Source organism: Armatimonadia bacterium (assembly GCA_039679385.1).
In the GTDB taxonomy this organism is placed as follows: Bacteria; Armatimonadota; Zipacnadia; order Zipacnadales; family JABUFB01; genus JAJFTQ01.
Genome location: JBDKVB010000070.1, coordinates 57,672 through 102,588, shown reverse-complemented (window position 1 = coordinate 102,588; position 44,917 = coordinate 57,672). Strand labels below are relative to the sequence as shown.

Below are 44,917 nucleotides of genomic sequence, written 5' to 3'. Positions count from 1 at the left end.
AGCAGCTGGCCAAGACACTGTGTCATACCGGAGAGACCTCCCGAAAGGGCCTTCTGTTGGCGCAGAACCCCATTTCGACGTCTCTCCGGTTTCACTTCCTCAGCAACTCATGAATAATGCGGGCTAGTCAGCCCAGTGGACGATGACCCCGATGACGTCGCGGTCGCCCTGGTTGATGCGCTCGTACATCGCCGGGCTCTCTGCAGCCTCGATGCGATGCGTGACCGTGTGCTCCCACTTGAGCGCACCCATCGCCATGTTCTTCACGACCGCTCGGCGGCAGGGGGCCATGCCGTCGTCGCAGGGGAGGAACATCTTGAGCCGCCGTCCGTGCGCCGGGAGGAAGTTGAAGGACAGCGGCGCTGCCCCGTAGTTCCCCTGCCACACGAAGGACCCGTCGCGGCGGCACAGCTCAACCGCCACATTGATGCACGCCGGGATGCCGGTGCACTCGAACACCATGTCCGCGCCACCGGGTACCAGCTTCTCGACTTCGGCCTTCGCATCACTCGTGGCGGCGTTGATCACATAGTCGGCGCCCATCTTCTGCGCGGTCTCGAGTTGCTTGTCGTTCATGTCGATGGCGATGACCACGCAGCCGCGGTGAGCGCAGGCGGCGATCACAGCCTGGCCAATCATCCCGGCACCGTGCACGACGACCGTCGTCCCCATGCGCGGGTTCGCCATATCGACGCCATTCAGCCCGACCGCAGGCATCACGAACATCGACGCGACGTCAATCGGCGCACCCTCGGGAAGCACCGCGGCGCCATGGCTGGTGTTCGGGTCCAGGATCGCGTAGGAGCAGTGCGAGCCACTCACGCAGGACACCTTCTGCCCGTCTGCAAGCGCCATGGCATCGTTGCGCCGGAAGTACACGCGGTCGCCGACCGCGAAGTTGCCCACCTCCGCACCGACGGCCTCCACGATTCCGGTGCCCTGGTACCCGGTGCACAGGGGATAGGGTCCCCACGAGATCTTGTTGCGGATGAGCGCGAACTCGGTGCCGATACTGACGCCGGTGTACAGTGTCCGGATGGCGATCTGCTTCGCCGTCATGTCCGGCAGGTCCACCTCTTCAAGGCTGAAGTGCTGCTGTTCATCGCAGATGAGTGCTTTGGCTCGCATCCTGGGACTCTCTCCTTGAGCCCGGCTCTCACCGGGCAGACTGGACGTCTGACTACTGCCGTGATCTCTGCCCTGCCTCCTCCGCATACTCGCGGAACAGGCGCAGATACAGTTGGTATTGGTCATAGGAAACGCCGGGCGGTGTCTGGTGGTCGCAGCTAACGATGTACCCGCCCTGCGAAGCCGTTGGGAGCAGTCGCTCGAACTCCCGACGCATTGCCTCCTCGCCCTTGTTCATGGTCATCTTGTCGAAGTGCCCGATGAACCGCATCCGCGGGTGTTCGCTCCGAAGACGTGCCACATCGACTCCGGCCTGGCGCTCCAGCGGCAGGATACCCTCAAGCCCAGCCTCCTCGAACCAGTAGGCGGGGACCGTCACATCGCCGTCGGAGTCGATGATCGGAATAATCCCACGCTCGCGCAGACGCGGGATGATCTGCTGGTAGTAGGGCAGGATGAACTCGTCGAACATGGCCTTCGACAGCATCGGCCCGTGGTTGTAGCTCAGGTCCTCGGCGAAGGTCATGAAGTCAGGCGTGCAGACCTCGCACAGCTCCTCGACCACCCGGATCTGCCACTCGACGAGGTCCTGATTCATCCGCCGCATCAGCTCAGGCTGATCGAAGAACGCATACAGGTGCCGCTCGATTCCGAACAGCGTTCGCGGGTACCAGAAGAACCCCTCCAGCGTGAACCACAGCACGGCATCGCCCTTCGCCTGCATCTGTGCCCACTGCTCCCACATCCCATGGTTCACGACCCCCTCGGGGTACAGGAAGGGCAGAACCTGCTCGTACTCCTCTGCGTTGGTCAGGATTCCCGCTCCATGTGAAGCAGGCGCAGGGCAGCCCTTGCCACGAATCGGGAACCCGCCTTGCAGGTACAGATCCAGCCCGAAGTGTCGACAGATGTCATAACGGTCCACCACCTCCGCCGGCAGTTGCTCCGTGTGCCAGCGGTCGATGGTCTGGTTCCACCAGACGGCCCACTCGACCACGGGCAGCCGGTCGAAGGGCTCGAAGTTCATCACAGCCTTGAAGCGTTCGCGAACGGTCATTGGTCCATGCCTCTCCCGAGTCGTAAGCCCCTCTTCGCCAGGGGTCAGGGAAGGAAGTTGTACATCGGCTGGTGCAGCGCAATCCCGTACAGGCCCCACCAAGTGCCGGCCAGGAACTCGCCCAGAATCATCCCGAAGAAGAACCGCGACGCCGGGCGGAAGGAGGACATCCCGCCGTAGCGAAGGAGGATCGCCTTCGCCAACCACGCCACCAGAATCGACGGCGCGAACAGCGACATTGACCAGCCACCCGAGACCGCGAAGCCCACGGGATGCAGCGACCACCAGGCGAAGCGCGACCTCATGGCCGCCAGGAACCCCGTCACGATCGCCCCGCCGGCCAGGGCAGCCACAGCATACCAGTTCGTCTCACCGGGGCTCGTCAGCCATCCCTGGAGCCGCACGAAGGCTTCCTGACCTTTCCCCGAACGACCTCCATAGGCGAAGCCGTCGTTGAGCATCACCAGCCAGCCGACGGCCAGCCCCAGCACCGTCGCCAGCATGAGAGCGCCGGTGAGTTGCCGCTGGTCCAGCCCCACCTCGTCAGCCAGCTTCATCGCCTCCAACTGGTGCGGCATCGGATGACTCCGGTGCGCCCGGTTGAAGGACCAAAAGAACGAGAACATCGTCAGGTTTGCCACGCCCAGCGGTCCAGCGCCGATCACCTCGGTGATGATCGCCTCCGGGCCGATCTTGTGCAGGTCGTGAACCGGCGATCCCAGCTCGGCACGAATCCGCGCAATCGCAATCGAGACCAGAAAGTACATCACCAGGAAGGCCACCGCGGGCCACAGCGTCATCCCCGCACGCAGGCAGAACACCAGCAACGCGACGCAGCCCACGATCACTCCCCACAGCGCCCAGGAGTAGGGAAGGGGCTCGCCGCTGTCGTCATAGGCCCGATACCCGAGCGCCGCGTACAGCGAGTCCTTCAGGTGCTTGCGCGACGACCACAGGCAGAATACCGCGAGCGCGAGATACGCGGCATGCATCTGCTCGTCAATCCACGGGGCCTTGGGCAGGTTTCCCCAGCCGAGCGCAGTGGCCCCGACCCGCTGGAACTTGCTGAGCACGTAGAAGAACCACGAGCTGAAGGCCAGGTCCAGTGGGATGAAGAACGCCAGCCCGACGCCGAAGGGGAAGACGCGCATCGGCGTCCAGCCGATCGCCCGCCAGGGCTGATTCCGCACGTAGGTGTTCAGGTCGTACTGCGACCCCATCTCACCCAGGATGTGCGGCACCTTCGGGTACAGAAAGTGCAGACCGTTCAGCAGGTCAATGAAGAGGGCGACCCCGAACCCGATCCAGAACAGCCCACTCGTCCACAGCGCACAGCGAGCCCGGGTCATCTCCAGCGGAAGCTGGATGATCGGGAAGCTCAGCTTGGCCTCGTCCGTCCACTGCTTCCGGAACAGCGTGTTCAGGCAGGTCATGACCATGATGAGCGTGAGGCTGAAGCCCGACCACAGTGCCGCTACTCGCAGCCACGGTCGCCAGTAGTGCGTCTCGAACATCGGCCGGTGGCTGTCGAAGTACGCCTGCAGCGCCCGCTCGTCACTCACCGTCAGCCACTTGGGCATCTGGGTGACGAACAGGTCCTCCCACTTGTTCTCCGGCGTGGCTCCCCAGATCGGGTGCGCGACGACCTCGGCGCAGGTCTGAATCTGGTCCAGTCCTGCGACCGCCGACCCAAGGCTGAGCATGGCGTAGATCACCACGAGCTCGCCCTGACTCAGTGCCCACTTCGGCCTGAGCCGTCGCACCGTGCCGTTGAGCAGCGCCAGCACTGCAATCGTGATGACCACGTTGAAGATCAGGCTGACCGTGGTCGGGCGGCTCTGCCCGCAGTAGAGCCCGGTCACCACGAACCACACGTTCAGCGGCACCAACACACACCCCAGCGTCACTGCACGCCAGGTGACCGGTGCGACTCCCTTGTGCTCAGTCCCGCGCGATTCTACCGCGCTCCCGGGGACCATGAGTGCGTTTAGCCCTCCAGGCACTTCTGCTTGATCTCCAGGTAGTGCAGGAAGCTGTCGTACGAGATGTCCGGCGGGAAGGTGTGGTCCAGCGTCGGGATGTAGCCGCCGTCCGCAGTCAACTCAGGGACCTTGCGGAGGACCTCGCGTTCAGCCGCCTCCGGGCCCTTCGCGATCTCTCGCTTGTCGATGCCGCCGGAGAGCGCGAGGTCATGACCATACTCCTTGCGCAGCTTCTGCGGCTCCATCCCCGAGGCAATCTCGCAGGGCCAGTGCAGCGTCACCCCACACTCAATCAGCAGCGGTATCAGCGGCTCCGTGTTCCCGTCCGAGTCCAGCGCGATGATGGTGATCCCGTGGGCTCGGAAGAACTCGTTCATGCGCTTGTAGTGCGGCATGAAGAACTTGCGGAAGATCGCCGGCGAGAGCAGCGGCCCCGACTTGCACGCGAAATCCTCGAAGTAGTTGAAGTAGTCGATGTCCACGTCCTCGACGGCCCGCTGCACGGTCTGCATCGTGAAGTCGGCGACGAACTCCACCATCTCGTGCACCAGCTCCGGCTGGTCGTAGAAGGCCAGCGAGAGGTTCTCTGTGCCCATCCAGCGCCGCAGGTTCGAATACAGGCCCACACAGGTATTCACGCCCAGGCACATTGTGTGCTCGCGGGCGTTCCAGCACTTCACCCGGCTGTCCCAGTAGGTTGGGTAGCGCAGCGGGTTGCTTGCCTCGTAGCGCTTCCTGAGGGCGGCGAAGTCTTCCGGGGTCTCCACCGGGAAGCGCAGGTACTGGTCCATGGACATGCGCGTCCCGTGCGCCGTGCCTTCCTTGAGTGCCTTGGTCACGATGCCCTGCCCATTTCGGGCGATCACATAGCGGTCGGTCTCCTCGATCATCTCGTGGTCGAAGGCCGGGATCATCCCCAGGTTGATGTTGAGGAACTCGCGCCGGTCGAGGCCGAAGTACTCGATCCCGTCGAACCAGGCTTCACGAATCGCCTCCGGAGGCATGCCCTCGGTCAGCCAGCGGTCATAGGTCTGGCCCCAGATCCCAAGTTCGTGGTTCGGGACTCGGTCCACGGGACGGAAGGTCACGCAGTTCACGTAGCGCTCGCGATTGGTCACGACCAGGCTCCTCCGCGTGGGAAGTAGTACCTCTAGTTCTTGCTGCACCATTCGGCCTCTTGCCACAGGCCACCTCCTGGGAACGCAGTGCCGAAGCCGTAAGGAGGTGGCCTGCGATCACCCGCGAACCTAGGCTCGCCTTGCGTGATTGCTTACCCCGGGAGCTACCCCATGAGCCGGCAGATTGCCCTTGACTGCATCAACCTCAAGCCCACGCCACGCTTCGGTCATACCGAGTACAGCCTGGGCTACCACAAGGACTACCTGCGCCGGAAGACAGGTCTCGATCCCGCCGATCCGGCAGCGATGCTCGAGCTTGAGAAGCTCTGGGGCTTCGACTTCTCCTTCGGCACGAACGACGGTCTCCACGGTAACTGGCTGGCCCTCGGTCGCGCCACCGACATGGGCCATGCCGAGTACGCCGCCGATGGCAGTGACCTGCGCCAGCCCAAGGAGTGCCCCTTCAGGACACCGGAGGAGGTCTGGGCCTTCGATCCCATCGCCGAGTATGGCCTGCCCGACTTCTCCGAGCAGGTGGCCACCTACGAAAAGCAGATCCAGGGCGCACGCGAGACTCGCCCCGACCAACTGGTGACGGGCGGCTACTACAAGACCATCATCTCCGGCGCGATCCAGGCCTTCGGCTGGGACATGCTGCTTCTGGCCGCCTCTGAGCCCGCGAAGCTGGAAGGCGTCCTCGACCGCCTCTTCCGCTTCACCGAGCACCACATGAAGGCCTGGGCCCAGACCAGCGCCGAAGTCATCATCCAACATGACGACTTCGTCTGGACCAGCGGCGCCTTCATGCATCCCAGCATCTACAGGTCGGTCATCCTGCCACGCTACGGCGAGTTGTGGAAGCCACTCAAGGCTGCCGGCAAGAAGATACTGTTCTGCTCCGACGGCAACTTCACGGAGTTCGCCGAGGACATCGCGGACCTGGGCGTGGATGGCTTCATCTTCGAGCCCTGTAACGACTTCGGCTGGATGGTCGACCACTTCGGAGACCGCTGCTGCCTGGTGGGGAGCTACGTGGACTGCCGGGACCTGGCCTTCCGCCCCTGGGAGACGGTGAAGGACAGCCTCGACAGGACCTTCGAGGCCGCCAGAGGCTGCAAGGGGCTGATCCTTGCCGTCGGCAATCACCTGCCGCCCAACATCCCCGGCGAGATGATGGATCGGTACATCGACTACCTCCTGGCCCACTGGCAGCGATAGCACGCACTGCCGAGCAGACCGGTCACCACGAAGCGCGGGCTATGTCACCCGCGCTTCACTTCACCTCGCAACACAAGTCCCTCTCAGCGCGTCTGCAGCGCCCGCAACACTTCCGCCGAGGTCTGGTCGAGAGTTCCCTCGCCAGTCGCCACACACTCCAGCGACCCGCCCAGCGCGGTCGCCATCTCCTGCGACCATCCCGCGTACCGCCCGAAGTCTTTGGCCGTCACCGGCCTGTTCATCGCCTCCACCGGGTCGATCCACAGGGCGCGTCGTGGCGCAACCAGCGCCGCCAGCTCCGGAAGGTCGAAGTCGGCCAAGGCCGAGGGCATCCAGAAGTAGTCGTATACCTCATGGTACGGGTTCTCGATGAGCTGCCGCAGCGAGCACAGCGTATGCAGCGTGACCACCTGCGATACCGTCGAGTCCAGCGCACCGGCCAGCAACGCCCACACTCCGCCCAGTCCTTCGCCGACCAGCACTGTCTTGCGGCCGCCAAGATCAGGCCGCGTCCGCAGGTAGTCACAGGCGCGCAGAACGTCGTAGGCCTGCATCCCGATCATGGTGCGTCCCAGGCAGCCGTAGGCCGTGATGGATCGAGTGTCCTTGCTCCACTGCGTCGGCACGTACCCAGCCGCACTCGCCGGATACTGACCGGCCATCGGATCGCTTTCGCCTTCGTCGCGGACATCCACCGACAGCACCACATACCCCGCCCGACACAAGCTCAGCGGCAGCGAGGGCAGATCGTACCGTGTTGGTTTCCCGCGCTCTGCCGCATGAATGACCACCGGCGCGCCGGGGCGAGGTGACTGCGGCTGCAGCAGCACCGCCGGAAGGTTGATCCCGGGCTCCGCCTGGAGGGTGAGCATCTGGGCTGTGAACCCCGACCCGGTCACCTCACGCAGGACACGCACTTCCGGTGCCGGGCGATTCGCCGCCACGTGCAGCCCTAGTCGCGCAAGAACGGCCTTCCGCAGCGCCTCTGCCTGTCTCTGCGCCTCCGACGCCGAAGCAGGTGCCACGCGGTGCGGTGCAATCTCCGCCAGCCGCCGCTGGTTCAGCGCTTGTCCGGTCGCTCCGCCCAGCGACTTCACCGCGAACCCGCTCTCCGTACACCACAGCTCCTGGGCCGTCAGCGGTTCCAGCTTCGCCTCCGCCGTCCCCTCAGCTTCCTTCCCCAGCCAGTGGTTCAGCCACTCGTAGGCAGCCTCACGCTTGGGTTGCTTCATGTCGTGGATTCCGTCGACCCACTTCACCTCGCACCGGTCGGTCCCGTAGCCCATCCCCACGTAGAACCGCTGCATGTCGGCCGCCCGTGGCACGTGATGCGTCTCTCCCGAGTCCTTGCCTACGATGAACCGGCACGGTCGCGGCGCGATGAGGCTCAGCACTTCCTTGTCGCGGAGCGAGATCCCGTTGAGGTAGGTGTTCTCACAGCTACCGCCGGGATGGGCGGCAGCGCACACCTTGATCCGCTCGTCCGCTGCCGTCACCAACAGGGCCATCTGCCCGCCACCGGAGTTGCCGACGGCCGCGAGTTGCTCCGCGTTGACTTCAGGACGCGAGACCAGATAGTCGACACCGCGAATCGCGTCCCAGGTGCGATAGCCGCCCAGCGTCTGGCCCACGAGGAAGGAAGGACGCAGCAACTGATGGTGCTGCGGAACGGTAGTGCCGACCAGGTTCTTCAGGGTCTCCGGCTCGAAGTACTCTGAGCGCTCGCCCTGTCCCTGCGGGTCGATGGCAAGCACCGCATAGCCCTTCTGCACCAGCCCCAGGCAGGTCTCGTGATACAGCACCCATCCCTTGCCCTCGTTCGAGTGTCCGCAGACGAAGATCACGCCGGGAACCGGAAACGTTCGCCCCTTGGGCCGGTAGAAGTTGGCGGTCACGAAGTACCCCGGGCAGCTTTCGTAGATCACCTTCTCGATCGCATACCCTTCGCGTTCAACCGTCCCGACCACTCGCGGGTTCAGCGGCGTCCGTGCCGGGAAGGGTCCCAGATACTCCGCGAGACGGGCCCGCAGGCCCTTCTGATAGGCGAGCCAGTCGGCTGGCGTCTTCAGCGCCGCCAACTGCGCCTCTCGCTCTGCATTCCGCGGACCGGTTGCGTACTTGTCCAGGAAGGCCGCGACCATCGAGCGCCCGGCAGCCACTTCCGAGGCGCCCTGATAGACCAGTAGGGAAGGGGGCGGAGGAAGCTGGTCGGCACCAAGCAGCACTCCGGAGAATCCCCCGGCCGGCGCAAAGCTCACACTCAGCAGGCGGCAATACTCGCCCACGTCCGCCTTCCCCCTGAGCACCAGCTTGCTGTTGCGCTGGAGGTCGACGCCCTTGAGCGTCCACTCCTTGCGCACGTCGGCGGTGCCCTCGGTCACTTCGTTCAGTGTCTTCGAGCCCAGTTCCTTACCGTTGAGACTCGCCGAGATCGTCGCCGCTCCGTCGGGCTCATCCAAGTACGCCACCTTGACATCATAGCGCCCCGTGTCTCCCGTGAAGTACAGCAGCGCCGTGCCCTCTGTCACCTCCGGCGGCAGTTGCAGGCAGTAGGCGTCACCGCGCCGGGTACGCTCGAATCCCTTCAGTTCCCAGAAGTCCTCCGGCCCGCAGACCGGAGCCTTCCTCTCGCCACCGAGCACCTCGCCACCCCTCTCAGCGCTCAGCACCAGGTCGTCATACCAGGCAGTCCCGCGACCGTTCATCTCCAGGTATACCATTGAGTAGCTGGGCACCGCGGGTGCCGTCGTCGTGAGGGTCACTCGCGTCCAATCACTATCGCCGGACACTCGTTCCGAGTCGGGCTGCGCCAGGATCTCCCCGCTCGGGCTCATGAAGTACAGCCGCAGGTGAGCCACGCCCTCCAGTGCTGCGCTCTTCACCCAACCGCTCAGTTCGCACCGGGACCCAGGCTTGATCACCAGATCGCCAAGGTAGCCCGTGCGCCACCGGCTGATCACGGCGGCGTTGTTGCGGATGCACATCGAGTGTCGTCCGCTGTGGGCCACCTCAGCCGACCAGCTCAGTTCGCGCACCTCGTCGGTCGGCGTGCGCATCTCCCAGAAGGCAGGGGCGTCCCCATCGGCCAGTTCGAAGCCCGGGTTCGGCACCAGGTTCGCCTGGGCTCCAGCGGGCATGACACCACAAAGGGGCAGTGTCCCGAGACACAGCGAGACCATCAGCACTCGTGACGGCATGAGCAGACTCCCTCCTCCTGAACGGTGGTGAGGGGCGGTTCCACCCCGAGCAGCGCCAAACCTGCCACCCTTCATCCTTGCCCGGTCCGACCTTCCGGCAGGCGGCAGGCGTCTATCACCTGTGCGGCGAACCCAACCCATACCCAAGCGCATCCCCGGCGCTTTCAATGCAGGGAGGTCGGTGGCAATGTTGCTGCGTGAACTGACGGGTCTGGCTGCAGTCCTGACCCTGATCTGCCTTGCCTGCGAGACGAGTTGCGAGCCCCTGCGGATTGGCGCGGCCGCACGTGTGCCCGACAATCCGCGCAGTCACTACAGCCGCTACGTCAACTGGCGTCCCTTCGACGGCGAGGTTGTCGACCTCAACCCACCACGCATGAGCTGGCCGTTGTGGCCTGACTGGCCGAAGGACTGGTCGGACACGAGTCACTCCTTCACCTTGCAGATCTCCGCCAATCCCGACTGCTCCGACCCAGTCGTCAACGTGACGAGTCCCTACAACTTCTACAATGCCCTGCCGGTACTGACGGGCTCGTCCAAGTGGTACTGGCGCCTTGGCTACGACCTCGGCACCCCGAAGCAGCGCTTCAGTGCCGTCCGGTCCTTCACCCTTTCCCCGCAGGCGAGCCAGTGGGACCGCTCCGCTCTCGCCGTCCCGAAGCTTCCCACTCCCGCTCACCCGCGAGTGCTCTTCACCGCCGCGAACCTGCCTCGTATCCGGGCTTTGGCGCAGGAGAACCCCTCCTCGAGGGCCGCCCTCGACTACATGATCCAGCGTGCCGACAGCATCCTCAGGAAGCCCTGGTGGGCTGTTTTCCCGACTTCCGACCGGCGAACCGAGCCGCAGCAGCCCTTCTACAGCATCGCCGAGGACCTGGTCACCGTCTGCTTCGTCTGGCGGATGACCGGCGATCCGCGCTACGCCGCCGTCAAGGAGCGGGCACTGCAGTGGGCCGCCTATCCTCCCGGTGGACGTTCCTCTCCTGAAGGTCTCGGCGGCGACGGCAGCGAGGACGCGACCCAGGGCAACGAGCACCTGGCGCTGCTCTTCGACTGGCTCTACCGCGACCTGACGGAATCCGAGCGCCAGGTCATGATCAACTCACTCCAGTGGCGCGTTGACCACATCATGAACCGTTTCTCCTGGGCCGCCGGTGGTGGACGTGGCGGCATGCTCCGCCTGACCTTCCGCTCCGAGGCGAACCGGTCCCTGCAGCTTGGCGATTCCCGGCAGACCGTCATGCCCAGTGACCAGTGGCGCGAGCAGACTTGGGAGGTGCCCGTTCCCGCGGGCGCCACTCACGTGGCGATCGAGCCCTTCAACTACTACAGCGCCGGTGAGGTGTGGTGGGACCGCGTGCAGGTGACCGACGAGAAGGGCACCGCCCTGGTGCGCAATCCCGACTTCGCCCAGGCAACCGCGAACGCCCCGGCCGGTTGGTCAAGCAGCGACTACGGCACCGCTGCCGACCTCAAGTTCGACCCCAAGGGTGGCGCCGACGGTACAGGTGCCGTCGGCATCCTCTGCCGGGACAGCACTCAGCGAGGCGCCTGGTCTCAGTCCGTCGCACTTCAGGGCGCTCGCAAGCTCACCGTCACCCTTCGCTACCGAACTACCATCGGAGCCGGTCAGCCCACTGTTCGGGCTTCTTCTCTTGCCGGCATGGCCGCCAGTCACCAGTTCGAGGCCGCCATGGACACCGCCGTCTGCGGCCTCGTCCTCTACGAGCACAGTCCGGTCGGAAAGGCCTGGTATGATCTCATCAGTAACTACCTGGTGGGCGTCACCTGCAGTCACGGCTTTGACGAGGCCTGGAACGAGGGCGCGGGCTACGGTACCTCCAAGTGCAAGTGGCTCATGAACGCAACGCTCTACTTCGACACGGCCTTGCCCGGGGCCCACCTCGGCCGCAATCCCTTCTATCGTCGCCTCGGTGACTGGTTCTGCCGAGTCATCCCCGTGGGTATGGACCACCACGCCTGGGGCAACCAGGCGAACGCTTCGCCCGGCAATCACCTGGCCCACATGCGCAAGTTCGCCTACCTCACCGGTGAGGGCCGCTTCCTCCTCAACTGGCAGCAGTACGGCGGCAAGGACTTCTCCACCTTCCGTCCTTGGATCGAGTACGTCCTTCCCGCCTACTACAACCAGCCCACACCGGAGCCCGAGCGCGACCCGGTGGCCCTGTTCCCGATCGACGGTTGGGCGATGGCGGCCAGTGGACCGCCCAGCCTGCGAAGCACCTACAACGAGGGAACCGGAGTCATCTTCCAGTGCCGCCCACGGGGAGGGTTCAGCCACTCCTTCAACTCCGACGGCTCCTTCCAGTTGCACGCCTACGGGCAGATGCTGAACCACGGTGGCGGCAGTTCAGCCAATCTGGACGCCTTCGCCTACCACACGATGAGCCACAACACGCTCCTCATCGACGGCCTCGGCCAGGCCCAGCCAGGCACCGGGCAGACCTCGCCGACCTACGGGCGCATCGTCGGCTTCCAGCGCGGCGACCAGTACACCTACTTCGCGGGCGACGTCACCCACTGCTACCCGACGCAGCCCGGCAACTACGCTCGCTGGGGTCTCCCGCTCGACAAGGTCTACCAGCAGCGGGCGCTGCCCTATCTGTCCCGCTTCGTGCGCCATATCCTCCACCTGCGCAACCGCTACTTCGTGATCTACGACGACGTCGCCACCACTCAGCCGGCCACTTTCACCTGGCTGTATCACATTCTGCCCGACGACCCGATCGACTTCGACCCGAACAGCTTCCGCCTTGACTACAGCGTCGGCAAGGTCCGCGTTCGCCTGCAGCAGCTATCCCATCCCGACGAGTTGGTGCTGCAGGACCGTCAGGGCCTCGACGGCTTCCTCAACCCCATCACCGGCGAGGACTACCGCGAGTGGCGCAAGGACAACATCGTCTGCGGCCACAACCTGTGGATCAGCAACTCCCGACCGGCGAAGGACTGGAGCTTCCTCACCGTCGTCTATCCACAGGAGCCCGGCGGGGCCTTCCCCCAGATCCAGCGTCTCGACGATGCCACCGTCCGCGTGGGTGCCGACCTCATCTGCTTCGATCCACGCAGCGCCTTCGCAGCCCAGTCCAGCTTCCTTGTCGACGTTGCCGCGATGCGTGCCGCCACACCTTGAGCCGCTGTCCGACTGATCCTCTCTCGTCTGGAGGCGATAGCGATGTTGGTAGCCTTGCTCTTCCTTGCAGCCCTTGCTCTACTGGCTCTATCGCAGGCCGGCGCAGCGCCCGCCGAGCCGCTCAAGCTACATCCCGACAACCCGCACTACTTCCTCTTCCGAGGCAGGCCCACAATTCTGGTCACCTCGGGCGAGCATTACGGTGCGGTGCTCAATGCCGACTTCGACTACCGCAAGTACCTCGACACGCTCCAGGCCTGCGGCCTCAATCACACTCGCACCTTCGTCGGCGCCTACATGGAGCACCCGGGTGCCTTCAAGATCGCCCGCAACGTCCTCGCACCGGCTGCAGGACGACTGCTCTGTCCCTGGGCTCGCAGCGACGAGCCCGGCTATGTCAACGGTGGCAACAAGTTCGACCTCTCCCGCTGGGACCCGGCCTACTTCGCGCGTCTGACCGGCTTCCTGCGGCAGGCCTCCCACCGGGGCATCATCGTCGAGGTCAACCTGTTCTGCCCCTTCTACGGCGAGGAGCAGTGGCGCCTGAGCCCGATGAACGCGGTCAATAGCATCAATGGTCTGGGGAAGGTAACGCGCGAGCAGGTCTACACCCTCGACCAGCATGGGGGCTTGCTGCCTGTCCAGGAAGACATGGTGCGCAAGGTCGTCGCCGAGTTGCGCGACTTCGACAACCTCTATTACGAGATCATGAACGAGCCCTACGTCCGCGAGGTCCCCGATAGCTGGCAGCGCCGTATCTCCGGAGTGATCGTCGACGCCGAGAAGTCCTTCGCGCACCGCCATCTCATCTCCCAGAACATCGCCAACCACAAGGCACAAGTCACCGACCCCGACCCCAGGGTCTCCATCCTCAACTTCCACTACGCCTTTCCACCGGATACCGTCGCGATGAACTACGAGCTCAACCGCGTCATCGGCGACAATGAGACGGGATTCAGCGGCACCACCGATGCCCGCTACCGCATGGAGGGCTGGGCCTTCCTTCTATCCGGCGGCGGGTTGTATAACAACCTCGACTACTCTTTCACGGTAGGCCACGAGGACGGGACCTTCGAGTACCCGCCGGAGCAGCCGGGTGGCGGAACTCCGACCTTACGCCGTCAGTTGGGGTTCCTCTCCCGCTTCCTCCACGGCTTCGACTTCGTGAGGATGTCGCCGGACCTCGCAGTCCTCGACAGCCCGCTGCCCCAGGGAGTGGTCGCCCAGGCTCTTGTCGAGCCCGGTCGCCAGGTTGCGCTCTACCTGTACCGCCCCGAGCGCAAGGAGCCCGGCGGTCCGGTAGAGCTCTCACTTCGCCTTCCGGCCGGGAGCTACAGCGCCGAGTGGGTGAGCCCCGTCAGTGGCGAAGTGCTGCAGCGTCGCGAGCTCCAGCACCAGGCGGGTAGCTGCAAGCTCCTGTCGCCGCCCTTCGACGATGACCTTGTCCTCAGGATCCTTGCCGACCGTTAGGACACCGCGCACCTGGAGTACAGACATGCGCCTTGCCGTTCTCTGCCTATCCCTGTTACCCGGCCTTGCCCTTGCCGAGACGACGCCCATGCATCATGGCGTGGTCTTCTTCTGCCCCCAGGAGCCTGCCGAGGCCGTCAAGGAACTGGAGCGCATCAAGGCCGACGGCTTTGACCTCCTCAAGTTCGCCTCCTGGGCCTGGACCCTACCGAAGCCCGGTTCGCCCGTGGAGGCTCGTGCGCAGGCAGTCCTCGACTGGTGCGACCGCAACGGGATGGCCTTCGTCCTGCTCCACAACGTCCAGTATGGTTCAAAGGGCGAGGGCGGCGGCCTGGAGGATCAGGCTCTGCACCCCGAGCAGGCGCTTCCGCTCGTGACGGACTGGGCCCGGGTTCTCGCCGGCCACCCTTCCGTCCTGGGTGTGATCCTGGGTAACGAGGTCGGCCCTGCAGTCGGTTCGCCGGAGAAGACGCCTCGATGGTGGTCAGGCTTCCAGGGCTGGCTGCACGCGAAGTACGGCGACGTGGCGACGCTCAACGCCGCCTGGGGCACTGACTTCGCCTCCTTCCAGGAGGTCCGCGATCCTGCTCAGGCTCAGACGGCCGTCGACCTGCGCAGCTATGCCGGGGAGCGCTTTGCCCAGTTCTACGGCTATCTCTTCGACCACGCTTTTCGGCCGGTGCTCGGAGAGAAGCTCTACGGCGCGAAGACCAGCCTCGACCCCTTCCTTCAGCGCGCCTGCGGTGCCTTCACCATGACCTGCTGGGACGATGTGGTCTCCGAATACCCGCCCTGGCGCCTCAAGCTCGCCGCCGACACCGTCCACAAGCCGGTCTTCAACTCCGAGCTTCATCTCTACCACGACAACTACGCCTTCCGTCCGTCGGTGGAGCGCTCACGCTACCGCTACTTCCTCAGCGCGATCCTGGGGGAGTACCTGACCGCCAGCTTCGCCTGGGGGCAGTGGCAGAAGCCGGCCATCAGCACGGTCCATGCCGCGACACCCGGCATCCTTCGCGACTTGCGGAGACTCGAGCCGCAGTTGCGTCAGTTCCACGAGGCCGACGAGCAGGCGGACCTCCGCGTGCTGGTCACTCGCGCCGGTTACTACGGCCCCTGGGAGACGGAGCAACGCGATCACCCGCTTGCCGTCCTCTGCGCGAGGATGTCCTGCCTCGGCAAGCCCTGGCGCTACCTCGTCGAGGACGAGCTCGCGACTCTCTCCGAGGGTACCCTCGTCTGTGGCCCGGAGCCCCTCTCTCAACCGACGGCGCAGGCCCTGGCCTCCTTGCCCGACCGTGTCCGTCTCCTCTTCACAGGTTCCCTTCCCACGAGCGACGACTACGGCCGACCGCTTCCCGAGCCGCTCCTCAAGAGGCTCGCGGCACGGTCCACGGTCACGACTCCAGAGAACCTCCCGCAGGTGGTTGGCGTTGCACCAGGTCTCCCGGAGGCTTACCAGCGCACCGGTGACGTGCCCTACCTGCAGTGGGATCAGCAGCGCGGCCACTTCGACACGCCCGAGACGATCTGCCTGCTCGAAGCCCGACGCGTGACGACCGCCGACCGGACACTGGTGTGCGTCATCAACCACACTCGAGAGCCGCAGACGGCTCCGCTTCCCTGGGCGAAGGGTACCCTTCGTGACCTCACCTCCGGCGCAACTCTCACGCCCGGCCAGGTGGCCTCGATGACCTTCAGCCCTCTTGCGATCAACCTGTACGAGTGCGACCGCTGAGCCCTCCGCGCCAGACCGCAAGACAAGACCGAGGAGACGCCATGACACCACAGCCACCCACACACAGCATGACGAGCCCAGGCGCCCGAGCCCTGCTGGTTGCCCTTGCCCTGCTAACCTTGCCTTTGACGACCTACGCCCAGCCAGGCAATGCATCGCCTGACCAGGTCAAGCACCCTCGTCTGCTCCTGACCACCGATGACCTGCCGCGACTGCGCGCCAAGGTTCAGAGCGGCGTCGCTGCCTCTGCCTACCAGCTCCTCAAGGCCCGCGCAGACCTGTTCCTGCGACTCCCGACGAACCCTTACCTGACCTCCAAGGCCTACACCGGGCGCATGTTGCAGGACCACCTCTGGACTCTGGCCCTGACAGGCCTCCTCTCCGAGGACGCCCGCTACACCACCAAGGCGGTCGAGGTCCTCTGCGCAGCGGCCGAGCAACTCAGCACCGCAGACTTCATCGCCTTCAATGATCACCTGGCCGTCGGCGATGCCGCCCTTGCCTATACTCTTGCCTACGACTGGCTCTATCCGAGCATGACTTCGGCGCAGCGCGAGCTGGTGGCTGCCGAGATCGCTGAGTTCGGTGCCTGGCTCTTCGCCGAGTCACCCCGACCGCGAACAGTAGGCTCCGGCGTGCCCATCGGCGCCCTCGTCCGCAATCGCCTGGCGCACAACCACTCAGCCATCGTCCACGGTGGCCTGGCCCTCTGCGCGATGGCCCTTGGCGGCCACGACGACTGGCTGAGCTATGCGGTTCCTCGCGTGCGGGGGTACTTCGAGAACACCGTCGACGCCACAGGCGCACCCTACGAGGGCCTTGGCTACCTGTGGTATGGCCTCCACAGCACAGTCCCGGCTGCCCTTGCATACCGCGATCTCTCAGGCGTCGACCTCCTGCAAGGCCTTCGTGGCGTCTTTCAGGCCCCGCGCTACCTGCTGTGGCAGCTCCTCCCTTCGGCACGTCGCTTCGTGCCGACCAACCAGACTGCACCTTCCCTGGCGCCCTCCGGCTCGATGCTCTACCTCGTCGCGCGGCAGCAGGATCTGGTGGGCTACTGGGCCTGGTTGCGCCTGATGAACCCGGCAGACTTCACAACCCGCGACCCGGGCCTTGGCACGGGACTCTCTGCCGAGCTTCCCTTCGTGATCCTCTGGTGTGCCCCGGACCTCGTCGCCCAGGACCCGGTCGCTGCACACCTTCCCCTCAGTCAGCGCTTCGAGCGTGGCGAGGTCGCGATCCGCGACGGCTGGGGCGAGCGCGGCTCCTTAGTGGCCGTGAACTGTGGCGAGGGCATGACCGGAATCTGGGATCACCCCGACGAGGGCACCTTCAGCTTCTACGCCCGGGGCGAGGAGTTCGTTGTCGACACCGAGGCGCATCTCTACGACTCCCTGTGCCACAATACGCTGGTCATCGACGGGGAGGGCCAGCCCTTCGGAGGACCCGGCACCTGCACCCAGGGACGCATCACGGCCTTCGAGGACCGTGGCGACAGCGCCTTCGTCCTCGCCGATGCCACCCGAGCTTACCGACATGATCCCGCCGATCCAGCCCACTCCCTGCATCACTTCCACCGCAGCGTCCTCTTCGTCCGCGCCCCGCAGCCCTATCTTGTGATCGCCGACGACGCCGCGATGGACGACCAGGCACCCCATCAGTTCCAGTGGCGCCTTCACACCGCCAGCCGTTGGGCCGAGCGCAACGATATCGTCATCGGCGAAGCCCCGGGCCGTGCCCGCATACTCGGCAGGAACCACGGGGCAGCCTGTGAGGTCTACGCCTTCGGCCCGCAGCCGCTGGCTCTCTCGCTCGGCCGCACGCCGAAGTATGACATTCCCTACCTGGCCGGCTCCACCACTGCAGCCAATCCTCACTTCGTCGTAGTCCTGTGCGCCCTCGACAAGGGCGAGACCGCACCAACCGTCACCCTTCAGCAGACCGAAACCGGCGGGCAACTGCGCCTTCTCTTCGCCGACGGGAGGACCGACGAGATCGCAATCGCACCGGACTCCCTCCGCCTTTCGACCACGACTCGCGGGTAGGGGCTGCAGTCAGTGAGGTGCCCTTACCTTTCGCCGCTGGCCTTTGCCTCTTGCCTTTCCCCCTCGCCACCGCGTGGAGAGGGGGAGTCGAGCGACAGCGAGACGGGGGTGAGGTGCCGTTCGTGGAGAGGGAGACAAAGGGCGTGAGGTGCCGTGACCGCGGTATAATGAACCTCCAGGGCGTCTCGGAGGTCATGAAGAGAAAGAGAAATCGCGAACACACGCCGGGCGGCCTGGGAGGTTCGCCTGAAATGGCAGCGTGTCTGGACCAACGAGGAGTCGGATGCCTATGCGTGGGATGGGATTTGAGCGAACTGTAGGAGGAATGGGCCGCACCTATGGTCTGCAGCGCCAACCGATGGTCGGTCCCGATTTTGTGCCCTTGCCCATAACTCGGGCACGGGTGGGCCGCGTTGCCTCCTACTTCCGTCCCTACTGGGTCCAGTGGATCGTCATCGTGCTGTGCATCGCCGCAAGTTCCGGACTTGGGGTGCTGCCGCCCTTGTGCGTCCGCGGCATCCTCGACCAGGCCATACCCCACAAGAACCCCGGCCTTCTTCACCTTCTGGTCGGCGCAATCGTCGCTCTCTCCATCACCGGCGGCTTCATCGGTGTGCTGCAGAACTGGCTGAACGCGAGCATCAGCCAGGGCATCGTCTACGACCTGCGCAACCAGCTCTACCGGCACATGCAGAGGCAGTCTCTTGGCTTCTACACGGCCACACGTGCCGGCGAGATTGTCTCGCGCCTCAACAATGACGTGGCAGCCGTCCAGAACGTCGCCACCGACACCGTCGTCTCCATCCTGAGCAATGTGATGACCCTTACCGCGACACTCGTGGTCATCTACTCCATGGACCCGTGGCTGGCGACCCTTGCGGTCATCATCGTCCCCAGCTTCTATCTCCCGACGAGACTCGTGGGCCGGATCCGCCGTCGCCTCTCGCAGGAGACGCAGGAGAGCCAGGCCGATATGCTGGCCTTCATGGAGGAGCACCTCAATCTTGGCGGCAGCGTGCTCACCAAGATCTTCTGCCAGGCGGACGCGGACGCCCGCGAGTTCACTGCCGACAATCGCCGGGTTCGCGACCTCACCGTGAAGCAGGCCATGGCAGGCCGCTGGCTCTTCATGTGCCTCTCGGTCTTCAGCGTCGCCGGCCCCGCCCTTATCTACTGGTATGGTGGTCAGCAGGCCATCGCAGGTGCGCTCTCCGTCGGTACCATCGTCGCCTTCGTTGCCTACCTGTCCAACCTCTATCGTCCCGTGGGCCAGCTCGCGAGTGTCTATGTGCAGGTCCAGGGCGCCCTGGCCGTCTTCGAGCGCATCTTCGAGTACCTCGACCTGATCCCCGAAGTCGCTGACACCAAGGACGCTGTCGACCTCAAGCAGGTCGACGGTCACCTGCGCCTGACGAAGGTGAGCTTCGAGTACCCGCGGCGTGCTCCTCGCTCGACAACCGGGCCGATCTCCACAGAAGAGCCTGCGGCAGCGGCGACTCATGACAACGGGCAATGGGCGCTGCAGGACGTCTCCTTCGAGATCCGTCCCGGTGAGCGAGTCGCCCTGGTCGGTCCCAGCGGAGCGGGGAAGACCACCATCACCTACCTCCTCCCACGTTTCTACGATCCGACCGAGGGCACCATCACCCTCGACGGCCACGACCTGCGCACGATCACCCAGGACAGCCTGCGCCGCAACATCGGCTCCGTGACTCAGGACACCTTCCTGTTCCATGCCAGCGTGCGCGAGAACCTGCTCTATGCCAGGCCCGGCGCGACGCAGGAGCAGATCGTCGCGGCCGCGAAAGCAGCACAGATCCACGAGTTCATCGCAGACCTCCCGGAGGGCTATGACACCATCGTCGGCGAGCGTGGCTTCCGTCTCTCCGGCGGCGAGCGACAGCGCCTTGCCATCGCCCGAGCTCTGCTCAAGAACCCCCGGATCCTGATCCTCGACGAGGCAACCAGCCACCTCGACGCCACCTCCGAGTACCTGATCCAGCAGGCGCTCGAGGCCTTGCTCCGCGACCGGACCTCCCTGATCATCGCCCACCGACTCTCGACGATCCTCAACGCTGACCGCATCGTCGTCATGGAGGGCGGACGCGTCGTCGAGGTCGGCACGCACTCGGAGTTGCTGGCGAACGCCGGCCTCTACTCCAAGCTCTACTACCAGCAGTTCAGCCGTGTGGTCGCCGACGCGAGGAAGACTCCCGCAGCTCCCCGCAGTTAGCCCTTAGCCTCTGCCGGCCGTCCGCAGTCCTGCACCTTCCTGCAGGAAAGCATGAGTGTGCGTCGAAGAAGGGTCCAACGGGGGCCTGCCCTGGCCTTGGATTCAGGGCGTGGCGCGAGTGAGCCGGTGTGGCCCCAATTCAGCGGTCGCGCTACCGGACGCACCAGATGCGCCGACGAAGGATTCGCCTGCATGCCTGATTGGGGAGGACTGCCATGCGTCGACTCGACTCCGGCGTGGTTCTCGTGCTGCTCCTGGTCGGACCGGTCTTCTTCTCGGCGGGAGGCTCCTGGGCGGCCTCAGGAGCTCCCGGCTATGGCGCAGCTCTCTACGACAACGCTCCGCCGAGTTGTCCCGATCCCGAGGGGTTCACTGCGACGGACTGGGAGTGGCGGCCCCTCTATGTGAGCAATCGCGCCACCTTCGAGATGCCTCACAACCCCTCGCTCGTGGCCAAGCTCAACTACGTGCAGAGCTCCGCGAAGTGGGAGCAACACCTTGCCACAACCGCTCCCTGGACCAACGGCGCGCTCTTCGAGTACGGCTCGCCACCTTCCGGGTTCTGGCGCAGATACAGCACAACCCTGTACCAGCAACTCAACGGTTCCCCCATCCCGAACCCCAACCTCGCCACGGGCACCTTCAATGCCCCTGACTACTACTACCAGCGCTACGCCTGGGGCGGAACGCTCTCGGCGAACGATCTGCCCTCCAACTGGTACCTCGACCCCCTCCGACGCTGGGTTGTCCTCTCTGCAGCAATGTCCATGGACGGCTTCGGGAGCTGGGCTCTCTTCGATGACCTCGGCGGGCTGTACTACTTCGAGGACGACGAGGGTGGGCAGGCGCGCACTCTGAGCTGCGGTGCGCAGATGGGTGCCGGTGGTGCCGCCTTCTTCGGAGCGATGCTCGCCTGCGAGTACCTGCTGGTGATCGCCTACGATAACCACGTCATCGGCCTGGACGAGGCGGCCCGTCTCTACCGAGCTTCGCGTCGTCCCACTCGCGACGACTACTACAGCGTGGACGATCCCAGTCTCGGCCACCGGGTGATCGTCCGCCGCAAGGTGCCCAACTACACGGTTCCCTCGGGTGCGAGTTCCTCTGTCGCCCCTGCCCGCAACACGGTCGGCAGCGTTGGCTTGACCACCGACTCCCTGACGGTCCCGACCTCGACCCTTGCCACGCGCACGAAAACCGTCACCTTCAACGAGACCTTCACCACCGCCAGCATTCCCTTCCAGTTCACCATCGAGCCCTCGTGTACGGCAGGCGCCTCCCCGACTTCGCAGTACCGCGGGCGTGCCTATCTCCGCCTCCATGTCGCTGGTGCGCCGCAGACTGACGATGGCTGGAGGACGGTACCCCTTGCCGGGGTCAAGCAGGACCAGTGGCTGAACCCGTGGAGCTACGTCACTCAGCGGGATGCCGTCTCCTCCTGGTCAAGCACGGCCGACAACGACACCTCGGTCTCTACCAGTTTCGCCACCAAGGGCCTTCAGCAGCTCTCCTTCGGCTGGCGCGGTCAGGTCATCCTCCGCGCCTACGATATGGGCGTCAGTCACTTCGACAAAATGGAGGTCACCGCCGAACTGGTTGCGACCGGTGCCGCCGCCGATGAGCAGACTGCCGCTCAGGCGTGGCTCACACTGCAGCCGGCCTTCACCGCCAACATCGCCGAGGCCGGTCCCTGGCGCACGATCTCACCGGGACAGTCGGTCACCTTCACCGCCGATACGAGCCGCCTTCCCGAGAACCAGCAGTCCGTCAACTACACCTGGGACTTCGGCGACGGCACACCCCGGACCGGGAGCACCGTCTCCTACACCTTCCCGCAGGCCGGTGTGTACGATGTGCTTCTGACGGTCGACCCGCAGGTCCCCGATGCGGCTCCCAACGCCAGCCTCTTCAACGACTCGACGGGCGGCCGCTCCTACGATATCTGCCGCGTCTCCGTCGGCCAGTCTTCCTCTCCGGGCGGGTCCTCGAACCCGACAACCCTTGACTTCACCTCGGTCCGGGTCGTCGCAAGCTCCGGGCAGATTGTTGCCCAGTTCACAACCGACAAGGCCGCGACCGGCCGCCTGACTTGGCGCATCCTGCCGCCTGACTTCGCAGGCCCGCCCGCTCCGGGGCAGGAGGGTTCGGTCACAGACACGGCCCCGATCCAGAACCACAGCCTCACGGCGACCGGTATCACGATGGGGATGCCCTACTATGTGAGGATCTCGGCTCAGCCGACGGGCGGCGGCACAGCTTCGGCACGCTATGACCTCGCGACCGACTGGGCGCTGGTGACGCCCCTGGCGAGTGCCGGGTCGGTCGATCTGAGTTCGTCGGCCCCGACGATCACACCCTCGGCACCGGTCTTCCAGAGCACTCCGACCTCCGTGCATGTCACCTGGACCACCGACGTCCCGACCACGACCCGCCTCCAGTGGAGCGACCGCACCATGAGCCCGCCCTCCAGCTCAAGTCAGGGCGGGAACCTCGAAGACGCCACTACTTCGACTACTCATGACATGACCGTCACGGGGCTCACCCCCGGCAAGACCTACTACTTCTACCTCTCCGGCGTGAAGCAGCCCGGCACGGGCCATGTGTACCTCCGGAACGCCGCGAACCGCAACAGTAGTCAGAGCCCCTGTGCCTGGGCCGTTACCACCGCCACCAACTACGACTCCGGCAGCCGTGCCTCCACTGACTCGCGAGTGGATTACCTGACGGCGCAGACGGCCCCGTCCGGTGCACTGTCGGTCCGCGCCTCGCTGACCGAGTCAACCCAGGCGCGACTGCTTCACCGGGCCTACGGCACCTCCCAGTGGACTGTTGGCGACTGGCTCTCAGCCAGCTCCTCACCGACCTGGTCCCTCTCCGTGCCAACCGGTGCCTACGAGCTTGTCGTGGAGCTCAAGACCGACGGCGACCGGACCGTGCTCTCCCGGTCCTTCGTAGCGATCTGCACGGGCCCTGCCGCTGGTGGGGGCACGCGTCCCCTCCTGCTATCTCGCACAGTCAAAAGCAAGGACGGTCAGAAGCTCTCCTTCTCGCGAGCCTTCAGCAGCCCTCCGATCATCGTCCTCTCAGCCGTCGAGGGCAGCGCGCCCCTCGCCGTCTGCGCAGTGAACAACTCCGAACGGGGCTTTGCGGTCTCTGCACTTCGTGCCGATGGACAGCCTGCCCTGGCGGCCACGCTGTGCTATCTTGCCTTCAGTCCTGCCGCCGGAAGCGCAAACCTTCAGGGCAACGTGGCCAAGCTCAACAGCGGTGCGAACGTCAAGTTCACTACTCCCTTCGCGGTTCCACCGGTGATCGTGTGCAATGCGCAAGAGAACGGCAAGGCAGTCCTTGCCGCCGCGGTCAACAATCGCGTCGACGGCTTTACCCTCTACCTGAGCGACTTGTCAGGCAAAGCCGTGACCGGAGCCTGGGTGCAGTGGATCGCCGTCGCTGCGCCGGTGACGGTTGACGTGAACGATCGCGATTCAGTCAGGTTCGAGGGTGGCGTTCAGTCGGTGGGGGATGGGGTAGTGCTCCCGATCGGGGTACCTTCCCGCGACAAGGGGGCGGCAGTGATGTCGGCCCAGACGGGAACCAAACCCTTGCTCTGCGGGCCGCGTTCCCTCACTTCGGACGCAACGACCGCCACAATCCGAAGGATCGGCGGGCAGCCGGTCACCGGCAGCGCCTGGCTGCAGTGGCTGGTGGCCAATTCACAACGGGGACGCTGAGCATAACGCAGGCCAACGTGCCTCTTCCACGAACCGATAGGGCGCCGGGAGACCTCTCCCGGCGCCCTATCGATCACCTCTCCCACAACCTGCCGCTATCCCGCTCACTCGCGCGCCTTCGTCGCCTCGGGCAGGCTCATGCGAGCCAGGCGGCGTCCACCCGTCCACACCGACAGCAGCACCAAGGCCAGCACCAGCACACTGATGAAGATGAACACCCAGGCCGGCAGAATCGCCCGGAAAGCCATGTTCTCCGTAGTGAAGGACTTGAGGAAGGCCGCGTTGATCGCCGCACCCAGCGGGAGCCCGAGCACCAACCCGACTACCGCCAGCAGGAACAACTCCATCCCCGCCAGCCAGGCCGTGGCACTCGCACTGAACCCCAGACTCCTCAGCGTCGCCAGTTCCCGAGTACGCTCCAGCAAGGTGACGGTCGCCACGCTCTGGATCGCCGACCCCGCCAGTAGCGTGCCGAAGCCCAACAGAACCCCGATGAAGATGTAGGTCATCGCCATCTGCTGGTCGATGTCGCGCGAGACGTCGGCGGTCGTGATGGCCGCCACAACCCCATCCGAGCGCTCCAGGCGGCGCCGGAAAGACTCGCTCCTCTCGCGAGCACAGTCGAAGAGCGCGCCGAAGGAGCTCTCTGGCCACGCACGGTCTGCCAGCGACCGCCGCACGTCCTTGTACTCCCCGTAGGCGCTGTTCCCCATCGTGACGTCCAGCAGGCCCGCCACCTGCATCTCTCTCCGCAGTCGCAGACGCCGACTCGACCCTTCCCATTCCACCTGCACCGGGTCGCCGGGCTCTATATGCAAACGCTCGGCCAGCCGTCGCGGAAGCCAGACCGTACCGGGCCGGAGCCTCATCTTGCCCCCGGCAACAGTGCGAACGTGGAGCAGGTCCTGACCGGCTGGCAGCCCGGTGAGAACCAGCTCCCCTGTGCCCGAGCTGCTGCGCACCCGGACCGGCACATTCACCGTCGGCGCGACGGCGCCACCTCCGGGAGCCTGTGCCGCCGCCCGAGCGACTGCCACTGAGTCCGGCCCCGTCAGTTGCACGTCAATCTCATACTTGCGGGTGCCGGTGAGGAACTCGTCTATTGCGTCCAGCGTCGAGACGTACTGCCCCAGGGTGGTCACCATGATGATCGTCCCGCTTGCGACGCCGCCCACTGCGAACAGTGTGCGTGAGGCTCGGTGCTGGATACCCCGTAGCGGAATCCGGTAGAACACCGCCACCCGCTGAATCCATCGCTCAAAGAAGGGACGCAGCGCGGCTCGACCACGACCCTCCAGGTCTCCGCGCATGGCCATCGCCGGGGGAACCTTGGCCGCCAGCCGCGCGGGCACGAAGGCCGCCACCAGTCCCGTCGTCAGCGCGATCACCAGCCCGGCAACCATCGTTTCCCTATGCACTGCCGCGCTGGTCATGGGCAGCCGGAGCACACCTGCGTACAGCCGGTTCATCCCCACCGCCATCAGGTGCCCGAAGACCACGCCGGGGATCGCCCCTCCCAGGGGAATGAGCACGCCCTGCAGCCCGTACTGGGTCAGCACTTCTCCTCTCGTGAATCCGCTGGCGCGAAGCGTCCCAATGATCGGCATCTGTAGCCGCACGATCCGCAGCAGCGCCCCATACAGCGACAGCCCCGCAGCGCTCAGGAACATCACCGGGAAGAACACGCTCATGGTCGCCAGACCCTGCTGGTCCATGGTCAGCAGTTTCTTGCTCGGCTGCTCGTCCTGCACATACGCGAATCGAACCCCGTAGGGCTTGGCCAGCGCCTCAAGCTTTCCGACCACTTCCGCCTGGTGCCCCGGGTCCGTGAGGCAGTGGACCTCATTGATCTGCGTGCCCTTGCCGAACCACTCCTCAGCCCGCTGCTGGGAGATGAACACCACGCCGAAGGTCCCGCGTGCGATGAACAGCGCATGGCGAGAGGGAACGGGGTAGATGTACTCGGGGCTCGTCGCGAGACCTACAATCGTCAGTTCACGCTCTGTCGATTGGTAGCTGCACTTGATGGTGTCGCCGACCGCGTAGCCGTTGTCCTTCGCGAACTGCTGCTCCAGAACCGCCTCGCGGGGACTGTCAACCGATCGGCCCGCGACCAGCCACAAACCGTTCACGGTGGACTTGCCCGTCGGTGGAACGGCAATGAACCGTCCGATGACCCGCTCTCGCTCACGACCGCGCTGGAGGATTGCGCCGTCCCTCGACAGCCGGCCGATAACCTCGCGGACATGGGGCAGCGCTCGTGCTCGCTCAGCGAGACTAGCCGGGCCGAGGTCGAACTGCACCGAGGCATCGGCCATCCGCGTCGACCGGTAGATCCTGTCGTAGATCCCCGTGACGTTCTGGTACGCCTCGTACAGCCCCACAAACAGCGCAATTCCCAGGCACACCAGCACCATCAGCACGATGGTCTGATGACTCAGGGCTCGCATGTCGGCCCCGAGCTTCCGCCACAGCATCTTCGAGCCGAGGACGCGCTTCCACTCAGCGAAGCTCTCCGGGGTGAAGACCCGCACCCGGAACCACCTCCGCCACCATCCCACTCCGCACTCTCACCACGAGGTCCCCCAGTTTCTCGAAGGCCTGGTTGTGCGTCACCATCAGCACCGTCATGCCCCGGCTGCGAGTCGCCTCCCACATCAACGTCAGCACATCTCGCCCGGTCTCGAAGTCCAGGGCGCCCGTCGGCTCATCCGCCAGCAGGATCCGCGGCTGCTTGACCAGCGCCCGGGCAATCGCCACCCGCTGCTGCTCACCACCACTGAGCTGTGCCGGGAGCTGGTTCGCCCGGTCCGCAAGTCCCACATCCGCCAGCACCGCCTCCGACAGCTCGTCGGTGCCCACCAGTTCCGCGACCAGTCGGATGTTCTCCAGCGCCGTGAGGGTTGGAACGAGGTTGAACATCTGGAACACGAAGCCAACCGTGCTGCGCCGGTACTCAGTAAGCTGCTGCTCGTCCATCCCCGATAGCAGGCTGCCGAAGACGGTCAGCTCGCCTCGGGTCGGCGTATCGAGGCCCCCGGCAAGGTTCAGCAGCGTCGTCTTCCCCGAGCCACTCGGACCGACCAGCACCACGAACCGCCCCCTGGGAAGCTCCAGGTTCACTCCCCGGAGCGCATCCACGGTGACGTCGCCCATGCGGTACTGCTTCCACAGGTCCACCGACACCAGGGCGTGCGAGCTCGCCTCAGCACCAGGCATCCTCACTCGCCCTCTCGATGCGCAGTGGTGGCCCCAGGCTCCGGCTGCACCTTGACGCTTTCGCCTTCCCGCAGTCCGGCCTTACCCTCTACCACCACCGTCTCGCCCTCTTGGAGTCCCTGAGTAACCACGATGAGATCGAAGTTGTTCGGGCCGACCTGCACCGGTCGTGCCTTCACTCGCCCCTCCGTCACCACCCACACTTGATCGCCCGAGGGACCACGCACCACCGCCGCCGTCGGAACCAGCAACGCGTCCGCGACAAGCGCTACCTCACCGTCGACATCCACTTCCGAGCCCGGAGCCAGCGGAAAGCCTGGGCTTGCCACCGAGCACCGCACTCGCACCTGTCGCGAGGACCCCGGGAGATCAGGCCGCACCACAGCCTGACTGCCGACCTGCTCCACCACCAGTTCCCAGGCCTGACTCAAGTACCCGCCCGCACGACACTGCAGATGGTGACCGCGACGCAGGTGCACCGCATCCTCGCTCTCCACAAACACGGTCACCCACGGCGCCTCGTCGGAGATCAGCCGCAGCACCGCCTGTCCGGGGTTCACCACGGCGCCGACGCGCTCATACACCATCACCACCCGCGCGTCATAGGGCGCGGTGATAACGTCTGAGGCATCCAGCGTATCCAGGATTGAGGGAAGAGGGGAAAGGCGAGCCAGGAGCTGCGACCGGCGAAGGCGATCGCCTTCCTTCACGTACAACTGCACGATCCGCCCGGTTGTCTGGAAGCCCACGTCCGAGCTCTCAGACTCAACGAGTCCGGAGGCCGTCAGCGTGTAGTTCAGTGGTGCGCGTTGTACGGCGACCGCGCTCACCTCCGGCCGACAACCTGTCACTATGGCCCCAACCAGGAGGCCGAAGAGCAGCAGGGCCAGACGCGAAGCAGGTCTCGCCGCGGTAACCATGAGCAGATTCTGGACCTCCGACCCAGTTCGCTGACAACTCACAGTGCTCGGACTTACCGGCAGAGCCGGTCCACACCTTTGCACTTATTCGGCGCCCGTCCCTTGAGGTCCTGTCCGTGCCTTCCCGACACTACCACCCTCGCTTGGAGGACCCGCACCCGCGCAGGGGGAACAAGCCGCTTAGGCTCTGTGCTGCAGCCTTCGCAACTCCCTGTCACGCGCGACCGTCGGAGCGGCCCATGGCACGTCTACAACAACAGCGTCGTATGGATACCCTCATCGGGGCTCCCCTGTGCGGCCTTCTCAACGCCCTTGCACGGGTCCTCGGTGCTATCCTGCGACGTGACCACTCGCTCAAGACGCCGCCGCGCCGAATCCTCGTCATCAAGCTCGTTGGCCTTGGGAGCATCATCCACGCGACGCACCTCCTTCAGGCTCTTCGCGAGCGGTACCCGGATTCCCACCTGGCCTTCCTCTGCTTCCGAAGCACCCGTCCGCTGGTCGAACGCCTCCCGCAAATCGACGAGGTGCTGACCCTCGACGACAGCACCTACGGGCGACTCCTCACCACAGTCCTAGGGTGGCTGCTTCACGTGTGGCGCCATCCCTACCAGCTCGTGATCGACCTTGAGGTGCACTCGAAGTTCTCGACGATCCTCTCGACTCTCACCTGTGCCCGAGACCGCGCCGGCTTCTACCTCATCACCACACGCTTCCGCCAGGGCATCTACACGCATGTTGTCTACGAGAACCGCCTGCGCCATACCCAGGAAGCCTACCGCCAACTGGGGCGCGCTCTCGGTCTCACGGTGAAGGTCGGGCAGCCTCTGCCGCCGTGCCTGACGCAGCAGGACCGGGACGAGGCCAACGCCTTCCTCAAGAGCGAGGGCGCCGACGGCAGGAAGCTGCTCATCGTGAACGTGAATGCGGGGGAGCTGTGTCTGGAGAGACGCTGGAGTCCGGAGAGCTTCGCGCGCGTGATGGAGGTCTTCGCTTCACGCGACGATGTGCTCGTGGTAATGACCGGTGCACCCTCGGAGCGCGACTACACCGAGTCCGTGCGCAAGCTGGTCGGCGCCTCGCTGCAACGCCGCATCGCGAATGCCGCCGGCCTTCATTCCTTCGGTGCCTTCCTCGCCCTGCTCGAACGGGCCGACACAATGCTGACCAACGATAGTGGCCCGCTCCACCTGGCGACTTCCTTCGGAACGCCGACGGTGTCCCTGTGGGGCCCTGAGACGCCTGCAGCCTTCCAGCCGCTGGAGGGGAGCTTCCGCCTTTTCTGGGCGGAGGCCTACTGTTCGCCTTGCGTCCACCGAGTCGACGCGCCGCCCTGTGGTGGTGCCAACCTTTGCCTGCAGCTCATCGAGTGGCCGCAGGTCGCCCGTGCGGTAGCGGAGTTGCTGGGGGTGCCCATCACGGTGCCCGACGTCGAACCCCAGGCTTCACACCCGCACCCCTGGGTCGCGGGCATGGTCTTGCGCGCCTCGGTTCACATGGAGATGCCCGAGAGCTAGCGCCCCCGGGCCGTGGTGTCTCGGACCAGACCGTGCGTGTAGCCGATGCTTAGGGCACGCCGGGGCCAAGCTGGTCTCGCAGCACCTGAGCCGGGAGCATCTGGGGCATCAGGTCAAGCGCGATCTGCAGCTCATCTCGGGCTTCCTCTGTCTGGCTCTCGGCTGTCAGCACCACCGCCAGATTGTAGTGCCCGGACACATGGGGCGGAGCCCGGTACACCACTCGCCGGAAGGCACGCTCTGCCGTCTCAAGGTCGCCTTCCTTCCACGCCACATACCCCAGTTCCCGCTGTGCAAAGACGTTGTCTGGATCCTGAGCCACCTGTTGCTCCAGGTCGCCACGCGAAGCTGCCGGCCAGGGCGGAACAAGATCCGTCGCCAGGGGTCCCAGCGCCTGCGCGAAGGCCTTCTCTGCACCGGCCCGATCACCCATCGCCCGCAAGGCCTGATAGCGCAGTGACCAGGCATCCACGACCGCCTCATACAGCCTCTTTTGGCCGATGATCTCGTCGAGAATCGGCAGCGCTTCCTGGTACTTCTGGCGGTCAACCAGCGCCTGCGCATGGTCGAACTGCTGCAAGTTGATGTCCATCCGGGTGGCTGACTTGCGGATTTCATAGTCGCGCACGTTGCACACCCAGCCGGCCAGACCGACCACAACCACCCCCGCCACAATCAGTCCCCAGCGCTTCGACCGCACCGTCCGCACAACCCACACACCGGCATCCGCGGCGAACACCATCAGCACCGGCACCACCGGCAAGCGGTAGCGCGACTCCACCCCAAACAGGATCGCGGTCAGCAGGTACAGCCCCACATACAGGTACAGCGGCAGGTACGAGCGCACGTCCCGCGCCGCCGTGATCAACCCCAGCAGCGCCAGCGGTGCGATCAGGCCGAAGTGCAGCCACCACCAGCCCTTGAGCCCGGTGAGCCGCACATGCTGAGCCATCGTATCGGGCACTTCATAGTCGTTCCAGAAGTAGAACACCTTGCGCACGGCCAGCCACGCATACTGCCCCGGATGCTGCCGGGCGAACTCCAGCCCCTTGGCGAACCAGAAGTCGCCGGATTCCCCGATCGACAACTGCCTTCCCGTGAGCTTGCAGGCGATCTCCCGGGCGATCCGGTGCGTCGGGTCAAGCTGCCCCAGCGGGAAGAGTTGCTCACTGCGCGGCCAGTAGTAGGACAGGCCCCGGTCCAGCACGTTGTTGGCGATGTAGAACACGATCCCGCCGTCGCTCATCACCGGAATCGCTTCACCGCCGACACGCCAGTTGCGCCACATGATCCCCAACACGAAACACCCGGCAAGGACACAGGCGAGGCAAGCGCCCACTACCTGCCGCCGACGCTCCGCACGTGGCACCCAGGCTCCCCACAGAATCAGGAAGGGGAAGAGCAGCACGATGTTCGGCTTCGCAATGGCCGACAGCCCTAACAGTATCCCCGAGAAGGCCCACCATCCCACATGCGCCTTGTCCCAGGCCCGGTAGAGTGCCACGAAGGCCGCCACGTTCAGGAACAGCACCAGGAACTCCGACAGGAAGCAACCGTCATGGGCCACGAAGGGCGCGAAGAAGGCCGCCACCAGTCCGGTCCCCAGCGCCCAGCCCCAGGGCACGAAGCGCAAAGCCAACAAGTAGGTGAGGCCGCAGGAGAGGCTGCCGATGAAAAGCTGCACGACCCGCGGGCCAAAGGTGGTGTAGTTGAAGATCCGGTGCATTCCGCACCAAAAGTAGATGTACAGGGGGCTCGCATTGAAGGGCTCATGGGAGCCCTGCTGCATCAGCGACGAAGCGAGAACGGGGTACTTGATGAAATCGTAGAAGTCCAGGATCGGGTGCAGGACGGCAAGCCGGACGGTCAGGGCCGTGAGAAACACGATCCCGAAGCCGACCCAGATCCCTTTGGCCTGCCCCCTTGGGGCGTCTGCAATGCGGGTATCTCTCTGATCCATGGTCTCACAAAAGAAAGCGGGGGACGCCGCTCGGCGTCCCCCGCGCGTTGACACAGCATAATACCACAACTACGGATGGAAGGTCTCGTGCGTGTGGAAGTCGATCGTCCCGAAGTTGCCTGCTGCACTCGGGTTGAACTTCACCCACTTCACGTGGCCGTCAACAAACAAGTAGTTGCAGCCCTCGTTGTGCCGGTCCCAGTTGTAGGCGTAGTTGCCGCCCTCCGAGGCCTTGCAGTAGATGCGGAAGTAGTTGTTCGTCCCCTCCGTCAGCAGGATGCAGGCGGCTGGGTACTCGATGTTGGCGATCGGGTCGGTGTCGATGAACTGGTTCCGGGTGTACCCGACCCCAAAGCCCAGAGAGGTGTCCGTCAGACCGCCGGAGCTGAAACCGGTGCGAACGGCCGAAGGGCAGTTGTAGACCTGCGTGTTCTTGATGTACGGGGCAAGCTCCAGGAACCACTCGCCCTGGTTGAGGGGGTCAAGAATGGTGGCCGGGGCAACATACGTCGCGCCCCGCGGGAAGCGTTCGTCGTAGTCCTGCACGTACATGGCGAAGGCGAGGCCAATCTGCTTGAGATTGCTCTGGCAGCTTGCTTGCCGTGCCTTCTCGCGGGCGCGGGCAAACACAGGGAAGAGAATCGCAGCTAGGATTGCAATGATGGCGATGACGACCAGCAGTTCGATGAGGGTGAAACCGGTCCGCTTGCTCATATCCCGTCAGCACCTCCGTTCGGATTGGGCCCGAAGGCCCGCACAGGCGCATTCCCTCCGTCAACGCGGCCGGAATGCACTCCTTCGCACATATTACTGACGAAATCCTCCTGCAAGCGTTCAGTTCTTCCCTCACTCCCCTAACAGCGATCGCCGCCGCCCATCTTACGCTTCTCGCCCTCCCGGCAGCACCTCCTCTCGGCGCCCAGACTGCTCCGCCGAGAGCGCGGCCCAAACCAGCCGCGCACAAAAAAGCGGGACGCCCTTCGGCGCCCCGCTCGTGGGTAGTCGCAACAGTATCGGTTACGGGTGGTAGGTCTCGTGCATATGGAAGTTGATGTTCCCGAAGTTCCCCGCTGCGCTCGGGTTGAAGGTCACCCACTTCACGTGCCCGTCGACGAAGAGGTAGTTGCAGCCGTCGTTATGTCGGTTCCAGGACCAGGCGTAGTTGCCGGAGCCCGCAGCCGTCGCCTCTGCCTGCGTGCAGTACAGCCGCATGTAGTTGTTGGACCCACCGTCGGCAAGCAGAATGCAGGCGGCCGGGTACTCGATGCTAGCGATCGCGTCGCGGTCAATCCACGTATTGCGGGCATACGCGACACCGAAGCCCAGAGAGGTGTCTCTCACGCCACCGCACGCGAAGCCGTTCTGGAGACCCGAGGGGCAGTTGTAAATCTGCGTGTTCTTGATGTAGGGGGTAAGCTCCAGGAAGAACTCGCCCTGATTGCCGGGGGAGAGAAGATTGGACGGGGCAATGTACCCGGCCCCTCGCGGGAAACGCTCGTCGTAGTCCTGAATGTACATGTTGAAGGCGAGGCCGAGTTGCTTCAGATTGCTCTGGCAGCTCGATTGGCGTGCCTTCTCGCGCGCGCGTGCGAACACAGGAAAGAGGATCGCCGCCAGGATCGCGATGATGGCGATGACCACGAGCAGTTCGATCAGGGTGAAGCCGGTCCGCTTGCTCATACCCCTCATGCACCTCCGTTCAGGATAGGCCCGAAGGCCTGCGAAACGACCGACGTTTATATACCCACATAACTAACATAGCGAAACGGGAAAGTCGTGTCAACCGGTTGTGTGTAACGGCTTCCTATAGCCGTACCTTGCGCCTCTCCTCACGTCCGGCACCTCCTGTCAGCAATACGCAGATTCCGCTCTATCAAACACGACAACGGCAGGAGCCGCCTGGCTCCTGCCGTTCATGCTCACCTTACTACCCTGAGTTGACCTAACGCGAGGCGAGAGCCAACGGGGTCACGGCCTTCTGCGCGTTCACCAGACCATAGCCATACCAAGTGTCACGTCCAGCCGCACCGAGATCCGTGGCCGTGCTGTCAAGCCGACTGCGGATATCAGCAGCCTTGGTGACTCCCGAGGCAATCACGAGAGCCGCACACCCAGACACGTGGGGGCAGGCCATGGAGGTCCCGCTGTAGCTGACTGTTCCGCCCCCAAGCTTGTCGGATAGGATGCCCACTCCCGGGGCGGTCAGTTCGACTGCCGAGCCGGTAGAGGACCACGAGGCCCGAAGGTTGTTGCTGTCCGACGCCGCCACAGCGATGACCGAGGCATACTTGGCCGGGTACGACACTGTGTCGCCCTTCCCGTTTGCCCTCCCGGAGTTGCCGGCCGCCGCCACCACCAGCACCTCCGCCTTGTAGGCGGCATCGCAGGCCTTCTGCAGCGACTTCGACCCGACCGTCCCGCCCAGGCTCATCGAGGCGATGTTCATCCCGTTTGTCACGGCCCACTGGATGCCGGCGATGATGTCGCTGTAGTAGCCGGAGCCCCTGCTGTCGAGAACCTTGACGCCGTACAGGGCGGCACCCGGTGCCACGCCCACGACGTTCCCATTGTCGTCTGCCGCAGCGATGATGCCCGAGACATGCGTCCCGTGGCCCTCGTCATCCATGGGGTCGTTGTCATCGTTCACGAAGTCGTAGCCGCCCTTGTAGTTGGCGGAGAGGTCGGGGTGGTTGTAGCCGATGCCGGTGTCAATCACCGCTACCTTGACCCCGGCGCCGGTGTTGCCGCTCGTCCAGACGTCGTCGGCGTTGACGCGGCTGACACCCCAGGGAGGGGTGTCGCCAATCGCCGTGGCTACAGCGTCCGGCTCAATGTACTCAATCCGGGGGTTGTGCGAGAGCGCGGTGATAGCCTGAGCAGGCAGGCTCGCCGCCACCGCAGGAATCAGATGATAGGTGTACTTGATCTTACCCGCAGCGCTCTTGATGAGGCCCTGGTCAGAGGGGCCAGGCGCGCTCTTGAAGCCGATCAGCACGGGCTGCAGGTCGGCACCGCCCGCCGCCTTAGGGGCGGCAGCACTCGAGATCGGACCGGTCCCCTGGCCGTCCGAGGTAGGGGAGAACCCGGCCCCACAGCCGCCGAGCAGGAGGAGCAACAGGGCAAACAGCACCATCGCGAATAAGGGCGTGGTAAACCGCTCCATAGTAACCCCTTCCTTTGCACACCAGAATGGAATCACAAAAGAGTCTACCACCGCCGTCTCTCCCAACTCCTAACGTTTCGTTCAAGAACGCGACAATTCCCGCCGACGCCCAGAAGACAGCATACCCAGGCAACCAGTGCCCGAGAACCAGAAGACGGAACCGCCGACCGCGAAGGGCAGGCAGTTCCGTCTCCTGTCGTAGCTCCACTTGGTTACCGAGCCGCACTACCCGGCCGGCTTCACCAGCACCCGCAGCTTGCGCACGCTGTACTGGTCGGCGTTCGCAGCAAAGGTCCAGTCGGGATTGGCGCCGGTGCTATTGCCAATCCCCAGGTCGGCCCTTCCGCCGGCCTTCCAGTTGTTGAAGGCGAAGATCGTCTGCTTCGCCCCGTAGTTGTGTACCTGCATCGAGCCATAGCCATCCTCCGGCGCGCTGTACTGGTCGCCGAAGTCCCAGACCTGCGCCGACGCACTCGCGACGTTGACCGCGTTCGTCGCCCCGTAGTTGTTGGGCCAGAACTCGATGTTGCCCGTCGTGATTCCCTCGCCCGTGACGACACTTCGCACGTTGGAAACCACGTTCATGTTCGAGACCTTCTGCTGGAACACCGCCTTCGAAGCGATGGTCGGGATGCCGATCTTGGTGACGTCCTTGGTGAAGGCGTCCATCGACACCCACACATAGGTGCTCGGCTTGCCGAACTGCTGCAGCTCCAGGTAGTAGGCGATGCGGTCGAAGGGACCGACCCCCGCATGGTTGTCGATGTCGTACTTGATGTCCCGTGCAGCCTTCTTGAGGTCCAGTTCGTATACCAACTGGTACTGCTTGGCCTCCTTAACCTTCAGCGCCATCCAGTCGATCTGCGGCACTTCGCCGGCCCGGAAGGTCAGTGCCGGGAACCCCTCACGGTTCATCAGGTTCTGGTTCGCATCCCGGTGCCAGGCGAAGCGCATCGCGACTGGTTCCTTGACCTCCGGCGACGACAGGACCACCGTGTCGCCCTCGATCACGGCCTGAGCGGGCACGAAGTCAGTGTCCGTGCCAATGATCTCGAACCAGTCCAGCGGCTTGCCGTCGCGAGAGACCAGACCGCTGCCGACGTTGTCGAAGCTGATCCGAATCTTGTCGCCCTCGATCTTCATGCTCTTGTAAGTCGGACCCTTCGCCACCACCTCGTTACGCCCGTAGGCACCCTTGAGGGCCAGGGCCGCCAGACGCTTGCCGACTGTCTGCTTGTCCTTCGGGTGGATGTTGGTGAGGTCGGCGATGTCGTTGGTGACGACCATGCCGGTGTTCGGGATCGCCTCAGCAGCTCCCTGGGCTTCCCAGAAGGTCGGCAGGATGTTCGGATCCTCATTGCCGTAGTTGTACGGCGCGATCTGCACATAGTAGAAGGGGAAGTCGCCCTGCTTCCACAACGCCCGCCAGCCACCGATGAGCGCCTTCATCTTCTCGGTGTACAGCATCCCCTCACCGTGGTTCGCCTCGCCCTGATACCAGATGGCGCCGCGAATCGCGAAGGGAATAAGCGGGCTCACCATCGCGTTGTACAGCGCGGTCGGTTGGCCGTTGCCGGTGAGTGGCTTGAGTCCATCGGGATAGGCCGGGGCGGGATCGAGAGGCTTCGACTCTGCCAGCGAGGTCCTGGCCTGCGCCATCCACTTGTCGAGGCCGGTTACATACTCCCCCAGCATCTTCTTGTACGCCTCAGACCGCGGGTCGGTCAGTGTCACTTGGTCGTAGATGCTCTTGAGGGCCGGCACCTGGGCGAAGCCAACCGGCGGCGTCCACGGCTCAATGCGCGTGCCTCCCCAGGAGGTGTTAATCAGGCCAACGGCCACACCCAGTTCGCGGTACAGCTCGCGGGCCATGAAGTAGCCGGCCGCCGTGAAGGGCGCCACTGTGGTCGGGCTGCAGACCTGCCAGTCTCCCGTAAAGTCCTCTGACGGGAAGCCTGCGGTAACCCGTGGAACCTTGATCTGCCGGATCAGCGGGAAGTTGGCCGCGGCGATCTCGTCGGCCGCGTTGTTGCTCGACTGAACCGTCATCTCCATGTTCGATTGCCCCGAGCACACCCACACTTCGCCCACCACAACGTCGTCCAGCACGATCTCGTTGCGCCCTGTGACCTTCAGTTGGAAGGGCCCTCCAGCCTGCGCGGCCGGGAGAGTCACCTGCCACTTGCCCTCTGCTCCGGCCTGTGTCGTTACCGGGGCCTTGTCACTGAGGCGCACCGTGACCTGCTCGCCCGGTTCGGCCCATCCCCACACGGGCATTGCCATGTCCCGCTGCAGCACCATGTGGCTTCCGAAGACGTGGGGCAGGCGGACGTCGGACCATGCCGGCCCGAGCGCCACAACCAGCACCAGCAGCGACAGGATGATCTGTCTTGCTCGCATCAAGCACCACTTCCTGAGAAGGAGGATTGTGTGTTGTCGCAACGCCAAGAAGTTCGACAAGCGCCGACACGAACCCTTCTCCCTCGCGCTCTGGGAAGCAGCAGGGGTCGCCGTGCTTCTCTCCCTCTCCCTCCGGGAGAGGGCCGGGGTGAGGGGCCTTTGCCTTCCGCCGTTGCCTTTCCCCCTCGCCCAAAGCGGCGCGTCGTTACGCCACTGCGTGGAGAGAGGGACGCCGAAGGCAGGGGGTGAGGTGCCTTCGCCCCTCGCCTTCGCCCCAAGGCGTAGTATCCAATCATACCTTCCCTTCATCAGACATACTTGAGAAACACACCAGTGCTATCCTCTTGGGTGCAGGTATGACCAACCAGGTAACGAATAGGCCACGGTGGAATCGTCGTATACCGGGGGAACCGCCTTACTAGCGCGAGCCGTACCCATCTCCAGGAAGGAGTGCGTCGAATGTCTAGCCGCAAGGGTTTTACGCTGATCGAGTTGTTGGTGGTGATCGCAATCATTGCGATCCTGGCAGCCATCCTGTTCCCGGTGTTTGCCAGAGCCCGAGAGAAAGCTCGCCAGACGGCATGTCTCAGCAACGCCCGCCAGATGGGCACCGCGGTGATGATGTACGCACAAGACTACGACGAGCAACTGGTGAACCTCCAGTTGGCCGGGTGCAAGTTCACCTTCAACGGTATGACGCACAACAACCTGCTCTGGTACATGGCGCTCATGCCCTATGTGAAGAGCGTCCAGGTCTTTGACTGCCCCTCGACCAGCCGCACTTGGTACGGGCAGTACACGGGCGACACGGACTACGGCATCAACAGCGAAATCACCTATCGCCACCACTACAACTCGACAACCAAGGTCGGCACAGGCTGCCCGCTGGCGGAGCTGCAGAAGCCGGCAGAGACCTGCGTCATCGCTGATTCTGACTGGACGCACAGCACCGCAGACTACAAGTTCAGCAACAGCTACTTCCTGAACGGCACTCCCCACGTGAGCGCTTTCATCCCCGACCGTCACAACGGAACTGCCAACATCGTCTTCTGTGATGGTCATGCCAAGGCCATGGCGATCATGCGCGACCCGGCCTACACGGGCACTGGCGACGTACCCTTCTGCCTCTACCCCAAGGGCGTCCTCTGGCTGGCCAACGGGAGCAGGTAAGCGGGCTCTCTTCCGGTACCCGCTTCCCTGTTCGGACCTGACGACTGCCCTGCTCACACCCGCATACAAAAGGCCGGGACCACCCCTCTGGGTGGTCCCGGCCTTCTCGTCACACCCCAACCACGACCCGCTCAGTCGCTCCCCTGGACCACTGCCGCCGGCTGCTCTTCTCGCGCCGCCAGCCCGAACTGACTGCGGTGCAGATCGTAGTACACGCCCTGCGCCGCGATCAGCTCCTCATGGGTCCCTCGCTCCACCACTCGCCCGCCGTCAATGACCAGAATGCAGTCGGCCTCCCGGATCGTGCTTAGCCGGTGCGCGATCACGAAGCTCGTGCGGCCCTCCATCAACCGCAGCATGGCCTCCTGGATGTGGATCTCTGTGCGGGTGTCTACACTACTGGTAGCCTCATCCAGGATCAGGATCGACGGATTCGCCAGCACCGCTCTCGCAATCGCCAGCAACTGCCGCTGTCCCTGACTAAGGCTGCTGCCCGCCTCGGACAGTGGCGTCTCGTATCCCTGCGGTAGACGCCGGATGAACCCGTCGGCGTTCGCCATCTTCGCTGCCGCCTCCACTTCTGCATCCGTAGCGTCCAGCCGCCCGTAGCGGATGTTCTCCCGCACGGTGGCCGCGAACAGAACCATGTCCTGGAGTACCACCCCGAGAGCCCGTCTCAGGTCATCCCGTCGCACATGGCGGATGTCGTGGCCGTCGACCAGAATCCGCCCACTGTCCACATCATAGAACCGCGTCAGCAGGTTGATGATCGTCGTCTTGCCTGCGCCGGTCGGCCCGACCAGGGCGATCGTCTGCCCGGGAGCCGCCTCCAGGCTCACATGCTGCAGAACAGGGACACCGGGCGCGTACCCGAAGCACACGTCGTCGAACAGCACCTCACCCTTCACGTCGGTCAGGTGTACCGCGTCCGCGTCATCCGCCATGTCCGGCTCCTCGTCGATCACCGCAAAGACCCGCTCAGCACCTGCCACAGCAGACTGCACCGTCCCATACAGGTTCGCAATCTCATACAGCGGCCGCGAGAACTGCTGGGCGTAGGTGAAGAACGCCGCCACGGTGCCCAGCGTTGCCCACCCCTTCGCCACCATCCAGCCACCGACCGCCGCCAGAAGCGCGAACCCCGAGTTCCGCACCAGCCCCATACACGGACCCATGACGCCGACCAGAATGCCCGCGCGGGTTGCCGTGACGCGCAGGTTGTCATTCGCGACACCGAACTGCTCAATGACCCTTCCCTCGCCCCGGAACACCTTGACGACGCGCTCGCCGGTGATCGTCTCCTCGATCACCCCGTTCAGCACACCCAGGTCCCGCTGCCGATCCCGGAACCCTTGTCGCGTCGCCTTCGCAATGTAGTGGGTCATCACCAGCGCGAAGGGAACCGTCACCAGGTTTACCAGGGCCAGGCGCCAGTTCAGCGCAATCATCACCACTGTCGTACCAAGGATCGACAGCACGCTGGTCATGAGCTGCGCAACGGTCTGCGACAGCGTGTTGCTCACATTCTCCGTGTCATTAGTCAGCCGGCTCATCAGCTCGCCGTGTGGGTTCTGGTCGAAGAACCGCAGCGACAGCCGGTGCAGCGCTCCGAACAGGTCCCGGCGCAGGTCTCGCACGGTGCGCTGGGAGATATGGATCATGGCCACCGTCTGCCCCCAGGTGGTGGCCGTGGTCAGCAGGTACGCCAGCACCATCAGGCCTGCCATCTGCGCCAGGCCCTCCAGCTTCCGGGGTAGGATGCAGCGGTCGATCACCAGGCTGATCAGGTACGGGTTCAGCAGCGTGAGCCCCGTCGTCCCTGCCACCAGACAGAACACCAGGATCAGTTGCGCCCGGTAGCGACGCAGGTAACCCCAGAGCCGGCGAGCCACACCGCCAACGTCCTCCGCCTTCTCCACAGTACCGATCATGTGGTGACGTGGTGGCCCACCCATGGGTCCCGGCATGCGCACCTGACTCGACGAAGAGCGCTTCTCAGCCACGAGCGGTCACCCCCTCGTCGCCCAGTTGCGAGCGCACAATCTCCTGGTAGATCGGGCACGTCCCCACGAGTTCCGAGTGCGTCCCGCTGGCAACCACCTTGCCCTCGTCCAGAACCAGGATCCGGTCAGCGCCAATCACGCTGCCAATCCTTTGCGCTACCACGATGCGGGTCCCTGAGCTCGGCCAGGTCTCCAGGGCCTCGATGATCTCCGCCTCCGTCGACGCATCCACGGCACTCGTGCAGTCGTCCATGATCAGAATCGGCGGCCGACACGCCAGGGCCCGCGCGATGGCCAGTCGTTGCTTCTGTCCTCCCGAGAGGTTCACGCCACGCTGGCCCAGAACCGTGTCGTAGCCTTCCGGGAAGCTCGAGATGAACTCGTGCGCATGGGCAAGGCGTGCCACCTCCTCCACCTCGGCATCACTTGCCTCAGGCCGCCCGTACCGAAGGTTGTCTCGGATCGTCCCCGAGAACAGGATCGTCTCTTGCGGCACCATCCCGATCTGCTCCCGGAGTTCCTGCTGGTGCATCTTGCGGATGTCGATTCCGTCGATCAGAATTCGTCCGCCCTTCACGTCGTACAGTCGCGGGATCAGGTTCACCAGCGTCGACTTCCCGGACCCTGTCGACCCAAGGATCGCCACCGTCTCTCCCGGCTCCGCGACGAAGGAGATCCCACGCAGCACCGGCTCTGCCATTTCGCCGTCGTAGCTGAAGTCGACGTCCTCAAACCGCACCTCTCCACGGCTGCGCTCGATGCTCACTGCCTGCGGATCGTCCTGCACGTCCGGTTCCATGTGAACGACCTGCAGGATTCTCTCCGCCGAGGCATCGGCCCGCGCAATGCGCATCATCAACATCCCCACCATCATCATCGACCCCAGCATCTGCGTGAGGTAGTTGATGAAGGCCAGAATCTGTCCTACATGTACGCGACCCTCCTGCACCTGGATGCCTCCGAACCAGATCACGGCGACCACGCCGAGGTTCACCAGGAGCATCATGCTCGGCATCACCCCGGCCACCAGTGACGAGGCGCGGGTCGTGTCCACCATGTACTCGTCGTTCGCCTTGCCGAAGCGGCCAATCTCATAGGCGCCTCGCACGAAGGCCTTCACGAGCCGCACGCCGGACAGGTTCTCCAGCATGATCACGTTCACGCGGTCCAGACGCTCTTGCATGGCCGCGAACAGCACGTGCGCCGGCCGGATGATCGCCACAAACACCACGATCAGCAGTGGCGAGATAGCCACCAGAATGGGGGAGAGGGAGGGGCACGTGACGACGGCCATGATCAGGCTGCCGATCACGAGCAGGGGTGCCCGGACCAGGATCCGCAACACCATCGCTGCGGCCTCCTGCATCTGGTCAACATCATTCGTCAGGCGGGTGATGAGCCGGCCCGTCTCCAGGCGGTCCAGGTTGCCGAAAGACAGCCTTTGCACCCGGCCGAACAGATCGGCCCGCAAGTCCGTAGCAAACCGCTGTGCCGCGATCGTTGCGAAGATCGTGCAGCCAACGCCACCGATCACACCAACCAACGCAGCACCGATCATCAGCAGACCGGTGCTGTGGATTAGCGGGAGGTTGCCCTTGGCGATGCCCTCGTCGACGATCCTCTGCATCAAGCGCGGCTGCGAGAGGTCCATCGCCACTTCGAGGGCCATGGCTAGCGGGGCCAGCACAGCCACTAACCAGTAGGGCGCCATGTATGGCGCCAGTTCTCGGAACGACTTCATTGATTGCGTACCTCCGTCAAGCCGACTGCTCCCCAGAGCTGGGTGAAGTGCCCGCTTCCTCCTGCTCCCGCATGCGACGCTGGGCCGCTTCGTACAGGAGCCCCAGACCGCGGTGCAGCGCCTCCAGATCGGGACCCTCAAGCTCGCCTAACAGCTCCAAGAGCCGCTTCTTCACCTGCTCATGGTGATGGCGCCCCACGACGCGGCCGTGTTCCGTCAACTCCACCCGCACGACACGCCGATCCGACGGGTCCTCTCGCCGCACCACACGACCTCGCTGCACCAGACCGTCCACCAGCCCGGTCAGCGTACTCGGCTGGAGGTGCAGATGCCGCGACAACTCACTCATCGACGGCGCCCCGAGTTGGTTTATCGCTCGCAGGCACTCCATCTGACCAAGCGTCATGTCCAGGTCCGACGCCTGATGCTGCATCTTCAGGTAGGACCCGAAGATCCCTCGAAGGAGATCATCAATCTCAACCATCGTCTTCTCGCGCTCTATCGCCATATCACCCACCAGATAGCTTCGCTCTCTGAATAGTTCGAACGCCGTAATAATAGCACCTCCGTGCCCCGGAGGCAATACCCACTTTGGCTTTGCCCGCGGGCAGGGAAGTCTTGTCCACATGGCGAACGTGTCAATGCTTTTCCTGATCTGCGAACGCCGCTGGCGTTCCCGACCAGCGCCTGGCGGCATCCACCGTCCAAAGGAGGGCCGCATGACTCGAAGGAAAGGCTTCACCTTGATCGAGCTGCTGGTCGTGATCGCGATCATTGCGATCCTGGCAGCGATCTTGTTCCCCGTCTTTGCAAGAGCCCGAGAGAAAGCCCGCCAGACGGCCTGCCTGAGCAATGCGCGCCAGTTGGGCACGGCCATCATGATGTACACGCAGGACTACGACGAGAACCTCGTTAACCTCCAGATGCCCGGCGCACGCTTCACCTTCATGGGATACACCCACCCCAACATGCTCTGGTACATGGAACTGATGCCCTACTGCAGGAACGTCCAGATCATGGACTGCCCCTCCACCAGCCGAACCTGGAAGGGCGCCTACACCGGCGACTTCGACTATGGCATCAACGCCGAGATCGCCTACTACCACCACTATGCCAACAGCGTTGGACACGCCTGCAACCTTGCCGAGATCCAGAAGCCGGCCGAGACCATCTTCATCGGCGAGGCCGACTGGACGAACAGCACCGTCGACTACGGCTGGAGCAATAGCTGGATGCTCCGCCGCGTACCTCACGTGAGCCGTTTCATACCCGCCCGCCACAACGAAGGCGCGAACATCGTCTTCTGTGACGGCCACGCCAAGTGGGTCCGCATCATGGAGGACCCCGCCTATACCGGTACCGGCAACCCGCGCCTGACCCTCAACCCAAAAGGTGTGTTGTGGCAGGCTGACGGCACGCGCTAGACGTACTCAGACCCGGCCGTCGGGGTCGGCCGACGGCTGCACAACCGTCCGAACACGCATGTCGGGAGCATCCTCTGGGTGCTCCCGTTCTTTCCCTGCCATGCCTGTACGTACCCTCTCAGTCTCGACCTCAGGAAGGTCTCGGCCGCGAAGCAACCGAACTCCCCTCCCATGGCTATCCTCCTCCTGCTGCTCACGTCCCTCGCGTCTGCTCAGGACCAGGTCCAGCTTCAGCCCTCGGCCACCACTGAGGCGGCTCTCGACGCCTGGACGCCCAGCGGCGGACAGTGGGCCCTTGACCAGGGCGTGCTGCATCAGGAGGCTCCCTGGTACTCCGAGAACGCCTGGGAGCAGACCGCTCATTGCTTCCTTGGCGAACCCGCCTTCTCCGACTTCACCGCCGACTTCGAGTTCCGCGTCGACGCGGGCAGCAGTGGCGTCGGTGCTGCCCAGTTCCTCTTCCGTGCCACCGATAGCCGAACCTACTACCTGATCCAGTTCAGCGCTGCTGCTTCCGGGGTCTTCCTGGTGCGTGAGGACCCGGCGACGCACTGGGCCAATATCAAGCGTGCCTACAACGTCTCCATGCCCCGCGGGAAGTGGCACACCGCGAAGGTCTCCGCCTCCGACTCGGTCCTATCAGTATCCGTGGACGGGACCCGTGTGCTCGAAGCAACCGACCGGGCTCTGCAGGCCGGACTCCTTGGCTTTGGCTCCAGCACTACCACGGCCCAGTTCCGCAACCTCAAAGTCTCTGGAGAGACCGCACAACTCGCGCCCCCGTGGCGCAATCTGGGAGGAAAAGCAGTGGCGCCAGACTACAAGGTCCTTTGCCGGGATGCCGGTGCAGGCGGCTATGAGGCCTTCCCCGACGTCTGCCGATGTGCCAACGGAGACTTGCTCTGCGTCTTCTACGCAGGCTACGGTCACGTGTCCTTCCCCCGCGAGGACCTGCCCAGGGGAGCCCGCGTCTGTGCAGTTCGGTCCAGCGACGAAGGCAAGACCTGGGGACCTGCCCAGATACTGGCCGACACGCCCTGGGACGACCGCGACCCCTCAATCTGCTGCCTGAGCGACGGCACGTTACTATGTAACTGGTTTACCTACTATGGCGACTTCCGCGCTCCCGAAGGCGACAAGACCTTCCGCTACAAGGAGCTCTGGCTTGCCGTCTCCACCGACCACGGTCACACTTGGTCAGAGCCCCGGCTGATAGAGCACCTGGCCGGCGCCTACTATGGTTGCTCCTCGCCGATCCTCGAGCTCCACGACGGCACCCTTCTCTGGCCCGTGTACCGCGAGTACCAGAAGCCGCTCCGCAACTGGTCCGCC

The 44,917-nt window shown here is 64.5% G+C and carries 27 protein-coding genes (1 of these 27 running past the window's edge); 11 read left to right on the top strand and 16 right to left on the bottom strand.

Translation table 11 applies throughout. From position 1 onward, the window contains the following. Positions 1–123 precede the first annotated feature (123 nt). The 4 genes from ABFE16_08110 to ABFE16_08095 are packed head-to-tail and all read right to left on the bottom strand — an operon-like array spanning position 124 to position 5,285. Positions 124–1,128: a zinc-binding alcohol dehydrogenase gene (locus tag ABFE16_08110; GenBank protein MEN6345258.1), complete on the bottom strand. Its 1,005-nt coding sequence runs from the start codon at positions 1,126–1,128 to the stop codon at positions 124–126. Between the two features lie 52 nt (positions 1,129–1,180). After that, positions 1,181–2,185 (bottom strand): uroporphyrinogen decarboxylase family protein, encoded by a 1,005-nt coding sequence (locus ABFE16_08105; protein MEN6345257.1) that lies wholly within the window; start codon positions 2,183–2,185, stop codon positions 1,181–1,183. A 44-nt stretch (positions 2,186–2,229) separates the two neighbouring features. Further along, positions 2,230–4,164, bottom strand: coding sequence for a DUF6785 family protein (locus ABFE16_08100; protein MEN6345256.1), 1,935 nt, complete (start codon positions 4,162–4,164; stop codon positions 2,230–2,232). An 8-nt stretch (positions 4,165–4,172) separates the two neighbouring features. Then, complete coding sequence (locus tag ABFE16_08095; protein ID MEN6345255.1) at positions 4,173–5,285, bottom strand: uroporphyrinogen decarboxylase family protein; 1,113 nt, start codon at positions 5,283–5,285, stop codon at positions 4,173–4,175. A gap of 171 nt (positions 5,286–5,456) precedes the next feature. Between ABFE16_08095 and ABFE16_08090 the strand changes: the two genes are divergently transcribed. Continuing rightward, positions 5,457–6,503, top strand: a complete 1,047-nt coding sequence (locus ABFE16_08090; protein MEN6345254.1) for a uroporphyrinogen decarboxylase family protein — start codon at positions 5,457–5,459, stop codon at positions 6,501–6,503. Between the two features lie 83 nt (positions 6,504–6,586). On the opposite strand, the gene ABFE16_08085 is transcribed toward ABFE16_08090, so the two are convergent. Then, entirely contained in the window at positions 6,587–9,700 is a 3,114-nt protein-coding gene (locus ABFE16_08085) for an acetylxylan esterase (GenBank protein MEN6345253.1), read from the bottom strand. A gap of 187 nt (positions 9,701–9,887) precedes the next feature. On the opposite strand from ABFE16_08085, the gene ABFE16_08080 reads away from it, so the two are divergent. The 6 genes from ABFE16_08080 to ABFE16_08055 all read left to right on the top strand — a co-directional run bounded on the left by ABFE16_08080 (position 9,888) and on the right by ABFE16_08055 (position 24,068). After that, positions 9,888–12,851 carry a DUF4962 domain-containing protein gene (locus ABFE16_08080; protein ID MEN6345252.1) on the top strand — a complete coding sequence of 988 codons (2,964 nt, stop codon included), beginning with the start codon at positions 9,888–9,890 and terminating at the stop codon, positions 12,849–12,851. Between the two features lie 42 nt (positions 12,852–12,893). Then, positions 12,894–14,321, top strand: a complete 1,428-nt coding sequence (locus tag ABFE16_08075; protein ID MEN6345251.1) for a hypothetical protein — start codon at positions 12,894–12,896, stop codon at positions 14,319–14,321. Positions 14,322–14,346: 25 nt separating this feature from the next. Continuing rightward, entirely contained in the window at positions 14,347–16,059 is a 1,713-nt protein-coding gene (locus ABFE16_08070; protein MEN6345250.1) for a beta-galactosidase, read from the top strand. A 41-nt stretch (positions 16,060–16,100) separates the two neighbouring features. Further along, positions 16,101–18,104, top strand: coding sequence for a heparinase II/III family protein (locus tag ABFE16_08065; GenBank protein ID MEN6345249.1), 2,004 nt, complete (start codon positions 16,101–16,103; stop codon positions 18,102–18,104). Between the two features lie 289 nt (positions 18,105–18,393). Continuing rightward, on the top strand, positions 18,394–20,337 hold the full coding sequence (locus ABFE16_08060) for an ABC transporter ATP-binding protein (protein MEN6345248.1): 1,944 nt from the start codon (positions 18,394–18,396) through the stop codon (positions 20,335–20,337). Positions 20,338–20,552: 215 nt separating this feature from the next. Next, positions 20,553–24,068, top strand: a complete 3,516-nt coding sequence (locus tag ABFE16_08055) for a PKD domain-containing protein (protein MEN6345247.1) — start codon at positions 20,553–20,555, stop codon at positions 24,066–24,068. Between the two features lie 104 nt (positions 24,069–24,172). Here ABFE16_08055 and ABFE16_08050 read toward each other — a convergent pair whose 3' ends face one another. The 3 genes from ABFE16_08050 to ABFE16_08040 are packed head-to-tail and all read right to left on the bottom strand — an operon-like array spanning position 24,173 to position 28,207. After that, positions 24,173–26,602 (bottom strand): ABC transporter permease, encoded by a 2,430-nt coding sequence (locus ABFE16_08050; GenBank protein ID MEN6345246.1) that lies wholly within the window; start codon positions 26,600–26,602, stop codon positions 24,173–24,175. Beyond that, complete coding sequence (locus ABFE16_08045) at positions 26,571–27,287, bottom strand: ABC transporter ATP-binding protein (protein MEN6345245.1); 717 nt, start codon at positions 27,285–27,287, stop codon at positions 26,571–26,573. The genes ABFE16_08050 and ABFE16_08045 overlap by 32 nt, the downstream gene beginning before the upstream one ends. A gap of 2 nt (positions 27,288–27,289) precedes the next feature. Next, the gene (locus ABFE16_08040) at positions 27,290–28,207 is read right to left on the bottom strand and encodes an efflux RND transporter periplasmic adaptor subunit (protein ID MEN6345244.1); all 918 of its coding nucleotides are present in this window, start codon (positions 28,205–28,207) and stop codon (positions 27,290–27,292) included. A 239-nt stretch (positions 28,208–28,446) separates the two neighbouring features. Here ABFE16_08040 and ABFE16_08035 point away from each other — a divergent pair, with 239 nt between their 5' ends. After that, positions 28,447–29,724 (top strand): glycosyltransferase family 9 protein, encoded by a 1,278-nt coding sequence (locus ABFE16_08035; GenBank protein MEN6345243.1) that lies wholly within the window; start codon positions 28,447–28,449, stop codon positions 29,722–29,724. Between the two features lie 49 nt (positions 29,725–29,773). Here the strand turns inward: ABFE16_08035 and ABFE16_08030 are convergent, their stop codons facing one another. The 5 genes from ABFE16_08030 to ABFE16_08010 form a co-directional block, all read right to left on the bottom strand. Further along, the gene (locus tag ABFE16_08030; GenBank protein MEN6345242.1) at positions 29,774–31,684 is read right to left on the bottom strand and encodes a tetratricopeptide repeat protein; all 1,911 of its coding nucleotides are present in this window, start codon (positions 31,682–31,684) and stop codon (positions 29,774–29,776) included. 69 nt (positions 31,685–31,753) lie between these two features. Further along, the gene (locus tag ABFE16_08025) at positions 31,754–32,398 is read right to left on the bottom strand and encodes a DUF1559 domain-containing protein (protein MEN6345241.1); all 645 of its coding nucleotides are present in this window, start codon (positions 32,396–32,398) and stop codon (positions 31,754–31,756) included. 303 nt (positions 32,399–32,701) lie between these two features. Then, the gene (locus ABFE16_08020; protein MEN6345240.1) at positions 32,702–33,364 is read right to left on the bottom strand and encodes a DUF1559 domain-containing protein; all 663 of its coding nucleotides are present in this window, start codon (positions 33,362–33,364) and stop codon (positions 32,702–32,704) included. A gap of 262 nt (positions 33,365–33,626) precedes the next feature. After that, positions 33,627–34,847: a S8 family serine peptidase gene (locus tag ABFE16_08015; protein MEN6345239.1), complete on the bottom strand. Its 1,221-nt coding sequence runs from the start codon at positions 34,845–34,847 to the stop codon at positions 33,627–33,629. 225 nt (positions 34,848–35,072) lie between these two features. Then, positions 35,073–37,247, bottom strand: a complete 2,175-nt coding sequence (locus ABFE16_08010; GenBank protein ID MEN6345238.1) for a sialate O-acetylesterase — start codon at positions 37,245–37,247, stop codon at positions 35,073–35,075. A 459-nt stretch (positions 37,248–37,706) separates the two neighbouring features. Here ABFE16_08010 and ABFE16_08005 point away from each other — a divergent pair, with 459 nt between their 5' ends. Continuing rightward, the gene (locus tag ABFE16_08005; GenBank protein MEN6345237.1) at positions 37,707–38,417 is read left to right on the top strand and encodes a DUF1559 domain-containing protein; all 711 of its coding nucleotides are present in this window, start codon (positions 37,707–37,709) and stop codon (positions 38,415–38,417) included. 131 nt (positions 38,418–38,548) lie between these two features. On the opposite strand, the gene ABFE16_08000 is transcribed toward ABFE16_08005, so the two are convergent. The 3 genes from ABFE16_08000 to ABFE16_07990 are packed head-to-tail and all read right to left on the bottom strand — an operon-like array spanning position 38,549 to position 42,669. Continuing rightward, on the bottom strand, positions 38,549–40,420 hold the full coding sequence (locus ABFE16_08000) for an ABC transporter ATP-binding protein (GenBank protein ID MEN6345236.1): 1,872 nt from the start codon (positions 40,418–40,420) through the stop codon (positions 38,549–38,551). Further along, on the bottom strand, positions 40,413–42,161 hold the full coding sequence (locus ABFE16_07995) for an ABC transporter ATP-binding protein (protein ID MEN6345235.1): 1,749 nt from the start codon (positions 42,159–42,161) through the stop codon (positions 40,413–40,415). Before ABFE16_07995 ends, ABFE16_08000 begins: the two co-directional genes overlap by 8 nt. A 16-nt stretch (positions 42,162–42,177) precedes the next feature. Next, entirely contained in the window at positions 42,178–42,669 is a 492-nt protein-coding gene (locus ABFE16_07990; GenBank protein MEN6345234.1) for a MarR family transcriptional regulator, read from the bottom strand. Between the two features lie 211 nt (positions 42,670–42,880). On the opposite strand from ABFE16_07990, the gene ABFE16_07985 reads away from it, so the two are divergent. Both ABFE16_07985 and ABFE16_07980 read left to right on the top strand, forming a co-directional pair. Further along, entirely contained in the window at positions 42,881–43,585 is a 705-nt protein-coding gene (locus tag ABFE16_07985) for a DUF1559 domain-containing protein (GenBank protein ID MEN6345233.1), read from the top strand. A gap of 171 nt (positions 43,586–43,756) precedes the next feature. Further along, positions 43,757–44,917, top strand: partial view of a sialidase family protein gene (locus ABFE16_07980; protein ID MEN6345232.1) — the 5' portion only. The gene runs 480 nt beyond the window's last position; 1,161 of the gene's 1,641 nt are visible here — the first part of the coding sequence; the start codon lies at positions 43,757–43,759; its stop codon lies off the right edge, out of view.

Coding starts and splice junctions, on each gene's coding strand:
- ABFE16_08110 (MEN6345258.1), bottom strand. CDS start 1,128: ATGCGAGCCAAAGCACTCATCTGCGATGAACAGCAGCACTTCAGCCTT.
- ABFE16_08090 (MEN6345254.1), top strand. CDS start 5,457: ATGAGCCGGCAGATTGCCCTTGACTGCATCAACCTCAAGCCCACGCCA.
- ABFE16_08040 (MEN6345244.1), bottom strand. CDS start 28,207: ATGGTTACCGCGGCGAGACCTGCTTCGCGTCTGGCCCTGCTGCTCTTC.
- ABFE16_08010 (MEN6345238.1), bottom strand. CDS start 37,247: ATGCGAGCAAGACAGATCATCCTGTCGCTGCTGGTGCTGGTTGTGGCG.
- ABFE16_08035 (MEN6345243.1), top strand. CDS start 28,447: ATGGCACGTCTACAACAACAGCGTCGTATGGATACCCTCATCGGGGCT.
- ABFE16_08075 (MEN6345251.1), top strand. CDS start 12,894: ATGTTGGTAGCCTTGCTCTTCCTTGCAGCCCTTGCTCTACTGGCTCTA.
- ABFE16_08065 (MEN6345249.1), top strand. CDS start 16,101: ATGACACCACAGCCACCCACACACAGCATGACGAGCCCAGGCGCCCGA.
- ABFE16_08080 (MEN6345252.1), top strand. CDS start 9,888: ATGTTGCTGCGTGAACTGACGGGTCTGGCTGCAGTCCTGACCCTGATC.
- ABFE16_08025 (MEN6345241.1), bottom strand. CDS start 32,398: ATGAGCAAGCGGACCGGTTTCACCCTCATCGAACTGCTGGTCGTCATC.
- ABFE16_08020 (MEN6345240.1), bottom strand. CDS start 33,364: ATGAGCAAGCGGACCGGCTTCACCCTGATCGAACTGCTCGTGGTCATC.
- ABFE16_07995 (MEN6345235.1), bottom strand. CDS start 42,161: ATGAAGTCGTTCCGAGAACTGGCGCCATACATGGCGCCCTACTGGTTA.
- ABFE16_08005 (MEN6345237.1), top strand. CDS start 37,707: ATGTCTAGCCGCAAGGGTTTTACGCTGATCGAGTTGTTGGTGGTGATC.
- ABFE16_08045 (MEN6345245.1), bottom strand. CDS start 27,287: ATGCCTGGTGCTGAGGCGAGCTCGCACGCCCTGGTGTCGGTGGACCTG.
- ABFE16_08070 (MEN6345250.1), top strand. CDS start 14,347: ATGCGCCTTGCCGTTCTCTGCCTATCCCTGTTACCCGGCCTTGCCCTT.
- ABFE16_08055 (MEN6345247.1), top strand. CDS start 20,553: ATGCGTCGACTCGACTCCGGCGTGGTTCTCGTGCTGCTCCTGGTCGGA.
- ABFE16_08085 (MEN6345253.1), bottom strand. CDS start 9,700: ATGCCGTCACGAGTGCTGATGGTCTCGCTGTGTCTCGGGACACTGCCC.
- ABFE16_08100 (MEN6345256.1), bottom strand. CDS start 4,164: ATGGTCCCCGGGAGCGCGGTAGAATCGCGCGGGACTGAGCACAAGGGA.
- ABFE16_08015 (MEN6345239.1), bottom strand. CDS start 34,847: ATGGAGCGGTTTACCACGCCCTTATTCGCGATGGTGCTGTTTGCCCTG.
- ABFE16_07990 (MEN6345234.1), bottom strand. CDS start 42,669: ATGGCGATAGAGCGCGAGAAGACGATGGTTGAGATTGATGATCTCCTT.
- ABFE16_08105 (MEN6345257.1), bottom strand. CDS start 2,185: ATGACCGTTCGCGAACGCTTCAAGGCTGTGATGAACTTCGAGCCCTTC.
- ABFE16_08060 (MEN6345248.1), top strand. CDS start 18,394: ATGCGTGGGATGGGATTTGAGCGAACTGTAGGAGGAATGGGCCGCACC.
- ABFE16_07985 (MEN6345233.1), top strand. CDS start 42,881: ATGACTCGAAGGAAAGGCTTCACCTTGATCGAGCTGCTGGTCGTGATC.
- ABFE16_08030 (MEN6345242.1), bottom strand. CDS start 31,684: ATGGATCAGAGAGATACCCGCATTGCAGACGCCCCAAGGGGGCAGGCC.